Consider the following 41,456-nt stretch of genomic DNA (forward strand, 5'->3'; position numbering starts at 1 on the left):
GAAGCCCCGCGGCGTCATCCTCACCCCGACCCGCGAGCTGGCGATGCAGGTCGCGGACGCGCTCCAGCCGTACGGCGACGTGCTCGGCCTGAAGATGAAGGTCGTCTGCGGCGGTACGTCGATGAGCAACCAGATCTACGCCCTGGAGCGCGGTGTCGACGTCCTCGTCGCCACCCCGGGCCGGCTGCGTGACCTGATCAACCGCCGCGCCTGCTCGCTGGACCAGATCCAGATCGCGATCCTCGACGAGGCCGACCAGATGTCGGACCTGGGCTTCATGCCCGAGGTCACCGAGCTGCTCGACCTGGTGCCGGCCGGCGGCCAGCGCATGCTCTTCTCCGCCACGATGGAGAACGAGATCAGCTCGCTGGTCAAGCGCTACCTGACCGACCCGGTCAGCCACGAGGTCGACAGCGCCCAGGGCAACGTCACGACGATGACGCACCACGTGCTCGTCGTGAAGCCCAAGGACAAGGCCCCGGTCACCGCGGCGATCGCCGCCCGCAAGGGCCGCACGATCATCTTCGTACGGACACAGCTCGGCGCGGACCGGATCGCCGAGCAGCTCCGCGACTCGGGCGTGAAGGCCGACGCGCTGCACGGCGGCATGACGCAGGGCGCGCGGACGCGGACGCTGGCCGACTTCAAGGAAGGCCTCGTCAACGCCCTCGTCGCCACCGACGTCGCCGCCCGCGGTATCCACGTGGACGGCATCGACCTGGTGCTCAACGTGGACCCGGCCGGGGACCACAAGGACTACCTGCACCGCTCGGGCCGTACGGCGCGCGCCGGCAAGTCCGGTGTCGTCGTCTCGCTGGCGCTGCCGCACCAGCGCCGCCAGATCTTCCGGCTGATGGAGGACGCGGGCGTCGACGCCTCGCGCCACATGGTCGGCGGCGCCGGCGCGTTCGACCCGGAGGTCGCCGAGATCACCGGCGCCCGTTCGCTCACCGAGGTCCAGGCGGACTCCGCGAACAACGCGGCCAAGCAGGCCGAGCGCGAGGCCGCCGACCTGACCAAGCAGTTGGAGCGCGCCCAGCGCCGCGCCACCGAGCTGCGCGAGGAGGCCGGCCGACTGGTCGCCCGCGCCGCGCGCGAGCGGGGCGAGGACCCGGAGGCCGCGGTCGCCGCGGTGACGGCCGAGGCCGAGCGCGCGGTCGAGGAGGCCGCCAAGGCCGCCTCCGTACCGCAGCAGGCGGCGCCGCGCGACGACCGCGGCAACTTCGGCCGCAGGGACGACCGGGGCGAGCGCAGCGGCCGGGGCGGCGCGCGCGGTTACACGCCGCGCGACGACCGCGGCGGCGACCGTGGCGACCGCGGTGGCTTCCAGCGCCGTGACGACCGTCCGGCGGGCGGCGGCTTCCGCCGCGACGACCGCAAGGACGACCGGGGCGGCGACCGTGGCGGTTTCCAGCGCCGCGACGACCGTCGTGACGACCGCGGCGGCTTCAACCGCGAGCGCGGCGGCGAGCAGCGCGGCGGCGAGCAGCGGGGCGGCTTCAACCGTGACCGTGGCGCGGACCGCCGTGACGACCGTGGCGGCGAGCGCCGTGACGACCGCGGCGCCCGTCCCTTCGAGCGCCGTGACCACCGGGGCGGCAGCGACCGTCCGTTCAACCGCGACCGCCGCGACGACCGCCCCTCGGGCGGCTTCCGCACCGGCGGCCACGACCGCCCGGCCACCCGCCGCGACGACCACCGTGGCGGCACGACGGGCACCGGCACCGGCTCCTTCGGCCGCCGCGACGACAAGCCCCGCTGGAAGCGCAACGGCTGACCGCCACCGCTCCTGACCCCTCACCAGGGCCCGCGCCCCACCCCCAGGGTGGCCGGCACGGGCCCTGGCCCGTTCTCCAACCGGCGCCCCACCCCTCTCCGCGCCGTGCGACATCCCCGCAGGGGGGATACCGGATCGGCGTACGCCCCCGGGCGGGCTATGCTCGTGTGTGTTGTGTCGAGGGCCGTTAGCTCAATTGGCAGAGCAGCGGACTTTTAATCCGTTGGTTGTGGGTTCGAGTCCCACACGGCCTACCACCTCAGCCCCAGGTCGGAGCCTTTCCGAGCTGGGGCTGTTCTGTGTCCGGCCCTTACAGGGGAGTCAGAGCTTCCGGACGAACGCCTTCGCCCCGTTGTGGAAGCGGACGGTCAGACCGTGCTGGGTGGCGTCGTCCGGCCGGGTCGACCACCGGGCGATCTCCTTGACCTCGGGGGACTCGGCCCCCGCGAGACAGGCCGCGAGCCGGCCCTCGTCGTCGCCCGGCTGCGGCTCGGGCCATGTCGCCTGGAACACGTCGCTTGCGACCGGGGTGTCCGGGTCGTCGTGCTTCTCGCCGTCGGCAAGCTGGCCGATGATCTGCCATCGCGTCTCACCGGACGAGGCCGTGACCGCCAGTCCGTAAGGGTGCTGGGTGTCGCCGGTCCCGGCGAGCGTCTGCACACGGGTTACGCCACTGCTGTTCTTGATCAGGTCCAGGGCGAAGTCCTGGAATCGTGCGGGTCGCATTTGTGGTTGTTTCCTTACCTTTGCGGGGGTGGCCGGCAGGCTGGGGCGAGGCACCGTGATGCGGCTGAGGCTGACGGGTTCTGCCTGGCCGTGGTCTCCCGCGCGCCACGGGACCACCGGAGGCGCCTGGGAGTGTGCACCCCGATCGGCACCGGTAAGGGTGAAGGGGTGTGCCGGCCGGGGCGGGAGAAGGGGCCTGTTGGGGGCCGCGCCCGGCCGTTGTGCGGTGGGTCTACGCTCCGGCGCCGCAGCGCAGGCACGGGATGGCGACCGGCCCGGTACCGGTGGCCATCACGGTCGGCCCGGGGCCGGGGCACTTGCGGCGTCCTGCTCGCCGGCTTCTGATGGTGCGCCAGACGAGTTGGCACTCGCGGACCGCGGCCATTCGGCTTTCAGAGGGGCTCATATCGGCACCATAGGGGCCAGTGTGGTCAGTTCGGGCCGGATCGGCATTCCGCGTTGCAGTCGTTGTCCCCGCCGTCCGGGACGTGCCGGCGGTCGACCGCCGCCCCCGGACCGGGCTGCCACAGTTCCGTGTCGACCTGGACGCCGGCCGCCGTGGTGGCGGCCGGGCCCGTCGTGAACTCAGACGTTCTGCGGTGCCTTCTCGCGCAGCGCGGACAGCCTGCCCTGGTAGACCTGCTCGGCGAAGAGCGCACCTTCTTCGTGTGTGGCGGCGCCCTCCTCGATCAGGTGGTGGGCCACGGCCTTCAGCTCGGCCGCCCGGAGCATGGCGTGCTGGTAGCCGTTCTGCCCGCACTCGTGAGGCTCACCCGGCAGGCACAGGGGCAGGGTCTCCGGCCCGACCTTGTTCACCGCGTGGCGTACATATCGTGCGATGTGCAGCCACTCTTCCTCAGTCCGTGCCATCGCTCCTCCAACGCTCATATCGGTCAGGTGCGCCGATGCCGGCCGCTCCGCCGCCTGTCTCGGCGGTCTTCGGGGCGCAGGTGGAGAAGGACGGCGGGGGTCAACGGGGGTGCTGCGTGACGTACCCGCGGACGGGCGTCTCGTGGGCCGGCCGGTGTATGGCGATCAGGACCTCCGCGCAGGACTGGCACGCGCGGAGCGGGGTCTGTCCTTCGGGGCTGACGATTTCGCCGATACGGGTGGTCCGGATGCCGGTGCGGTCGCAGCGGAAGCAGTCGCCCAGTGTGTGGTCGAGCCCGCCCAGCCGTTCGGCGGTCACGCGCTCTTCGGCGCCGCGTGCCGGGCGCGGCGTGCGGCGAGGTGGGCGGCCTGGTCGTCGTCGCCGAAGGTGGTGGCGGTGAAACCGCCCGCGCGGGCCACGCGTTGCTGGTACCCGGATCGGTCGCCGTAGCGGGTGAGCCGGTCCCAGTGGTGGAGCAGGCAGATCAGGGTCCGGTCCGGCGTCAGGCCCGACACTTCCGCCATGAACAGCGTCAGCTCGTTGAACTTGGGGCGGTTGAGGTCGCTGAGGGCGTCGTCTCCGAGGTCGACCCAGCGGCCCGCGATCTCCCAGCCCTTGCTCGCCGCCCAGTTCTGGCAGCCCTCCAGCCGGAGGTCGAGCAGGCCGCGGGCCCGGTGGCTGACGTGACGGTCGTAGATGAATGCGAGTGGCGGTGCGAGGTCGTGGGGCATGGCCGACTCCAGATCGGGATGCGTGGAGTGCGGCGTCGACCGTGCCCGGTGGGGGTGGGTGACGCCGCCCGTGCGGTCACGTTATGGAGTTGCCTCGTTACAGCCCAGTGCCGGGCCGTCCCAGCTTGCCGATCAGGTAGGACACCGCGCCCTACCCGATCAGCCCCAGTCGGTCGGCGAGGCCCAGCAGGACAGCGTCCCGGCGGGGTGCTCGGTCCCGAAGGTCCTCCACCAGTCGCCGCGAGGTCGAGTGGTACCGCATCCACTCGGGCGCGTCTTCCTCGGCCTTCATCAGGGCATTCGTTGCTGCCCGGTCCTTGCCGAGATCGTCGTAGGCGAGTGCCCTGTCCACATGGAAGCGGGCCCGCCACGTCGGGGGAAGCGATGCGAGGGCCGGAACGGTACGGGCGGCGAGGATCGCCTCGTCGCTCTTCTCCATCTCCACCAGGAAGTTCACGCTCGCGACAGCGGCGTTGGTGGGCCCGAAGGGAGTGGCGTACACCAGGAGATCCCCGCCCATGCTCTCGGCGGCGCCCTTCGCCATGCGCAGCAGGTCTGTCACTGCGTCATGCCGCTTCAGCCGTGCGGCAGCCGTTGCCGCGCGCAGCAGCAGGATGCCCCACAACGCCAACTCCGACGGAGCGGATCGGAATGACGGTTCGATCTGTTCGGCACGGGCGAGTGCTACGTGCTCCGCGTCGGCCAACCGGCCCTGCTTGGTGAACACCCACGAGAGGGTCGACGCGGTCAACGTCTCCAACGCCGGATCGTCGCACTGCCGAATCGCGGCGATGGATCGCTCCATGGCGGTGAACGCCGCGTCCTCCTTGCCGAGCGCTGTGAGGGTGGTCGCCGCGACTTGATACGCCACGGCGAGAACGGAGTTGGCCGCAGCGCGATCACTTCCCGTGTATGCGTGAGCCGCAGTACGTGCGTCCCGGATCAGTTGGGGGAGCAGCAGGCCGATCTCCGACATGCGGCCGTCACGGCGGATGTTCTCGGTCGAGGCCAGAGAGCCGCGCAGCTCCTCGATGCTCGGCGGATCCTCCGCATCGGTGTCTCCGCCCAGGAGATCCGCGATGGGGGAGACGGCTTGTCTGAGTGCCAGCACGGAGGGCAGGCCGCTGTCCTCGGCCGTCCGTATCTCAAAGGTGGTGGGCTGGCCGACAAGGAAGCTCGGCTCTGTGTCCAGCGCGTGAGCGAGCGCGTTGATGCTCGACAGCCGGGCGGTCTTCCGCCGCCCTTGTTCCAGCTTTCGCACCACGTCGATGGACAGGCCGGCGCGCTCGGCCAGTTGCTCCTGGGTCATGTTCCGCCGAAGTCGCAGCTCTGCGAGGCGGTCGCCCATGCTTGACGATGCGGAACTCATCTCTGCCCCCGCCAGAAGGTGAGCTTCCACGGTACGCCGATACAACGAACGCGCCGTGCTCTCCTGGGAGTTTCGGGCCGATGCCCAGGCGCTGCGAGGGTGACCGTGATCGCCCGTGCCGTGGAAGACTCCAGGTGTGCCCACCTGGATAACTCCGCGCCGATTAGGCGTCACCGCGACCCTGTACGCCGTCTTCGTCGGCGGCTGGTACCTCGGCCAGCCCCTCGACGGTGTGGGCTGCCGGTCCTTCGAAGCGACGGTCGAGCCCGGGCCCGTGCCCGCGGACACGATTCGGGAGCCCGGCGATCTCTCCGGTGACTTCACCGGGACGTACCAGGCCGTGGAACGGGTCCTCACCACCCAGGTCGTCGACACCTCCTCGGTCCTCCCGTGCGACTCGGGGACGCCTCGCCCCCGCATGGTGGCCTGGGTGACCGGTGACTGGCGTTGAGGGAGGGCCGGGGGGTACGGCCTAGAGCTGGCGCAGGTGGTCGCGGAGGCGGCGCGCGACCTGGGCCATGAGGGCGTCCGCGCCGGGCTGGGTGCTGGCGGGGACGCGGGATTCGGTGAGGACGGCCACGGCGAAGCTCTGGCCGTCCGCGTGCTCCACGACGCCGATCTCGTGGCGGAGGTTCATGAAGGTGCCCGTCTTGGACGACCAGGTGGAGGCGTCCGAGCTGAAGTCCGGGGTGAGCCGCTGCCGCATCAGATTGTCGCCCATCAGGGTGCGCAGGCGTGCGGACACCTCCGGGTGGACGGCTGACGGTGTCCACAGGGCCTGGAGCAGTTCGACGAAGGCGCGGGCCGTGCCGGAGTTCGCGCGGGTGACGTCGAGCTGCGGTACGCGGTGGCCGCGACCGCCCGTACCGGAGTCGATCGCCAAGGCGTGGGCCAGGTGGACGTCGGCGGCGGTGAAGCGCTTGACGGGGGTGTCGGTGAGGGCGTTCATCGTGTGCCGTACGAAGATGCCGCGCAGCCCGAGGGTGCCGAGCATCTCCGCCACGTCGGGCGGCGGGGTGAGGTCGAACAGGGCGTCGGCCGCGACGTTGTCGCTCACCGCCATGCTGAGGTAGAGGAGGTCGTCGAGGGCGATACGGGCGGGGTGACGGAAGCGGCTCAGCCCCGTGGGTCCTCGTTCGGTCATCTGTCCCGGGACCACGTCGACGGCGGACGCCCCGTCCAGCTCGCCCCGGCGGATGCGGTCGAGGGTGGCGAGTGCGAGCGGGACCTTGATGAGGGAGGCGGCGGGGAACTCCGTGTCCGGGTCGATGCCCAGCTCCTCGCCCGTGTGCAGGTTCCGTACGAGCAGCGAGACGGTCAGGCCGCCGTCGTGCAGGTCCCGCCGGAGCGCGCCGATCAGTCGTTCAGGCTTCACGAGGGGTGCCGTCCTCCGTTTCCGTTACGGTCCGTGCGTCGAGGCAGCGGCCGATGTGTTCGCCGAGCCGCTGCCGGATACGGTCCGACTCCCCGCCCGTGTCCGCGACGACGGTGAAGCCCCGGACGAGCTCGACCTCCCCGAGGGGCCGCCAGTTGAGGCGGAGTTCGGCGGCCTCGGCGCGGGAGCACAGCAGGAGGTCGTCCGAGCACAGCGCCTCCGCCGCGCCGGCGGCGAGCCCGCTCGCCATGAGGTGCTGCGAGGGCCGCAGACCGACCGCGTCGCAGAGCCGCTTCAGGGGGTCGCGGATGTGCGGGACGTCGTCCTCGGGCTGGATCCAGATGCGCCGGTACGGGGCGGTGTCCGTCCGGCCCGGCCGCAGCGTCTCCACGTAGACGCGCTCCACCCCGGGGTCGCCCGCGCCGGCGAGTCCGAGGGGCACCTGCCAGGTCGCCTCGGCCGGCGGCAGGGCGATCAGCGCCGCCCGTACCTCCTGGGAGTGGAGGAGTTCGGCGCGGCGCGACGGGGCGGCGAGGCAGAGTTCGAGGGAGATGCCGTCGCGGCGGCCACCGGCGACGAGGCGGGCGAGCCGCCCGGTCGAGCAGGTGTCGGGGACGGCGAGCCGCAGCCGCCTGCCCTTGGCCGTCTCCGCCTCGTCCTCCAGGGTGTCGGCCGCCCGCAGGAGGCGCCGCGCCGCCGGGAGGACGTCCTGGCCGAACGGTGTGAGCGCGACCCGGCGTCCGTTCCGCTCCAGCAGGACCTCACCGAGGTGCTGCTCCAGCGCGGCGACGCGGCGGCTGGCGACCGACTGGGACATCCGTGCCGCCGCCGCGCCGATCGTGAAGCTGCCGCGCTCGCTCACATGGACGAACGCGAGGCACGCCCTGACCAGATCCATGACGCGCCATCCTATGCGGAAACAGCATCGCACCGCCCATTTCCGTCTTGGACCGCATAGCCGCTCCGCCGCCAGGATGCTTCCAGATCACCGGCCCGCACTACGGCGGGCCGGTGCGCCATGCGCCCTGTGCCATGCCGTCATCGGAGGTTCGAACCATGCGTGACGTTCCCGCTCGTCGTATTGCCCTCGGCACCCTCGTACTCACGCTTCTGCCGCTCACCGCGTGCGGCGGGACGGAGAGCGCTTCGGGAGCGCGGGAGGAGAGGACCCGTACCGTCGCGTCCGTCTCCGACCTGGGCGGCGGCTCCGCGTCCGGCTCCGACGCGTCCGGTGGCTCCGTATCCGGCGGCTCCGTATCCGGCTCCTACGACAGCCGGTTCAAGAAGCTGGAGAGCAAGTTCGACGCGCGTCTGGGCGTCTACGCCCTGGACACCGGCACCAACCGCGAACTGGCCTTCCAGGCCGACCAGCGGTTCGCCTACTGCTCCACGTTCAAGGCGCTCCAGGCGGGCGCCGTCCTGAAGAAGCACAAGCTGGCCGGCCTGGACAAGAGGATCAACTACACCGCGGACGACCTGGTCCCCCACTCGCCGGTGACCGAGAAGCACGTCGACACCGGTATGACCGTCGGCGAACTCGCCGACGCCTCCGTCCGCTACAGCGACAACACCGCGGCCAACCTGCTCTTCGACACGATCGGGGGCCCCGCGGGCCTCGGCGCCTCCCTGAAGGGCATCGGTGACGACGTCACCCAGGTGGACCGCTACGAGCCTGACCTGAACGAGGCCACTCCCGGGGACCCGCGCGACACCAGTACGCCGCGGGCGCTCGCGAAGAGCCTTCGCTCGTTCGTGCTGGGCGATGTCCTCGGCAAGGGGGAGAAGGCGCAGCTCACGAAGTGGCTGACGACGAACACGACGGGCGCGAACCTCATCGCCGCCGGGATGCCGGACAACTGGACCGTGGGCGACAAGAGCGGTGGCGGCGAGTACGGCACCCGTAACGACATCGCCGTCGTGTGGCCCGACCAGGGCGCCCCCATCGTCGTCGCGGTGCTGTCGACCCGTGCTGAGCCGGACGCCGCGTACGACGACGCGCTCGTCGCCGAGGCCGCCTCCGTCGTCGCGGACGCCATGGACCGCTAGGACCCGGACCCGGACCCGGACCGTGAACCGCGGGCCGCACGCGCAGGCCGCACGCGCGGGCGGGCCGCGTTCCGGTATTCGCGCATTTCTTGCCAGGACGGCACGCTTCGGCCATTGTCTTCCGCCCCGGGTCTGACCGGATGAATTATTGGCTACCTTTGGGCGCTGTTCCGGGGAATTCCGGAGCACTCCAGTCACCTGGGATCCCCCGGCGCACGCGTGCCGCGCATATGCCGCGACCGGCTGCCGACGGAATTCATGGAGAGCGGAAGAGAGGGGTGTCGCACCATGCGCGAACACATTTCCCCGGAACCGGAACTCGACGGGAGCCTGCTGGAGCAATTCGGGGAACGCGGGTATCTCGTCCTCCCCGGATTTCTTCCGTCCGGTTCGCTGGATCCGCTGGAGCGGGAAGTGGATCTCTGGGTGGACACCGGTCTGCGGCAGAAGTCGATCGACGCGTGCCGGAAGCCCGAGGTGTACGGGACGCCGGACGTGGTGGAGATACAGCTCGAAGCCCATGGCGAACTGGCCACGCATCCGCCGCTGATGGCGCTGCTCTCCGGGGTGCTGGGCCCCTCGTTCGTCTTTCACCACATGCACTGCGACCGGCGTGCGCCCGGCGCTCCCGGCAAGGGGTGGCATCACGACTACGAGCAGCTCCCGCAGCGCGGCCGGGAGCGGGTCATGGTGCACGCGCTGCACTACATCGGCGGGCTGCGGCCGGAGATGGGCGGGCTCGCGGTGCTGCCCGGGTCGCACCGGGAGATCGCCGAGAAGACCGCCCGCGCCCATCTCGGCACCCGGCGGCTGCCCTCCGAGGTGGTCATCGACGACCTGCCCGCCGGGTCGACGGTGGTGATCCACTCCGCGCTGTTCCACGCCCGCCGCTCCGCCCCCGGCGCCACGGGCGGACCCCGGTACATGATCGACGCCTCCTACTGCCAGACCGGCACGCGCTGGCCGCCCGTCAAGCCGTACTGGCGTCATGTGCTCGCCACCGCGCGGGGGCTGGGGCTCGACCGGGGGCGGTGGCCCGATCTGTTCGACGAGCGCCACTTCACCGAGTACGAGGCGACCGGGCCCGAGGCGTGATGGGTCCGAGGGACGAAGAGGAGAGGGGCGCGAGAGGTGAAACGGGCGCGAGAGGTGGAAGGGGTGTGGTCCGTCGTATGAGAGTGGTCGCCGCCGTTCCGTTCGAGACCGTGCAGCGCCGTTTCGCGCGGGCGCATCCGCTCGGGCTCGCCCACGAGGCCAATACGAACGACGAGGCCGAGGAGCACATCCGCCAGGCCCAGTCCACGCTGGGGGCGTGGCAGCGCGTGCTGCTCGACCGGGACGATCTGCTCGGGATGGTGCTGCCGTGGCACCTGGGCGAGGGCGGCGAGCGCGAACTCGTGCCCGCGTCGGGTCTGACCGTCGCCGAGGCGGTCCTCCGGTTACGGGAGCTGGGCGACACGTACGCCCGTACGAACCCGGTCTGCGCCCGCAAGCTCGGACGGATGGCCACCGCGCCCTTCACCCCGCTCTTCCTCAGCACCCACGCGGTGCCCGGGGTCGACTACGAGGGGCTGGTGGTGCGGGAGGGGCTGATCCATCTCGACGGGCTGCACCGCGCGCTCGCGTGGGAGCGCGCGGGCCGGCTCACGCCGGGCACCCGGATCGAGGCGTTCCTCGCGAGCCACGCCCCGGCCGGCGCGGCGTCGGAGCCGAGGCCGGGCGCGGCGCCGGGATCAGGCTCAGGGCCTGGCCCCGGCCCGGACTCAGCCGCGTCCCACGTACGGCATCGCGCTGGGCAGGACGGCGACGGACTGGATGTTCACGCCCCTCGGTAGGTTCGCCATGACCAGCACCATCTCCACCACATGACGGATGTCCATCGTCGGCTCCACACGCAGCGTCCCGTCCGCCTGCCGGACCGCCGGCTGCTCCCGGCCCACCGGGGTCACATTGCCGATGTCGATCTGGCCGCACGAGATGTCGTGACGCCGGCCGTCCAGCGACAGCGAGCGCGTCAGCCCCGCCACGGCGTGCTTCGCCGCGGTGAAAGCGATCGAATCCGGTCGCGGGACCTGGGCGGAGGGGGCGCCGTTGTTGATGATCCGGCCACCGCGCGGCGTCTGGTCCTTCATCATCCGGTACGCGGCCCGCGAGCAGAGGAAGGTGCCGGTGGCGATGGAGTCCATGACGCGGTGCCAGTCCTCGGCGGAGACGTCCTCCGTCGGGGTGTACGGCATGGTGTCGGCCGCGTTGTTGAACAGCAGGTCCAGCCGTCCGAACCGCCCGCCCACCTCGTCGAACAGCCGGGTCACGGCGTCCGCGTCCGTGATGTCCGCCGGCACCGGAAGCGCACGTTCCGCCGCCGGGCCCGCGAGCGCCGCCGTCTCCTTCAGCGCGTTCTCGCGGCGCCCGGTCAGTACCACCGTCCAGCCGTCCGCCAGCAGTCCCAGCGCACAGGCGCGGCCGATGCCGCTGCCCGCGCCGGTGACGACGGCGATCGCGATCTTTTCGGCCAATTCAGTGGATTCGGTCATGCCCGACTTCCTTTCGCCGCATTCTGGATCTCCGCGAAGGCGAAGGCGGAGACGAGTCGACGAGTCTGGGGATTGATCGAGATGCTCGTCAAGACAGCGTGAAATGTGAGTTCGTCGAGAGTGTGTCGAGTTCGTCGCTTCCTTCGATACCGCTGAGGTCGTCGTGGGTCGCAGGGGCCGTTGCGGCCCTGAATCTTTCGAACAAATTCCCGGACAGGAGTGACCATGATCCCGCTGAATCCATCCGGCATACCTGTTTCCGGCGTTCCTGGATTTCCAGGCGTTCCCGCCCTCGGTGGAACCGCGAACAGCAGCGCCCTGTTCGAGCGCGCCAAGAAATCTCTCGCCGGCGGAATCAGTTCCTCCTCCCGGCTCACCTCCACCGGGCCGCACCCGTATCCGCTCTACATCACCAGCGGCTCCGGGGCCCGCATCCGCGACGCGGACGGAAACGAGTACATCGACTATCTCGCCGCCTACGGCAGCGCCGTACTCGGCCACGCCGCCCCCGCGCTCACCGACGCCCTCACCGGTGTCCTCGCCGGCGGGACCATGTTCGGCACCTGCAACGTGCCCGAGGTCGAACTCGCCGAACTCATCCGCGCGATGGTCCCCTGCGCCGATCTCGTCCGCTTCGCCAACTCCGGCTCGGAGGCCGTCCAGGGAGCGGTACGGGCCGCGCGCGGCCACAGCGGGCTGTCGAAGATCCTCAAGTTCGAGGGCCACTACCACGGGTGGACGGACACCCTCGCGATCTCCAACCGCCCCCCGGAGGCGGCGGCGGGACCCTACGACACCCCGCACTCCGTGCCGCACTCCCCGGGCATCCCGTCCGGCGTCAGCGGCGATGTCGTCGTCTGCCCCTGGAACGACCCGGACGCCCTCGTCGCCGTACTCGACGCCCACCGCGGTGAACTCGCCGCCGTCATCTGCGAACCCATCGTCGCCAACAACGCCTGCACGATGCCCGCCCCCGGCTATCTGCGCTTCCTGCGCGACGAGTGCACGGCGCGCGGCATCCTCCTCGTCTTCGACGAGGTCTGCACCGGCTTCCGCACCGGACCCGGCGGGGCGCAGGCCCTGTACGACGTCGTGCCCGACCTGGCCGTCTACTCCAAGGCCCTCGGCGGCGGGCTGCCCATCGCCGCCTTCGCGGGCCGCCGCGAGGTGATGGCCGCGCTCGCCAACGGCCGCGTCAAGCACGGCGGTACGTACAACGCCTCACCGCTCTGCGCGACCGCCGCCCTCGTCACGCTCACCGCGCTCGCCGACCCTGCCGTCGTCAAGAGGATCGACGACACCGGCCAGCGGATCATGGAGACCATCCGCAGGGCCGCCACCGACCACCGGGTCGCGTGCGCGGTGCAGGGCGTCGGCGCGATGTTCCAGGTCGTGTTCTCGCCGGGCGGCGCCCCCACCCGGAACTACCGCGACACGCTCCACCTGGACCAGCGGCGGTACGACGTCTTCCGCCACGAACTGCTGCGCCGCGGCATCCACACCAACGCGCACGGACTGGCCTGCTGGTTCGTGTCGGCCGCCGTGACGGAGGACGACACGGACCGGACCTGCGCCGCGATCGACGAGGTGTTCGCCGTGCTGGGGGGAGGGGGGACACCGGGAGCGGAGGGGCTGATGTGACGCACGCTACAGTCCGGTGCGGAAATCGAGGCCCCCGAGATGCTGCGGACGGAGCGGGATCGTCGCACTCTTGGCCGTATGAGTGATGCACCGATCGTCGTCCACCGGGCGTCCGGGACAGGCGGGCGGCGGGTCACGGTCCGCGGGCGGATCATGGGACTCGCCCATTCCGACGACCACCTGGTCGAATTCCTGCGGCTGGCCGGGCTGCCCGACGCCTGGGAACTGCTCGACGACCCGAGCTGGGTGGAGTGGCAGGGCGGGCCCGCGCACGAGTACAGCGTGGTGGTGTGAGGGCCCGCCGCCCGGCCGCTGGGCCGGAGGGCCCGCCCGGCGGGCCCTCCGTGCATGATCCGTGCGTGATCAGTCCGCGACGAGCGCGGCGAGCTGCGTCAGGCCGTCGATCCGCCAGTCCGCCGCCTTGATCACGGCCGGGTCGTCCGCCCACAGATACCCCCACGGCCCGCGCCGCAGATGAGCCGTGCGCAGGCCCGCCTCCTTCGCGGGGAACAGGTCGTACGCCGGGTGGTCGCCCACGTACACCGTCCTGTCGGGCGCCGCCCCCGCCGCCTCGCACACCCGCGCGAAGAACTCCGGGGACGGCTTGGCGACGCCCCACTCGCCCGAGGTGGCGACGAGATCCGCCGGCAGGTCCAGGCCGCGCAGCAGCTCGCCGGCCCTGGCGGTCTGGTTGCCCGCTAGGACGACCCGCACGCCGAGCTTCCTGAGGCCCGCGAGGGCCGGCCGTACGTCGGGATAGAGGTCGGACTCGTCGAGGTGCTGGCCGCGCCCCGCGGCCTCCCTGGCGCGGTACGCCTCGGCGACGTCCATGCCGGGTCTGATGAGGCGCAGCGCGTCGGTGTCGTCCTTGTCCTGGACGGTGGCGGCGCCGACGAGCGCGGAGATGGTGTGGCGCGGGATGCCGAGCCAGTCGGCCCAGGAGGCCCAGTGGCGGTCGTCGCGCACGAGGGTCTCGCCTACGTCGAACACGATGCTTTCGATCACCGGTCCCAGCGTAGGGGGATACGCTCCGCCGATTGTCAGTGGCTGGCCGTAGCCTTGCTCCTATGTTCGCTTCTTCTTCCACCCCGAAGTCCGCGTCCCCGTCCCCGGTCAGATCCGCCGCTGTGGTGAACGCGGAGATCCGCGCGCTGTGGGCGCGTGCGGGCAGCGCGCTGTCGTCGGCCGAGCAGGAGCGCTACCAGCGGCTGCTGGTGGAGTGGGCCGCCGCCGTACGGGCCGATGTCGTCGAGGCCGCGTAGCGCCCCTTCCGAGGGCCCCACCGGGTAAGTGGTCATGACCGTGCTCCGGATGGCGTAGAGTTGCATTCAACGGCGCGGGGTGGAGCAGCTCGGTAGCTCGCTGGGCTCATAACCCAGAGGTCGCAGGTTCAAATCCTGTCCCCGCTACTGGAAGAAAACGAAGGCCCGGATTCCTCAGGGAATCCGGGCCTTCGTCATGTCTCGGTCCCGTTCCCCGATCCGGGCTTGACCTTTACGTAACGTCAACTTCTACCGTGAACGTCATGGAGTGGTCGATCCAGGACATCGCGAAAAAAGCCGGTACGACGAGCCGTACGCTCCGGCACTACGGCGAGCTGGGGCTGCTGGAGCCCAGCAGGACCGGTGCCAACGGATACCGGTACTACGGCCAGGACGCCCTGGTCCGGCTGCAGCGGATCCTGCTGCTGCGGGAGCTGGGGCTCGGGCTGCCGGAGATCGCCCGGGTACTCGACGGCCGGCAGGACACGGCCGCCGCCCTGCGTGGCCATCTGGGGCTGCTGGAGCAGGAGCGCGAGCGCATCGGACGGCTGATCGCGTCCGTGCGGACCACTCTCCACAAGACCGGGAACGGAGAGGAACTCATGGCGGAAGAAGTGTTGGACGGCTTCGCGCACACGCGGTACGAGCAGGAGGCAACCGAGCGGTGGGGTCGCCCCGCCTACGAGAAGAGCGACCGCTGGTGGCGCTCGCTGAGCGAGGGGGAGCGCCGGGCGTTCGGTGAGCAGCACGAGTCGATCGCCCGCGACTGGGGGCGTACGGCGGCGGCCGGGCACGGCGCTTCGAGCGACGAGGCGCAGGCGATCGCCCGGCGTCACTGCGACTGGCTGTCGGTGACCATGGAGCCCACCAGGTCTTATGTCATCGGGGTGACGGCCATGTACGTCGATGATCCACGTTTCACCGCGACGTATGACCAGTACGGTGAAGGTACGGCTGTGCTCGTGCGGGACGCCATGAAGGTGTACGCCGAGCGCCACCTGACCGACTGAGCGTTTCCACATCGGTTCTCCGCAGTCCAGCACCGGTCTCCTGTCCGGCAGTACCGGTCTCCTGCCGGTGGTACCGGTTCTCCGTAGCCCAGTCGGCCGACGGCGGGTCGCTGCCCGGCGCGGCAGCGGCCAGCCTGGGTGGAGCGCGGTACCGTCCGCAGCCGTCGGCGGATCGGGCAGGAGACGACTGGTGGGGAAGCTCAGGAGAATCGGAGAACGCCTCGGCGGCAGGACCAGGCAGGACGCCGACGGCGCCGGGTTCTGGGGTGCCGACGGTGCGGGTTTCTGGGCCACCGGTACGAACGGGCGCGACCACCGGCGCGACCCCGCCAGGGATCTCGGCCGGGCGCCGCACGGACCGTACGGGTACGGGCGGCGCCTCGCCGGGCGCCGGGTCGTCCGGTTCCTGCCCGCGCTGGTGATCATCGGCGGGGTGATCCTGGATCTGGTGACCCCGGCGCGGGTGACCTCGTCGCCGCTCTTCGCCGCCGCCCCGCTGGTCGCGGCGCCGTTCTACCCGCTCTTCGGCACCCTGCTGGTGGCCCTGGCCTCGCTCGCCGCCGAGGTGGCGCTGCGCGCCCATACGGGCACGCTGACCACGGTGGTGTCGGTCAGCGAGCTGCTGACGGTGCTGGTCGTCTCCGCCCTCGCGCTCTACATCAACGGGGTCGTCAGACGCAGCGGCGAACGGCTGGCCTCCGCCCGCATCATCGCCGAGACCGCCCAGCGCGCCGTGCTGCCCAGACCGGCGGAGCGGATCGGCGGTCTGCGGATCGCGGCGCGGTACGAGGCGGCGCAGGAGGGCGCGTTCATCGGCGGGGACCTCTTCGCCGTACAGGACACGCCGTACGGGGTGCGGCTGGTGGTCGGCGACGTACGGGGGAAGGGGCTGGAGGCGGTCGAGGCGGTCGCCGTGATCATCGGGTCGTTCCGGGAGGCGGCGGAGCAGGAGAGTTCGCTGGAGGGCGTCGCACAGCGGCTGGAGCGCTCGCTCCTGCGCGAGGGGACGCGGCGGGACGGGCTCGATGTCTTCGAGGGGTTCACCACGGCCGTACTGGCGGAGATCCCGCACGGCGAGGACGTCGTACGGCTCGTCAACCGGGGGCATCCCGAGCCGCTGCTGATGTGCCACGACGGAGCGGTACGGATGCTGGCGTCGCGCGACCCCGCGCTGCCGCTCGGCATGAGCGAGCTGGGCGCGTGGCCGGACCGGGCGGAGCAGTCCGCGTACCCCGACGGCGCGACGCTGCTCTTCTACACGGACGGGCTCACCGAGGCGCGCGACGGCCAGGGGGTCTTCTACGTCCCGCGCGAGCGGCTGGACGGGCGGATCTTCCAGGGGCCCGACGAGATGCTCCAGGCGCTGATCGACGACGTACGGCTGCACACGGGCGGCGGCAGCCAGGACGACATGGCGCTGCTGGCGGTCAGCCGGCCCACGGAGGGGGAGCCGGAGCGGCGCAGGACGATGCCGATCGTTCCGTGACGCGGGTCCGTCGTGACGCGGGTCCGTGAGGCTCTCCGCGTCGGCCTCCGCGACGCGGCTGCGTGAGGGAAGTGTGAGGGCGGACCACGACCGGCGGTCACGAAGCGTGTTCGACACGTACCGCTCCGCACAACAAATGACATACCGTCAAGTATGTGCGGTGGACGGATATGCTCCTGGCGTCGATCAACTCGCCCTGATGCGCGTTCTTGTGTCCCGGTACGTCCGATGCGAAGTCGTTAACGATCACCGGGAACAGCTTGGAATAACGCCCTGGTCTCTATTAACGTTCGATAACGCAGCGCGGTCGTCCCAGCCGTCGTCAGAGATGGCACCGTGCGCGTGCGCCGAATCCCGCGAGGGAACCGGGGAACCACCCATTGGGGTGAATCGGGAGTTACTTGCCGCCGTGCGCGGCAGGGGACACCCGTAGGAGACCTTCCTGCTCCGAACCCGTCAGCTAACCCGGTAGGCGAGAAGGAAGGAAAGGAGCACGCCTCAGTGGCGTCCAACCAGTCTGCCCCCACGGCGACCTTCGAACCCCACTCCTTCGGCAGCGGCGGTGAGAACGAGGCGCCCGGCACCTGGGGGGAGTGGAACCCCACCGAGGAGTCCGTCCGTCCCGTACGCGGCAAGCACCGCGTCGCCAGACAGCGCAACGGACTCGCCCGCAGCTCCACCGTCCTCGGCGTCGGCGTCATCGCCGCTGTCGGCGCGGGCGGCATCGCCACCGCGCAGGACAAGCCCGCGGTCTCCATATCCCTGCCCGATGCCATCGCGGACAACCTTCCGGACGCCAAGTCCCTGCCGGGGATGGCCTATCTCGGCTCGGACGACTCGGACTCCGAGTCCGACGTGCTGGCCAGTGAGCCGCTGACCACCGCCGGGCTGACGATCTCGGACACCGAACAGGGCGCCACCGACGCCGGCGAGGCGCTGCGCGCCCGCATCCTCCAGCAGGCCGAGCGGCAGCAGACCGAGGCCGACGCCACGCAGAAGGCGGCGGTGCAGGACGCGGCGGCCGAGAAGGCCGCGGCCCAGGCCAAGGCGCGCCAGACCGACGCCGAGAAGAAGATCGAGGCGGCCAAGAAGAAGGCCGAGGCGGAGGCCAAGGCCAAGGCCGAGAAGGAACGTCTCGCCAAGCTGGCGGCCAGCTACTCCCTCCCCACCTCCTCGTACACCCTCACCTCCTCCTTCGGTCAGTCCGGCTCCCTCTGGTCCTCCGGCTACCACACCGGCCTGGACTTCGCGGCGCCCACGGGCACCCCGATCAAGGCCGTGCACAGCGGCACCGTCAAGTCGGCCGGCTGGTCGGGCTCGTACGGCTACCGCACGGTCCTGGAGCTGGATGACGGCACGGAGGTCTGGTACGCGCACCAGTCCTCGCTCTCCGTCAGCGCCGGGCAGAAGGTCTCCACCGGTGAGGTCATCGGCCGGGTCGGCGCGACCGGCAACGTGACCGGGCCGCACCTCCACCTGGAGGTCCACACCTCCGGCGGTACGGGCATCGACCCGATGGCCTGGCTGAACGGCAAGGGCATCAACCCCTGAGGCCCTGAGGCCCTGAGGTCAACTCCCAGGCCCTGAGGGCAACGGGAGTGCCCTGAAACGGAATAGGGCGCTCCCTGGGGGAGTTGTAGTGAGGTATGACGACTTTGCGCACACTCGGCTCCTCCGACCTCAAGGTCTTCCCCCTCGCCCTCGGCGGCAACGTCTTCGGCTGGACCGCCGACCGTACGGCCTCCTTCGCCGTCCTCGACGCGTACGCCGCCGCGGGCGGCAACTTCGTGGACACCGCCGACACCTACTCGTCCTGGGTGCCGGGCCATGCCGGCGGTGAGTCCGAGACCGTCCTCGGCGAGTGGCTCGCCGCGCGCGGCAACCGCTCCGACGTGCTCGTCGCGACGAAGGTGGGCGCGCACCCGGAGTTCAAGGGGCTGAAGCCCGCCACGATCAAGGCCGGGGCCGAGGAGTCGCTGCGCCGGCTCGGGACCGATTACATCGACCTGTACTACACGCACTTCGACGACCCGGACGTCCCGGTCGAGGAGATCGTCACCACGCTCGACCAGCTCGTCAAGGAGGGCAAGGTCCGCGCCGTCGCCGCCTCCAACCTCAGCGCGGAACGGCTGGACGCCTCGATCACCTTCGCGGAGCGCGAGGGTCTTGCCCGGTATGTCGCGCTCCAGCCGCACTACAACCTGGTCTCGCGCGACACGTACGAGGGCCCCCTGCGGGACACCGCGGCCCGACACGGCCTCTCCGTCGTGCCGTACTTCGCCCTCGCCTCCGGCTTCCTGACCGGCAAGTACCGACCCGGCACCCAGGTGGAGAGCGCCCGCGCCGAGGGTGCGGGCAAGTACCTGGAGTCCGAGCGCGGTGTGAAGGTGCTCGCCGCGCTGGACCGGATCGCCGAGGCGCACGGCGCCGAGGTCGCCACCGTCGCGCTCGCCTGGCTGGCGGCGCAGCCGACCGTCGTCGCGCCCCTCGCCTCCGCGCGGGCGCCCGAGCAGCTTCCGGCGCTGCTCGCGGTCGCGGAGCTGGAGCTGACGGAGGAGGAGCTGGCGGAGCTGACCGCCGCCTCCGCCTGATACCCGGCACCGCGTGACCGCCGCCTCCGTCTGACGGAGGTCACCTCGGGACGGACGATCAGTACTGGCGGTACGGGTTGTAGCCGTCGTAGTCGATGTACGGCGGCGGCACCCGTACCCGGCCCGTGGCCCGCGCCGCATAGGTCAGCGCGGGCCCCGCTATCTCCTTGCGCTCCCACAGGTGGTGCAGCAGTTCCTGCTCGCGCTCCACGAAGTCCGGGCCGACCGGGTCACGCCCGGCCCGGTGGCGCAGGAACGCCAGGGCCGTCGCGAACGCCTCGTACTCCCCGACCACCCGCGCCGCCGCGCGCCCGTGGCTGCGGCTCGCGAACCCCCGCGCCATGGTGCGTGCCCGCATCGAGGAGAGCGCGAGGGGCGCGGCCGGGGCCAGCCAGCCCGCGGCGGCGTACGCGGGCAGCTCGGCCGCGAGGGTGCGCAGCTCGCGCTGGCGGCTCCAGATCGCCAGCCAGGTCAGCAGCCCGAAGACCGGCACCATGATCGCCCCGTACACGGCGTAGAAGCCGAAGGGCCCGAACAGCGCCGCCGACCCGTTCCACAGGGCGTGCATGCCCATCGCGAGGACCAGCCCGAGCAGCGGGAAGACCACCCGGCGCACCTTCTGGCGCCGGGCCGCCACGGCCGCCAGGCCGAAGCCGATACCCGTCGCCGCCGTGAAGAGCGGGTGGGCGAACGGCGACATCACGACGCGTACGAAGAAGGTCGCCGCCGTGACCGAGTTCAGCCCGGAGTGCCCCTGGCTCTGGTCCTCGCCGAAGGCGTTGCCCAGATAGAGGATGTTCTCCGTGAACGCGAAGCCGGTGGCGCTGAAGCCCGCGATCACCACGCCGTCGACCAGCCCCGTGAAGCTCCTCCGGCGGAAGAGGAAGATCAGCAGGATCGCCGTGGCCTTCGCGCTCTCCTCGACGACCGGCGCTATCACCGTGGCGCCCAGGGACTCCGCGCCGGCCGGGTCCGCGGTGGCGGTGGCTATCCACTCCGTCGCGAAGGAGTTCGCGAGGATCGCGACGAGCGCCGCCGCGAAGGCGCCCCAGGCGAAGGCGAACAGCAGATTCGTCCACGGGCCCGGCTCGACCCGGTCCAGCCAGCGGAAGGCCGCGGCCAGCAGCGGTACGGGCAGCACGGCGAGCCCGAGGCCCACCAGGAAGCCCTGGGGCCCGGTCTGCTCCCGGACGAGCGCGAGGATCACCAGCGCGCAGAGCGCGAGCACCGTGACCAACGCCCCGGCCCTGACCGCCCTGTTGCGCCAGAACGCGCGCGTCGGCCGGTAGCGCCTGCGGGCGGGCTCGGGCACGGCGCTCCACAGGTCGCCGAGCTGCTCCTGCTGCTCGTAGACGGGGATGGCCGGATGCGGGTCGAGGCGCTGCGGGGACGGTTCTGACACCCCATGACCCTAACGAGGGGCACTGACACCCGGCGATCACCCCGGGTGATCTCAGGGTGGCCTAACCGTTGTCGGTACGGCGGAACAGCAGGTCGTGCACCACGTGTCCCTTGTCGAGTCCCTGGCCCTCGAACCGGGTCAGCGGCCGGAATGCGGGCCGTGGCGCGTAGCCGCCGTCCGGCGCCGTGTTGCCGAAGTCCGGATGGGCCGTCAGCTCGGCGAGCATCTGCTCGGCGTACGGCTCCCAGTCGGTCGCGCAGTGCAGTACGGCCCCGGGCTTCAGCCGGGCCGCGGCCAGGTCCAGGAACTCCGGCTGGATCAGCCGGCGCTTGTGGTGCCGCTTCTTGGGCCAGGGGTCCGGGAAGTAGACGCGTACCCCGTCGAGCGACGCGGCGGGCAGCATCTCGCGGAGCAGGATGATCGCGTCGCCGTTGGCCACCCGTACGTTGGTCAGCCCGTTCTCCTCGGCGAGCCGGAGCAGATTGCCCTGGCCCGGGGTGTGCACGTCGACGGCGAGGATGCCGGTGCCGGGGTCGTCGGCGGCCATCCGCGCCGTCGCCTCGCCCATCCCGAAGCCGATCTCCAGGACGACCGGCAGCCCGTCGAAGAGCGCGCCGGGGTCGAGCACCCGCTGACCGTCGATGTCCAGGCCCCAGGCGGGCCAGAGCCGCCGCAGCGCGTCGGCCTGCCCGGTGGTCACCCGGCTGCGGCGCGGCTGGAAGCTGCGGATGCGCCGCTCGAAGTGCGACCCGGCGGGGTCGGCCGCGGGGCCCGTGCCGTCCGGGAACATCCGGCTCGCGGGACGGCTCACCGTGGGGCCCGCGCTGCGGCTCGCTGTGGGGTTCTCGGTCATCTCGGCAATCCGGGCTGGTGGCGGGGGCGGGGTGGGGGTGCGGTACGGCCGGGAGCCGGCCGTGCTGCCCCAATTCTACGGAACCCGGCGGACCGCCCCTGGTCCCCGCTCCTCCGCCAGCACCGCGAGCGCCCTCCGCGCCACCTCACGGCCGATGGGCAGCGACGCGGTCGCCGCCGGTGACGGCGCGTTCAGGACGTGGACCGTGCGGCCCGCCCGCCGGATCAGGAAGTCGTCCGCCAGGGTGCCGTCCCGCAGGACCGCCTGGGCCCGTACGCCCGCCGCCGCCGGGCGCAGGTCGGCGTCCCTGACCGCGGGGAGCAGCCGCCGTACGGCCGTCGCGAAGGCCCGCTTCGAGAGGGAGCGGCGCAGCTCGCCCGCGCCGTACCGCCAGTGGTCGCGCGCCGTGCGCCACGCCCCGGGCCAGGCGAGCGTCGCGGCCAGCTCGGCCGGGCGTACGGCGGTCCAGGTGTACCCCTCGCGGGCCAGCGCCGGGACCGCGTTCGGGCCGACGTGGACGCTGCCGTCGACGGAGCGGGTCAGATGCACCCCGAGGAACGGGAACGCCGGGTCCGGCACCGGATAGACCAGTCCCCGGACCAGCTCCGGCCTGGCCAGCTCGTAGTACTCGCCCCGGAACGGCACGATCCGCATCCCCGGCTCGTCGCCCGCGAGCCGGGCCACCCGGTCGCAGTGCAGCCCCGCGCAGTTGACCAGGGCCCGCGCCCTGACCACCGCCCCGGACGCGGTGCGGACCGCGACGCCCCAGGGGCGCCGGTCGATGGCGGTGACCTCGGATCCGTACCGTACGGACGCGCCCGCGCCCTCCGCGGAGACGGCGAGCTGCCGGGCGACCGCCGCGAAGTCGCAGACGCCCGTCGTGCCGACCTGGATGGCCGCGACGCCGCGCACCTGCGGCTCGTACTCCATGATCTGCGCCGGGCCCAGCTCCCGTACCGGCAGGCCGTTCTCCCGGCCGCGCTGGACCAGGGCGTGCAGCCGGGGCAGTTCGTCGCGGCGGGTGGCGACGATCAGCTTGCCCGTGACCCGGTGGGGGATGCCGTACTCCGCGCAGAACTTGACCATCTCGGCGGAGCCGCGCACCGCGTACCGCGCCTTGAGCGAGCCAGGGCGGTAGTAGACCCCGCTGTGGATCACTCCGCTGTTGTGGCCCGTCTGGTGGCGCGCCGGTCCCGGCTCCTTCTCCAGCACGACGACGCGGGTGCCGGGGGCCGCGCGCGTGATCGCGTACGCCGTCGACAGGCCGACGATCCCGCCGCCGATCACCAGTACCTCGCAGTCGAACCCCACGCGTGTGCCCATCGCGCGCGTCACCTCCCACCCCGATAGTGCACTGGCCCGGGGGCGGCGTGCTTAAACCCGCACGCGGACACCGATGCACCGGGACCGGCCAGGCGGTCCTACGCGGGCGCCACCAGCAACGGCCTGGCCCGCTCGCGCAGCTCGGCCACCCGCGGCTCGTCCCCGTACGGCTCCAGCCGGTGCAGCAGATCCCGTACGTACTCGGTCGTACGGGCCGACGAGATCCGCCCCGCCACCTCCACCGCCCGCGTACCGGCCGCGCATGCCGCGTCCAGATTGCCCGACTCCAGCTCCGCGACCGCGCTCACCACCAGCCGCAGGCCGTGCGAGCGTACGAACTCCTCCGTCGGCCGGGAGAGCGCCTGCTCCGTGAACTGCCGTACCTGGCGTGGTGCCTTCAGGTCGCGGTAGCACTCGGCGGCGTCGGCCGCGAACCGGTCGTACGAGTAGAAACCCAGCCACCCCGGATCCGCGTCACCGTCCCGGGAGCGCTCCAGCCACCCCTCCGCGGCCTTCAGCGACGCCCCGGCCGCGACCGCGTCGCCCGCCTTCGCGTGGGCGCGCGCCTCCACCAGCCGGAAGAAGCTCATCGTGCGGGCCGTGGCCAGCCCCCGGTTGCGCTCCAGCGCCGCCTGGGCGAGATCGACGCCCTCGTCGGCGAAGCCCCGGTACGTCGCCTGGAGCGACATGGACGCCAGGACATAGCCGCCCAGCGGTACGTCGGCCGCCGCGCGCGCCAGCCGCAGCGCCTGGATGTAGTAGCGCTGCGCCGCCTCCTGCTGACCGGTGTCGAAGGCCATCCACCCGGCCAGCCTGGTCAGTTCGGCCGTGGCGCCGAAGAGCCCCCGGCCGACCTCGTCGCTGTACGCCCCGAGGAGCAGCGGCGCCGCGTCGACCCGCAGACACTCGGGGACCATCGACGAACGCCAGTCCCCGCCCCCGTACTTGGAGTCCCAGCGGCGGGCGTCGGACGCGGCCTCGCGCAGCTTGGCGACGTCGCTGTGGCCCACACGCAGCGGGGACAGCTCGCCCGGAGCCCCGGCGGTCCCGGTCGCGTCGGAGGCTCCCTGCGTGAGGTGCCCGCCCCCGCCGTGCGCTCCCTGCGCCGCCTCCGCGACCGCCGGATCACGGGCGACCGAGGAGTCGGCGGGGGTTATCAGCCACCGGGAAGCGGGCGTCGCGTAAGCGCTCACTGCGAAAGATCCGGCCAGCGACTGCCAGATGCCCCCGCTGCCCGCGCGCCGGCCCGCGAGGTCCAGCCGGTACAGCTCCGTCGCCGTGCGCACCGCCTCCCCGACGTCGCGCGGGAAGGCGAGCCCGACCTCGGGGGCCGGGTCCGCGTCCGCGAGCCCTATCTCGTGGAGCGGGACAGGACGTCCCAGTTTGGCTCCGATGGCTGCGGCGATGAGATGGGGCGCCGCACCCTGCGGAACCATCCCCTTGGACACCCATCGCGCCACGGAGGTCTTGTCGTAGCGAAGTGTCAGACCGCGCTGCGCCCCGAGGTCGTTGACCCGCCGGGCGAGGCCGGCGTTGCTGATTCCCGCGAGGGCGAGAACGGTGCCGAGCTTCTCGTTCGGCCCGCGTAGGTCCCTGGACATGCGCCACCCCTCGACACGCAGACGGCCGCCGCTCTGCGGCATAGGCACGCGGCATTCGTAAACCCAGCGTAGTTCGCCACATCCCTACCGTTAAGGGCCGGACTTCCGGATGGCGGGATTGTTGTCCGTCCCGGGGCCGCCGAGGAGGCCCCGGAGAGGCGCGCCGTGCTCCGGGTGTGTAGCGTGCGCCCGGCCGTGCGCTCTTGGCCCCGCGGGAGCGGGAGCGCTTCCATGAGACCTGCGTGGGTCGGCCCACTGCGTACTGGAACGAGTGGGCTGGGGGATACCGCCGCCCCAATCCCCGCGGGCGGTGGACCGGTCCGGGAGGCGAATCCCGCCTCCCGGACCGAACGTTCGCCGGCGCCGGAGCCCGGACGGGGTCCGCCCGGCGCGCCGCGCCGTGTTCGGAGATTGGCTGAATGCTGCCCATCGGTTGTCGGTCGGAGGAGCGCCGTTTCTCCGCCACATGGCCAATGCCAGGGGCGCATTCCCCTTCGCGCGCACGCTTCCGTAGGCCCTCCCGTGCGCCGTTGTCATGGCAGCATGGTCCCGAACGGCTTCGGTTCGAGCTTCTCAGCTTGAGCTTCGACGCGGGATCATGGACCCGGGACCGCACGATCCTGGTTCCAGGGGGCCCCGGTCCGGGCCCGATTGATCCACAGGCTGTGGAAGCGTGGAGGCGGCGATGCGGTGGTTGGTGGGATGGAGCAGTATCGCCGCGCGCTTCGGCACCGCCGGGGCGGTCGGCCCCGTCGGCGACGCCGAGAGCGGCAGCGTCCACCCGGTCGGCTCCCAACTCCTGTGGGGTGACCCGGATCCGCTGTGGGCCGTCGGCGACTGGCGCCCCGACGAGATCAGGGTCGTCACCGTCGACCCGTTCACCCGGCTCGCCGTGCTCGGCTGCTGCGGGGCCACCGACGAGGAGCTGCGCGTCGGCCTGTTCGCCGCGCGCGGCGGCGCGCTGCGCCATCTCACCGCCTGGTCCGGCAGTTACACCGCCGTCGCCCAGATCGGCCGCCGCATCACCATCGCCGGCGACCTGGCCGGAGCGCGCCCCGTCTTCTACACGCCCTGGGCGAGCGGTACCGCGTACGCCACCGCCGCCCTGCCGCTCGCCGACCTCATCGAGGCCCAGCTCGACATCGGGCACCTCGCCGCGCTCCTCGCCTGCCCCGAGACCCCGGAGGCGCTGCGCGACTCCACCCCGTACGAGGGCGTCAAGCGCATCCCGCCGGGCCACGCGCTCGTGCTGCGCGAGGGATCACGCGAGATCACCGGGTACGAACCGGTCGCCTCCCTCGCCGTCGCGGGCCCCCAGCGCGACCCCGACCTGGCCGTCGAAGGCGTACGGGACGCACTCGTCGACTCCGTACGCGCCCGGCTCCTGGCCCCGCGCCACGCCCCCGAGACCCTGCCGCAGGACCCCGGCCCCGTCCCCGGCATGGGCCCCGCCGACCGGCGCGCCGCGCGCGGGGGCGCCGGACCCGTCCCCGGCATCGGCGCCGACCTGTCCGGCGGCAGCGCCTCCGGCACCCTCGCCCTGCTCGCCGCCGGGCTGCCCGGCGCGCCCGGCACGATCCTCGGGCACGGCACCGGCGCGGGGGAGCGGCTGCTCGCCGTCACCTTCAACGACCTGTCCACGGCGGGCCGGGACGAGGCCGAACTGGAACGGGCCAGGGCCATCGCCGCCAACCCCCGACTGCACCACGTGGTCGTCGCCGCGGGCGAGGAGGCCCTGCCGTACGCCGAGTTGGAAGGACCGCTCACCGACGAGCCGGGCCCCTCCCTCGTCGTGGCGGAACGGCACCGGCGGCGCCTCGCCGCGGGCAGCGCGGACCACTTCACCGGGGCGGGCGCCCGCGAGGTCCTCGACGCGCACCCGGCACGCCTGGCCGATCTGCTCCTCGACCGGCGCAGACGCCACCTCCTGCACCCGGTCACCGCACTGGCCAAGGCCGAAGGCCCGTCGCCCGCCTCCCTCTTCATCCCGGTGACCGTCTACCGGGCGGCGCGCAAGCTGGCCCGTACGCCCTACCGCACCGGCCTCGAAGAGGCCGCCGCCCGGCTCCCCGAGGCCAACCGGGCGCTCCTGTCCGCCGCGTCGAACGGCCCGCTGGGCGCCTCGCTGGCCGCGCTCACCTGGTCACGGCCGGGGCCCGCCGCCCGCTGGCTGACGGGCGAGGCCCTGGCGGAAGTATCGGTTCGCCTCTTGTCGGGCGCCACCCGCCCCACCTCGGTCCAACGACCCGGCGAGGCCCGCGCCCGCGCCGCCCTCGCCCGCTTCGCCGCCGACCACCGGGTCTTCGAGCAGGCGGGCGAGATCCGCAGCCAGCGGCTGCACGCGCCGTTCCTGGACAACCAGGTCGTACGGGCCTGCCGCGAACTCCCCGAGGCGCTACGGGTCCAGCCGGGCGCCCGCGCCGAGATCCTCCGTACGGTCCTGGCCGGCACGGGCATCCACGACCTCCCCCCGGGCTGGGGCGCCACCTCCCGCGCGGGCTCGGCTGCGGCCACCCGGGTCGGCCTGCGCGCCTCCATCGGCGACCTGATCACCCTCTTCGACGCCCCGCTCCTCGCCGACGCGGGCCTGGTCGAGGCCCGCGTCGTCCGCAAGGCGCTGCGCGCGGCGGCCGAGGGCGAACCGGTCCCCCTGGACGGCCTGGCGGACCTGGTCTCCACCGAACTCTGGCTCCGCCGCCTCCTCTCCCGCCGAGGCACCTGCTGGACGGGCACGGCGGCCCCACGCCAGCGCGCGGTCGCGGGCGGAGTGGTCCCGCGCCCGACACTCCGGTCATAGGCGGCAGGGGCAGGGCCGGGGGCAGAGCCGGGTCCGACGAGCCCAAGGCCGGGCCAGGGCCGATGAGGCGAGCCCCGCCGCCGCCGAGTTGCACCCTGGAACGGCGGGAGGCTTCACCGTGCTCGGCTTCGGCCAGCCGGGGCTTGATGTGGTGCTGCTGGAGCACCTTGAAAGTAGTCTCTATATCGAACAGTTCGCAGGGGTGGGGCGGTATGTCGAAGCGTACGAGCGGCTTACGGCTTCCGCCCTCCCGTTCGACAAGTCACTGTCTCTCATTGCCGCCAAGAAGGATGCACTCCAATGATTCCGTACGTCCTCGGAGACGCCGCGTTGGATGTCGTGTGGCGCAAGTCCAGCCACAGCGGAGCTGACAGCAACTGTGTCGAGGTTGCCGACGCTGGGCCCGGCTTCACTCCTGTACGCGACAGCAAGTCCCCGGACGGCCCTCGCCTTGCCTTCGGCGCGGGCGCCTGGACGTTGTTCGTGTCGGCGCTGAAGACCGACGCCGACCCGCTGATCTGATCTCCGACCCGTCGTACGCGGGCACCATGACGATGACCTGGCACCTCACTGCCGCCGGAGAGGGCACCGAGGTGACCGTCACCGCCGTGGACGTGCCACCCGGCATCGACCAGGCGGCCCACGAGGCCGGGATCGCCTCCTCGCCGGCCAACCTGGCGTCGTACGTCGAAGGGGCCGGCCGACTCGGTTCGGCTGGGCCCCGGGACCGGCCACGTCGTCACGGAGGCAGCGCGCGCTTCCTGGCGTTGGCGTGGGGCGGTGCGTACGGGGTTGCACCTTCCGTAGCGGCATGTGGTCCGGTGGACCTACGTCACGGTCCCTTGAGGAAAGGTCCCTGCTCATGCATTCGTCCTTCATGCCACCCCGCCAGGTCAAGATCGGTGACGCGGCGGCCTTCGCCGGCAGCACGCCGCGGGCGATTCGCCATTACCACGAGATCGGCCTGCTCCCCGAGCCTGAGCGGGGCGGCGACGACCGCCGCCGCTACGGGTACGAGGACATGATCCGCCTGCTGTGGATTCGCAAGATGGCCGACGCCGGGATCGCCCTGGACGACATCCGTGACGCCTTTACCACCGGCACGGCTTCCGCCGGTGCGGACAGCGGAGACGGTATCGCGGGCATCCTGGAGCGGTTGGAGGGAACCCTCACCGAGCAGGTGGCGGAATTGCGGCGACAGCGGACCGCCGTGCAGCGGATGCGCACCGAAGGCAGCCGGATGGGCCTGCTCTCCGACTTCGTCACCGACCGCCTCAAGAGCCTGCCCGAGGGCTCCCTGCGTCAGGCGGACCTGGACACTCTGCTGGTCACCGAGCGGATCTTCGGCCCGCTCGGCGCTGCCGTCCAGGCCAGCCGCTTCATCGCCCTGGCCACGCACCCCACTCTGCGGGAGGATTCCGACCGCGTCGATGACGCCGAGGAGGCACTCGATGACAGCGTCGCCGTCGATGATCCCCGGGTGGCTCAAGTGGCCGGCGAGCGGCACGCCTTCGAAAGTGCTCTGCAGGCCGTCATCGAGGAGTCCGGCCTGGAGAAGGACGACGATGCCCTCTTCGATGCCTGGGACATTTTGCACCCTGCCGATGACGGAGAGGACGAGGCCGACCTCACCCCTGGCAGGCGGGAGGCCGGCTCCATGAGCGCGTTCGAAGCCATCGGCAAGATGCCCTACGACTGGTCCCCGGCCCGCCTGCGCTGTATGGAACTGGCCGTAGAACTCTTCGCCCAGGACTTACCCGGTACCTGAAACACGGCCTGGGTGGGCGTTGCCGTTAGCCAGCGGTTGCGGGTGGCGATGTGGTGCGGGGGCGATGGGCCCGCACGTCCACAGGGCGCCCATCGGGATCGCGAGCTGTCATCGTCCACTGGGTGGGCAGGGTCTCGATCTGTCCGACCGGCCACCCGGCACCCAGGATGTGTTCGCGCACCTCGCACAGTTGCGCATATGTTCCTACGCGCAGTCCCCACCCCGCCCTGTTCAAGGGGTCGAGATCAGTGGTGGGGGCGGTAGCGGTTTCGACGATCATCAGGTGGTCGTCCCCGCCGACATCGATGACTGCGATCCGAGGATCAGAAGGGGTTGCGGCGCGCTCGAATGCGAGCGTTGCTCCGAGCAGCTCCGTGTAGTACGTCATGAGCCGGTCGAGGTCGGTCGTGGACAGCGTCAGATGGTTGATTCCGAGGAGATCGGGCATGGTCGGCCAACTGTAGTGCAGCCGCCGGACGCCACCTGGGTCGTTGGTGAAGCCTGGTCACAGTGCCTGACCTATCAGGCCGCGCCGGCGCCGACACGGTCGCCCGGCATGTCGCCGGGTGTGATCACGCGGCGCGCCGACGCCGGAGCCGACCGCCCGGATCACTCCTCAGGCCACTGGTCCATCAGCTCCTCGCCCGTGACCGTCCGGGTCGTACCGTCCGTGAGGGTGAGCGTGACGGTGCCGGTGATCAGGCCGTCCGGGTTGCCGTCCGGCCACCACGCGGTCCACCGGCCGTCCTGCACCGTGGCGTGGACGGTCTTCCCGGAGTCGCGCACGGTGACGTCCTCGACATCGGCGCCCACCGCGCCGAGCGCGTAGTTGAACTCGCCGGCGTCGCTGCCGCGGGCGCCCAGGGTGTCCAGGGTGAGGACACCGGCGCCGGCCTTGGCCGTCGAGCTGATGGCCATCGAGATGTAGGTGCCGTCCGAGGCCGCCAGGCAGTACGACGCGTCGTCCTTCCCCCACATGACGATCATGGAGGCGATTTTGCCGCGCACGTCGGCATTGACGATCGTCGGGGAAGGCTTGCCGGGCTTGTCCTCACCCGTCACTTCCAGGCACTTCCTCTCGGCGGCGGAGCCCTTGTCGGCGGAGGTGTCCAGGGCGTTCGGAGCGGCTGTCCAGCTCGCCAGTTCCGACGACGGCAGCGGGCCGCCGCCGAAGCCGGGCAGGCCGCCCGTCACCGCGACGAAGGCCACGCCCGCGGCGAGTCCGCCGGCCAGGGTGAACACCGTGCGCCGTACGAGCGGGCGGCGGAAGGCGGTGCCGACGGACCGGGTGGGCCGCTCGGTGTCGCTCAGCACGGAGCGCAGCAGGGTCTCCTCGCGGTTGAGCTCGCCGGCGGAGGGTTCGGTGCGGGGGGCGGCGTCCAGCTTGGCCAGACGGGAGAGAAGATCGTTGGTCATGGTCGGCTCCAGTCAGCGGGTCAGGGCGAGGGCGGGCGAGACGGTGGTGTCGGTGGTGTCGGTGGTGAGGCGCGCGGCCAGCCGGCGCTTGGCCCGGGTGAGTCGCATGGCGTAGGCGGCACGGGTGCAGCCGAGGACCTTCGCCGCGTCCCGGGCGGAGAGTTCCTCCCAGACGTGCAGGGCGAGCACTTCCTGGTCGGCCGCGGCGAGTTCCTGCCAGGCGGCGCCGAGTTCGAGTCGGCTGTCCACCTGGTGCGACACATCGGGGGTGACCCGCGCGGCGGCGGTGTCGGGCGACTGCTGGATGTACACCACGAGCGCGGACCGGCGGCGCATACCGCGGTTCGCGTTCAGCATGGCGTTGCGTGCCGTGCGGAAGAGCCAGGGGCGCGGATCCTCGGGCAGTTCGCTCCGGCGGCGCCACGCGGTGAGGAACGTTTCTCCGACGATGTCGTCGACGTTCATCGGGTGGGCGCGACGGCGTACGAAGCGCAACAGGTCCTCGTAGTGGGCCCGGTACACCTCGGTGAACTGAGCTTCGGTCTGGATGGGCATGGCGTCCTTTCCTCGCGTCTGCCCCTACGTGTCCACCACCCATGAAAGTGCAACAAGGCTCGATCACATTCGTTCGGCACCGGTCGTCCTGCCCGCCGTCGGCGAGCGCGTCGGGCTGGGAAACTGGACCGGTGAGCCCTGTTGACCCCGTTGACCCCGTCATACGCATCCGCTTCGGCCTGACCCCGCTGGAGAGGATCAGACCCTGGAGCGCCGAGCGTCCCGTACTGCACTGGTTCGGGCTGACCGACGGCTGGTACTGCCTCGACCTCGGCGGCCACGAGGTGCTGCGCTACTCCGAACGCACGGTCGGGGAGCTACGGGGCGGGCGCGAGGGCGGGCCGCCGCACCCGTACGTGGACTACTACGTCGTCCGCCTGTGGGAGGACCTGATCGCGCTCGTGTCGGGCGCGCTGGAACCGGTGCCGCAGGACCTGGTGGACGTGGCCGCCACGCTCTCGCCGCAGTGGGAGTGGCACGACACGCCGGAGGCCGAGGCCGCGTTGGACTGGCACAGCGCGGGTCACCTGTACACCGACTACCTGCGCGTCGCCCCGCACATCCGCTGCTGGCGCACCGTCGTCGGTACGGAAGGTACGGAAGGTACGGACGACATCGTCACCGTGGCCTGGGAGCACCAGCCGGACCCGGAGGGCGTGATCGAGTTCGCCGGCCCGCCGACGGGGCGGGTGACCATGCCCACGAGCGAGTTCCTCGCGGCGGTGACCGAACTCGACCGGGCGCTGCTCGCCGCGATGGACCAGCGGATCGGCGAACTGGAGGAGGCGGGTCCGGTGCCCGGTGCCGAGCTGGACGTGGAGCAGTTGCGCCGCGAGCACCGGGACCGCGCGACCTGGCTGCCGCGTGCGCGCGACCGCGAGCGGGGTACGGACTGGGAGGCCGTACGGATCGGTGCGCGCCTGCTCCTCACCCCGGGACTCAGCGGCAACTGATCCGGGACCGCGCCCAGTCCGCGAGGGCGACGACGCCGAAGGACGTGTCCGGTTCCACGACCAGGCGGATGGTGCGCTGTCCGGAGATCCCCACCTGTACGGGGACCGCCGCGTCGCCGCCGTGCAGTACGGGGGAGCGCCAGAGGCGGGTGCCGTCGCCGTAGAGGGAGAAGCGTACGGAGCCCTGGCCGAGCGTCAGGTCGTCCACGCCGACCAGCGCCGCGTAGGTGGAACAGCTCCGGTTGAGGTCGATGGTCACCGAGGACGAGGCGTGCATGGTGACGCCGTGGGCGTAGCGCGTGCCGCCGATCGACACGCTCGACCGCTGCCAGAGCCAGCCGCTCTCCGCGAGCCGCACCTCGGGCTCCGTGCCGTCGCCGAGGACGCTGTACGCCAGCTCGTTCACCTGGTAGTCGGCGGGCGCGGGCGGTGGAGGCGTCGGGCGGGAGGTCGGCTTCGGCGGGGGAGGCGTGGGCGTGGAGGTGGGGGTGGGAGTGGGTTTGAGGGTGGGGGTGGTACGGCTCGGAGTCGGCCTGGGGTCCGGCGCGGGCTTCGTCGGCGTCGGGGCGGGTTTCTTCGGGGGCGGGGTCGGTGCCGGGGCCGGTGCGGACGAGGCCGGAGGCGGCTTTGGGGGCGCCGCCGGTGCGGACGACGGGACCGGCACCTGCGGTACGAGCGGCTGCGCGACCGGCGGTTTCTCCAGGGCCTTGGCGTCGGGCTCGGGGCTGGTGCCCGTCAGCGCGTACACCAGGCCGGCGGCGGCGGCGACCACCAGCAGCCCGGCGATGCCCGCCTTCGCCGGCGCGCCCAGCCCCTCGGACGCGGCGCCCGCGCCACCGGCACCCGCGCCCGCGGATCCGCCGGAGGCACCACCCGCGGCCCCACCGGCCGTTCCACCCGCTCCACCGGCCGCCGCCGCGGCGCCCGCGCCCGCCGCTCCCGCGGCGCCGCCCGCCGCGATCCCGGCCGCCTTGAACGAGTACCCCGTCGCGAACCAGCCGATCACCGCGACCGGCAGCACCTCCGCCGGGATCACCGAGTTGACCTGCGCCAGCTCACCCGCCGCGAGGCGGCACTTCGCGCACTCCTCCAGGTGCTTGCGCAGCCCGCGCTCGGCCCGCATGCGCAGCCCGCCCCGGGCGTACGCGCCGAGCCGGTCGGCGTACCGCGAGCAGTCGCCCTCCGAGGTCAGCGCCGAGCTGACATGCGCCTGGAGATACGCCTGCTTGAGGCCCTCGCGCGCCCGACTGGCCAGTACGGCCGTGGCGTTGGCGGTCAGCCCGAAGAGCGGCGCGATCTCGCTCGGCGACTCCTCCTCGACCGTGGTGTGCCACAGGACGGCCTGCCAGCGCTCCGGCAGGCTGCGGAACGCCTGCATGGCCATGGACTGTTCGGCCTCGTGCATCGCCAGGACGTCCGCGCCCAGATCGAGGGTGTCCTCCGCCGAGACCTCGGAGGTACGGGTGGCCTGCGCGGCGAACACCGCGAAGTCGTCCACCAGTTGCTCGCGCTTCGCGGACTTCGTCCAGGACGCGGCCACCCGTCGTACGGTCGTCAGCAGATAGGCGCGAACCGACTGCTCGGGCCCGGCGCCGCCCCGCACCGCCTGGAGCGTACGGGCGAACACCTCGGCCGTCAGGTCGTCCGCGGTGTGCGCGTCGCGGCAGCAGGTACGGGCGTACCGGCGCACCGGCTCCGAGTGGCGGCGGAACAGCTCCTCGTACGCGCTGTCGTCGCCGGCCCGCATCCGCTGGATCAGATCGGCGTCGGAGGGCGGCAGCTCTCCCCGGCCGGGGACCGGCGACCTCCCCGCGCGCTCGCGCTGCGAAGGGACGCTGCCGGAAGGCCCTTTGGGCCCGCTCTGGTTCGGCACCTGACCCGGAACCTGGTTCGGCACATGGCGAGAAGACGCCACATCGTCGGATCCCGCGCCGCCACCGGCACCACCGGCGGTACGGTCGGTACCACCGGCGGTACGGTCGCCACCGCTGTCCAGCGGCTCGTCCCGCCCGTCACCGCTCATCGCGGAAACCCCCGTACGTGCCGCGTACGCACCGCTGCTGACCCAAACACCGGGCCAGAGTGCCACAGCGCGCCACGCCGGACCCAGGGCTTCGAGCCCCGTGCCACTCGTCCGGGGGGCTTTCCCCGATGGCTGCCTTAACCTTCACCCGTTCGGGGAAAGATCAACGCCGTTCATCGGCAAGCCAGTTCGAAAAGGGCCGGTGCGCCGGTGCGCACCGGCCCCCGCCGCGCAACCATCACGCGGCACCGAACTACACGAACTAGACGGACTGCACGAACTGCACGAACTGCACGGACACCGAACTACACGGGCCGGGACCGCAGTCCCTCCAGCAGGATGTCCAGCAGTCGCGCCGAAGCCGCCGCCTGCTGCACCGCGTCCGGCAGCGTGGGCGCCGCCGTCGCTATGACCAGCAGGACGTCCGCCACGGTCACATCACCGCGCAGCTCTCCCGCCGCCCGCGCCCGCTCCACCAACTGCCCCACGACATCGAGCAGTTCGGCGATACCCGGGTCGCCCAGATCGTCGGCCGAGGCCGAGATCCGCGATCCGACGACCCGCAGATCGGGCTGGCGCGCCTGCCGCTGCTGCGGCACCCGCGCCTCGTCCGCCGTCACGCCCCGCCCGGCCACCGCGTCGACCGCGCCGTCCGTGTCTGCCCCGACCCGCAGCACCTGCGGAGGCAGCAGCCGCCCCGCGCCCGACGCCACCGAAGTGCGCAGGAAGCGGGAGAGCGCGGACCACGGCTCGTCCTCCTGACCGAGCGCCGTCCGCGCCTGGTCGGTCAGCCGGGAGGTCTCCTCCTCGGCTATTCGCCTGACCAGCACGTCCTTGCTCGGGAACCGCCGGTAGACCGTACCGACCCCGACCCGGGCGCGCCGGGCCACGTCCTCCATGGGAGCCCCGTACCCCAACTCGCCGAACACCTCGCGAGCAGCGCGCAGTACGTGCTCCAGATTGCGCTGTGCGTCCACGCGGAGGGGGGCGGCACGACCTGATCCGCCGACCCCCACCGCTCCCAATCGTCCCTCGTCGGCCACACGTCCGTCACCCTCCGTGACGACGGCAGCCTGCCAATGAGAATCCTGAATGTGCATAAGCGTTCCCCCGGTAATGATGTCTCCCCCCGGAGACTCCCCGCCTGGCTGCCGGGTTCCCGGTCCGGTCACCGGCCGGACACCCCGACGAGGTACGAACATAGTTGAGCCCGGGGCAATTCAGAAGAGGGTAGTTCCGCACAGAGCGCCCCCCGATCGGCGCAAGGACCGGAACATGGCTGATTCGTCCCCCGCCCCTCACCCGCGCCGCCCCCGCTGACCTGCGCGCCTCCGCCCGTCACCGCGCTTGCGCCCGCCCGGGAGCGTCCGGACCCGCCGACGTTCTCCGGTCATACAATGCGTCGCGCCTGTGGACAAACAACGAACCCGGGTGCGTCATGGGAAGGTGACGGCTGAGATCTCCCGGGGAACGAGCCCCGCACCCGCGTCCGAGGCACCGCCGCCCGAGGCGCGTCCGCCCAAAGTCCGCGTTCTGGTGGTCGGCGGCGGCTACGTCGGCATGTACACCGCCCTGCGGCTCCAGCGGAAGCTGAAGCAGCGGCTGAAGAGCGGTGAGGCCGAGATCGTCGTGGTGTCACCAGACCCGTACATGACTTATCAGCCGTTCCTCCCCGAGGCCGCCGCCGGCAACATCTCGCCCCGCCACGTCGTGGTCCCGCTCCGCCGCGTCCTCGACCAGTGCACGATCCTCATCGGCGAGGCCACCGGTATCGACCACGCCAAACGCACCGCGACGCTGCGGACCCTCGCCTCCGAGGAGGAGCGCACCGGCACCGTCGACGTCACGTACGACGAACTCGTCCTCGCCCCGGGCTCCATCTCCCGCACCCTCCCCGTCCCCGGACTCGCCGAGCACGGCATCGGTTTCAAGACCGTCGAGGAGTCCATCGGGCTGCGCAACCACGTCATCGAGCAGATGGACATCGCCTCCTCCACCCGCGACCCCGCGATCCGCGACGCCGCCCTCACCTTCGTCTTCGTCGGCGGCGGCTACGCGGGCGTCGAGGCGCTCGCCGAGCTGGAGGACATGGCCCGCTACGCCTCGCGGTACTACCACAACATCAAGGCCGACGACATGAAGTGGATCCTCGTCGAGGCCACCGGCCGGATCCTCCCCGAGGTCGGCGACGTGATGGGCAAGTACGCCGTACGGGAGCTGCGCGCCCGCAACATCGACGTACGGCTCGAAACCCGCCTGGACTCCTGCGAGGACCGCGTCGCCGTGCTCAGCGACGGCGCCCGCTTCCCCACCCGCACCCTCGTGTGGACCGCGGGCGTCAAGCCGCACCCCGTCCTCGCCGCCACCGACCTGCCGCGCGACGCCCACGGCCGGCTCGTTTGCACCGCGCAACTCGCCGTCGACGGCACCGAACACGCCTGGGCGGCCGGGGACGCCGCCGCTGTACCCGATCTGACCTCTGACGAACCCGGAAAGGAATGCGCGCCCAACGCGCAGCACGCCGTACGGCAGGCCAAAGTTCTCGCCGAGAACATCCTCGCTTCCCTGCGCGGCGAACCCCTGCGGGACTACCGTCACGCCTATGCGGGATCGGTCGCGTCGCTCGGTCTCCACAAGGGCGTGGCGCACGTCTACGGCCGTAAGCTCAAGGGCTATCCGGCCTGGCTGATGCACCGCGTGTACCACCTCAGCCGTGTTCCCACCTTCAACAGGAAGGCCCGCGTCCTCGCGGAATGGACCCTGTCCGGGCTCTTCAAACGGGAGATCGTCTCCCTCGGCTCGCTGGAACACCCGCGCGCCGAATTCGAACTCGCCGCGGGCGGCGAACGATCCCAGGGCACCAACCGTTCCCAGGGCAGCGACCGTTCCCAAGGAACCAACCGTTCCAAGGGAACCGAGGGGTCCAAGGGCTCCGAGGAGACCGGGCGTCCCCAGGGAACCGAGGAGGTGTGAGGCCGGCGAACCCGGCGTCCACCGTCACCCCGTGTCCCTGTCAGTGCGCTCGGTCACACTGGACGTGTGACCATAGGTGGGCTCACCTCTGCGCAGAGTGATCCGGCCCGACCGCCCGCCGCCCGACCACCCTGCCGCCCGACCGCCCCGCCGCACGGCCCAGACCAACAGCACGACACACGACACCATGAGGCCAGAGAATCCGTGAACTTCACGCGTTGGAGCGCCCGGCTCCCCGGTACACAGCGCCGCGCCGCCGCGCGGACGGACCGCGGTTCCGTGCCGGCGGCCCGTGGTGAGTACGAACAGAAGTCCGAGCCCCCGGCGGACGCCCCCTCCGCCCCCTCCGTCCCCTCCATCCCTTCCCTCGAAGAGCTGTCCGTACGGGAGATCCTCGGCGAACTGCCCGCCCTGGTCGCCCTGGTGTACGGCCCCGACCACCGCGTGGCGTACGTGAACGGCGCGTACGCGGCGACGTTCGGCCCGCGCGCCCCGGGCACCACGGCGGCCGAGAGCTGCCCCGAGCTGGCTGAGCTGGGCCTGCTCCCGCTGCTCGACCAGGTCCGGCGCAGCGGCACGTCACGCACGGTCAAGTCCCGCAAGGCACAGAGCCACCCCGGCGGTACGGCCCATGCGGACGGTACGAACCGCGCCGACCGCCCGGAGGGCCCCGACCGTACGGACCGCCCCGACCGCCCGGGGGGCTCCTACACGGTCACCTGCACCCCCGTCACCTGCCGGGGCACGGCAGGCATCCTCGTCCACGCCGCCGACGTCACCGACCACGCCGAAGCGGCCGAGCGGCTGCGCACCAGCGAGCAGCGCCACCGCCGTACGGTCGTCACCCTCCAGCGCTCCCTGCTCCCGCAGGAGCTGGAGCAGCCCGACGACCTGCGTGTCGCCGCCACCTACCGGCCCGGCGGCGAGGACGCGGCGGTCGGCGGCGACTGGTACGACGTGATCACCCTCGGCGCCGGCCGTACGGCCCTGGTCATCGGCGACGTGATGGGCCGCGGCGTGCGCGCCGCCGCCGTCATGGGGCAGTTGCGCACCGCCGTCCGCGCCTACGCCCGGCTCGATCTGCCGCCGCACGAGGTCCTCCAGCTCCTCGACGGACTCGCCGCCGAGATCGACGCCAGTCAGATCGCCACCTGCGTCTACGCCGTCCACGACCCCAACGAGGGCTGCCTCGTCTACGCCTCGGCCGGCCATCTGCCCCTCCTGATCCGCGCCGAGGACGGCTCGGTCCAGCGCGCCGAGGACCCGACGGGCCCGCCGCTCGGCACCGGCGGCTGGCTCCACACCTCGGGCTCGATCGCCCTCCCGCCCGGCTCCACCGCCGTCCTCTACACGGACGGTCTGGTCGAGCGCCGCGGCGAGGACATCGACGAGGGCGTCGCCTCCCTGGAGCGCGCGCTGTCCGGCGCCCAGGGCTCACCCCAGGTCGTCTGCGACCGGCTGATCCGCTCCCTCGGCGTGACCGACGACCACGACGACGACGTCGCGGTGCTCGTCCTCCAGCATCCCGCCCGTACCGGCGCGGAGGCGGAGCTGTTCCACAACGCGGCGCTCGACCTGCTCGGCGGCATCGAGGCCGCCCCACGCGCCCGCGCCTTCGCGACGGGCGTGCTCTCCTCCTGGCGCTTCCCGGTCGAACTGCGCGATCTGGGAGTGCTCGCCACCAGCGAACTGGTCGCGAACTCCCTCCAGCACGGCACCCCGCCCATGCGCCTCAGACTCCGCCGCACGGACCGCCGGCTGATCATCGAGGTGACGGACGGGGACGACCACCTTCCCCGGCGCCGCCGCGCCGAACCGGCGGACGAGGCGGGCCGCGGCATCTCCATCATCGCGACGATCGCCTCGTCCTGGGGCTCACGCCGTACCCCCGGGGGCGGCAAGGCCGTCTGGTGCGAATTCGCCCTGCCGCACTGACCGCGCGCACTCAGCGCACGGGCTGCTCCACGACCACGAGGGGCGACGCCTCGACGGGCGCCCCCTGCGCCACGACCCGCGAACCCGCCACGAGCGACGGCTGGTCCTGTACGGGGGTGAGCCGCCGCCCCAGCCGCAGGGCCAGCACCGTGATACCGAGCGAGAACAGCACGAACGTCACGATGTACGGGCCGTGCAGCGCGGCGCCCATCGGGCCGCCCACCGCCGGCCCCACCGCCAGCGCGACCTGCTTCACCAGCGCGAACGCCGAGTTGTACTGACCGACCGACTCGGCGGGCGCGAGATCGGCGACCAGCGGGGCGACCGTCGGCGACAGCATCGCCTCGCCGAGCCCGAACAGCGCGTACGTCGAGACGAACGCGGCCGTCGCCACCGTCTGGCCGCCGTGCCCGAGCCCCGCGAACCCCGCGACGATCCAGGCGAGCGCCCAGATCAGCCCGACGGCGGCGATCACCCGGCTGCGCCTGCGCCGCTCGACCAGCCGCAGCACGACGAACTGCGCGACCACGATCACCGCCGTGTTGGCGGCCAGCGCGATCCCGAGCGTCGACGGATCGATTCCGGCCGCCTCGGTGCCGTACGCCGCGAGCCCCGACTCGAACTGCCCGTAACAGGCGAAGAAGAGCACGAAGCCCAGCAGACACAGATGCACCATGGCCCGGTGGCTCAGCAGGGCGCGCATCCCACGGGTCGGCGCGCCGGGGAGAGTGGGCAGGGCGGCGGGGCGGGGCAGCCGGACGGTGACGGCGATGGCCGCCAGCACGAGGAACATCACGGCTTCGACGGAGAAGAGCAGGAGGAAGCTGCCCGGCTCGCTCTCGTCGACGAGCTGCCCGCCGATCAGCCCGCCGACGCCGAGTCCGAGGTTGGCCAGGAAGAACTGGGTGGCGAAGGCCCGGGTACGGGTCGAGGGCGACGAGGACCAGACGATCATCGTGGCCAGCGCGGGCTGCATGACGGCGGTCCCGGCGCCGAGCAGCGCGGCGGCGGCCACGGCGGCCGGCACGCTGCCGGAGAACCCCATGGCGAGGGCCCCGGCGGCGGCGACGAGAGCGCCGCCCACCAGGACGGGCAGCGGGCCGCGCCGGTCGATCACCCGCCCGATGAAGGGCAGCACCACCAGCGCGGCCAGTGCGAAGACCGCCAGCACGGCACCGGCCGTACTCGCGCCCAGATCCCGCACCTGAGCCACGTACACATAGAGATACGGAACCGTGAATCCGAGTCCGAACGCGCTCAGCGCGTTCCCCGCCTGGATCCGGCGCATCGCCGAGGATGCGCCCATCGCCCTGGTCACACTCACCTACCTCAAAGAATCAAAGAGTTCGGAGGCCCGAAGCATCAGGGGAGCGAAGACTCAACCCTGAAGACTTCAAAGCTAAACTTAGAAGCTAAACAGTACACAGTGAAGGACTTCAATGCCAACAGAGGCCGTGGCATACTGCCCCGATGTCCGACACCCCCGAGAAAACCGGCCCGCCGGATCTCCAGGAGCCGAGCCTCGACGAGCAGATCGCCGCCTACCAGCGCGAGTTCCGCGATCTCGACCCCCAGGTGGAGCAGATCGTCTCGGCGCTCGGCCGGCTGAACCGCCGTATGAACGTCGCGTACGGCAGACAGGTCGCCGACCTCGGCATCAGCAACGCCGAGTGGGAGGTCCTCAAGACCCTGGTGCTCGCGGGCGCCCCCTACCGCCTGGGCCCCGGCGAACTCGCGAAACGCCTGGGCCTCACCCCGGCCGCGATGACGCACCGCATCGACCGCATGGCGGGCGAGGGCCTGGTGACGCGCGACCGCGACGAGACGAACCGGGTCCGCGTGATCGTGGAGCTGACCGACGAGGGCCGTACGAAGTGGCTCGCGGCGATGCGGATGGCCTCGGACTTCGAGGAGGAACTGCTCCAGGACCTCACGGGCGACGAACGCCCCGTGCTCGGAGAGATGCTGATCCGCCTCCTCCGCCGCGTGGAACACGCCCAGCCGGACGCCGGCGGACGCCTGACCGACCTGGACTGACGGCAGGGCAAACAGGCGGGGCAATCGGAGGGGCGACAGTGGTTTGACACGCCCCCGGGCGATCCGTAAGGTTCTTCGAGTTGTCACGGAGCCGGTACGGTTCTGCGACAGCCACTCCCGCCGCAGTAGCGGCACCCAAACACAGCACGATCCCCTGGCCGGGACGAATTTCGGCATGCCGGAATTCATTTCGAAGACTCGATTATGAGTCACCTGCGGAATCCGCTAGAGTTTGGAACGTCGGAACGGCCGCAGGGCCGGGAGGACAAGCCCCGCTGACTGGGAATCAGGCCCGAAAGGATCTGATAGAGTCGGAACCGCCGGAAAGGGAAAGCGCGAAAGCGAAGAACTGGAAAGCGAACCCCGCTCCGACGGGGAATCGGACACGAAAGAGTCTGATA

General features: G+C 71.8%; 38 protein-coding genes, 2 tRNA genes, 1 pseudogene and 1 riboswitch (1 of these 42 only partly in view). Of the genes and pseudogenes, 22 read left to right on the forward strand and 19 right to left on the reverse strand.

Annotation, left to right across the window (positions count from 1 at the left end; translation table 11 throughout):
* Together ACIBJC_RS27095 and ACIBJC_RS27100 are read left to right on the forward strand one after the other, a co-directional pair.
* Positions 1–1,777, forward strand: the 3' portion of a protein-coding gene (locus tag ACIBJC_RS27095) for a DEAD/DEAH box helicase (protein WP_399296713.1). The gene continues 443 nt to the left of window position 1, outside the view; 1,777 of the gene's 2,220 nt are visible here — the last part of the coding sequence; its start codon lies beyond the left edge, outside the window; its stop codon occupies positions 1,775–1,777.
* Positions 1,778–1,958: 181 nt separating this feature from the next.
* A tRNA-Lys gene (locus ACIBJC_RS27100) sits at positions 1,959–2,034 on the forward strand.
* A 64-nt stretch (positions 2,035–2,098) separates the two neighbouring features.
* On the opposite strand, the gene ACIBJC_RS27105 is transcribed toward ACIBJC_RS27100, so the two are convergent.
* From ACIBJC_RS27105 to ACIBJC_RS27125, 5 genes are all read right to left on the reverse strand, one after another.
* Entirely contained in the window at positions 2,099–2,503 is a 405-nt protein-coding gene (locus ACIBJC_RS27105; protein WP_399296715.1) for a hypothetical protein, read from the reverse strand.
* A gap of 585 nt (positions 2,504–3,088) precedes the next feature.
* Positions 3,089–3,373 carry a hypothetical protein gene (locus ACIBJC_RS27110; RefSeq protein WP_399296716.1) on the reverse strand — a complete coding sequence of 95 codons (285 nt, stop codon included), beginning with the start codon at positions 3,371–3,373 and terminating at the stop codon, positions 3,089–3,091.
* 100 nt (positions 3,374–3,473) lie between these two features.
* Positions 3,474–3,692: a hypothetical protein gene (locus tag ACIBJC_RS27115; RefSeq protein WP_399296718.1), complete on the reverse strand. Its 219-nt coding sequence runs from the start codon at positions 3,690–3,692 to the stop codon at positions 3,474–3,476.
* The gene (locus ACIBJC_RS27120; RefSeq protein WP_399296720.1) at positions 3,689–4,105 is read right to left on the reverse strand and encodes a hypothetical protein; all 417 of its coding nucleotides are present in this window, start codon (positions 4,103–4,105) and stop codon (positions 3,689–3,691) included. Before ACIBJC_RS27120 ends, ACIBJC_RS27115 begins: the two co-directional genes overlap by 4 nt.
* Positions 4,106–4,256: 151 nt before the next feature.
* Positions 4,257–5,474: a helix-turn-helix domain-containing protein gene (locus tag ACIBJC_RS27125; protein WP_399296722.1), complete on the reverse strand. Its 1,218-nt coding sequence runs from the start codon at positions 5,472–5,474 to the stop codon at positions 4,257–4,259.
* A 136-nt stretch (positions 5,475–5,610) separates the two neighbouring features.
* On the opposite strand from ACIBJC_RS27125, the gene ACIBJC_RS27130 reads away from it, so the two are divergent.
* Positions 5,611–5,925, forward strand: a complete 315-nt coding sequence (locus tag ACIBJC_RS27130) for a hypothetical protein (protein WP_399296724.1) — start codon at positions 5,611–5,613, stop codon at positions 5,923–5,925.
* Between the two features lie 21 nt (positions 5,926–5,946).
* Here the strand turns inward: ACIBJC_RS27130 and ACIBJC_RS27135 are convergent, their stop codons facing one another.
* Both ACIBJC_RS27135 and ACIBJC_RS27140 read right to left on the reverse strand, forming a co-directional pair.
* On the reverse strand, positions 5,947–6,849 hold the full coding sequence (locus tag ACIBJC_RS27135) for a serine hydrolase (protein WP_399296726.1): 903 nt from the start codon (positions 6,847–6,849) through the stop codon (positions 5,947–5,949).
* Complete coding sequence (locus ACIBJC_RS27140; protein WP_399296728.1) at positions 6,839–7,747, reverse strand: LysR family transcriptional regulator; 909 nt, start codon at positions 7,745–7,747, stop codon at positions 6,839–6,841. Before ACIBJC_RS27140 ends, ACIBJC_RS27135 begins: the two co-directional genes overlap by 11 nt.
* 158 nt (positions 7,748–7,905) lie before the next feature.
* Here ACIBJC_RS27140 and bla point away from each other — a divergent pair, with 158 nt between their 5' ends.
* From bla to ACIBJC_RS27155, 3 genes are all read left to right on the forward strand, one after another.
* Positions 7,906–8,895 (forward strand): class A beta-lactamase, encoded by a 990-nt coding sequence (bla, locus tag ACIBJC_RS27145; protein ID WP_399296730.1) that lies wholly within the window; start codon positions 7,906–7,908, stop codon positions 8,893–8,895.
* A gap of 288 nt (positions 8,896–9,183) precedes the next feature.
* Positions 9,184–9,990 (forward strand): phytanoyl-CoA dioxygenase family protein, encoded by an 807-nt coding sequence (locus ACIBJC_RS27150; protein ID WP_399296732.1) that lies wholly within the window; start codon positions 9,184–9,186, stop codon positions 9,988–9,990.
* A gap of 77 nt (positions 9,991–10,067) precedes the next feature.
* Positions 10,068–10,730 (forward strand): DUF6309 family protein, encoded by a 663-nt coding sequence (locus ACIBJC_RS27155; RefSeq protein WP_399296734.1) that lies wholly within the window; start codon positions 10,068–10,070, stop codon positions 10,728–10,730.
* On the opposite strand, the gene ACIBJC_RS27160 is transcribed toward ACIBJC_RS27155, so the two are convergent.
* Positions 10,659–11,429 carry an SDR family oxidoreductase gene (locus ACIBJC_RS27160; RefSeq protein WP_399296736.1) on the reverse strand — a complete coding sequence of 257 codons (771 nt, stop codon included), beginning with the start codon at positions 11,427–11,429 and terminating at the stop codon, positions 10,659–10,661. The genes ACIBJC_RS27155 and ACIBJC_RS27160 overlap by 72 nt on opposite strands.
* A 225-nt stretch (positions 11,430–11,654) precedes the next feature.
* On the opposite strand from ACIBJC_RS27160, the gene ACIBJC_RS27165 reads away from it, so the two are divergent.
* The gene (locus tag ACIBJC_RS27165) at positions 11,655–13,070 is read left to right on the forward strand and encodes an aspartate aminotransferase family protein (RefSeq protein WP_399296738.1); all 1,416 of its coding nucleotides are present in this window, start codon (positions 11,655–11,657) and stop codon (positions 13,068–13,070) included.
* 78 nt (positions 13,071–13,148) lie between these two features.
* Positions 13,149–13,364 (forward strand): hypothetical protein, encoded by a 216-nt coding sequence (locus ACIBJC_RS27170; protein ID WP_329827595.1) that lies wholly within the window; start codon positions 13,149–13,151, stop codon positions 13,362–13,364.
* 69 nt (positions 13,365–13,433) lie between these two features.
* On the opposite strand, the gene ACIBJC_RS27175 is transcribed toward ACIBJC_RS27170, so the two are convergent.
* The gene (locus tag ACIBJC_RS27175; protein ID WP_399296820.1) at positions 13,434–14,072 is read right to left on the reverse strand and encodes an HAD family hydrolase; all 639 of its coding nucleotides are present in this window, start codon (positions 14,070–14,072) and stop codon (positions 13,434–13,436) included.
* 65 nt (positions 14,073–14,137) lie between these two features.
* Here ACIBJC_RS27175 and ACIBJC_RS27180 point away from each other — a divergent pair, with 65 nt between their 5' ends.
* The 6 genes from ACIBJC_RS27180 to ACIBJC_RS27205 all read left to right on the forward strand — a co-directional run bounded on the left by ACIBJC_RS27180 (position 14,138) and on the right by ACIBJC_RS27205 (position 19,419).
* Positions 14,138–14,332, forward strand: coding sequence for a hypothetical protein (locus ACIBJC_RS27180; RefSeq protein ID WP_329827596.1), 195 nt, complete (start codon positions 14,138–14,140; stop codon positions 14,330–14,332).
* Positions 14,333–14,405: 73 nt separating this feature from the next.
* Positions 14,406–14,479, forward strand: a tRNA-Met gene (locus ACIBJC_RS27185).
* Between the two features lie 116 nt (positions 14,480–14,595).
* Positions 14,596–15,342, forward strand: a complete 747-nt coding sequence (locus ACIBJC_RS27190; RefSeq protein WP_399296740.1) for a MerR family transcriptional regulator — start codon at positions 14,596–14,598, stop codon at positions 15,340–15,342.
* Between the two features lie 406 nt (positions 15,343–15,748).
* On the forward strand, positions 15,749–16,828 hold the full coding sequence (locus tag ACIBJC_RS27195) for a PP2C family protein-serine/threonine phosphatase (protein WP_399296822.1): 1,080 nt from the start codon (positions 15,749–15,751) through the stop codon (positions 16,826–16,828).
* Between the two features lie 335 nt (positions 16,829–17,163).
* A riboswitch (cyclic di-AMP (ydaO/yuaA leader) is annotated at positions 17,164–17,318 on the forward strand.
* 11 nt (positions 17,319–17,329) lie between these two features.
* Positions 17,330–18,379, forward strand: a complete 1,050-nt coding sequence (locus ACIBJC_RS27200) for a M23 family metallopeptidase (protein ID WP_399296742.1) — start codon at positions 17,330–17,332, stop codon at positions 18,377–18,379.
* Between the two features lie 95 nt (positions 18,380–18,474).
* Positions 18,475–19,419, forward strand: coding sequence for an aldo/keto reductase (locus tag ACIBJC_RS27205; protein ID WP_399296744.1), 945 nt, complete (start codon positions 18,475–18,477; stop codon positions 19,417–19,419).
* Between the two features lie 58 nt (positions 19,420–19,477).
* On the opposite strand, the gene ACIBJC_RS27210 is transcribed toward ACIBJC_RS27205, so the two are convergent.
* The 4 genes from ACIBJC_RS27210 to ACIBJC_RS27225 all read right to left on the reverse strand — a co-directional run bounded on the left by ACIBJC_RS27210 (position 19,478) and on the right by ACIBJC_RS27225 (position 24,598).
* Positions 19,478–20,821: a PrsW family intramembrane metalloprotease gene (locus ACIBJC_RS27210; RefSeq protein ID WP_399296746.1), complete on the reverse strand. Its 1,344-nt coding sequence runs from the start codon at positions 20,819–20,821 to the stop codon at positions 19,478–19,480.
* Positions 20,822–20,882: 61 nt separating this feature from the next.
* Positions 20,883–21,611, reverse strand: coding sequence for a tRNA (guanosine(46)-N7)-methyltransferase TrmB (gene trmB / locus ACIBJC_RS27215; protein ID WP_399296824.1), 729 nt, complete (start codon positions 21,609–21,611; stop codon positions 20,883–20,885).
* Between the two features lie 138 nt (positions 21,612–21,749).
* On the reverse strand, positions 21,750–22,997 hold the full coding sequence (gene lhgO, locus ACIBJC_RS27220; protein WP_399296748.1) for an L-2-hydroxyglutarate oxidase: 1,248 nt from the start codon (positions 22,995–22,997) through the stop codon (positions 21,750–21,752).
* Between the two features lie 98 nt (positions 22,998–23,095).
* Complete coding sequence (locus ACIBJC_RS27225; protein ID WP_399296750.1) at positions 23,096–24,598, reverse strand: sporulation protein; 1,503 nt, start codon at positions 24,596–24,598, stop codon at positions 23,096–23,098.
* A gap of 685 nt (positions 24,599–25,283) precedes the next feature.
* On the opposite strand from ACIBJC_RS27225, the gene ACIBJC_RS27230 reads away from it, so the two are divergent.
* From ACIBJC_RS27230 to ACIBJC_RS27245, 4 genes and pseudogenes are all read left to right on the forward strand, one after another.
* Positions 25,284–27,395, forward strand: coding sequence for an asparagine synthase-related protein (locus ACIBJC_RS27230; protein WP_399296752.1), 2,112 nt, complete (start codon positions 25,284–25,286; stop codon positions 27,393–27,395).
* 85 nt (positions 27,396–27,480) lie between these two features.
* Positions 27,481–27,699, forward strand: a pseudogene (locus ACIBJC_RS27235) (Scr1 family TA system antitoxin-like transcriptional regulator); the annotation flags it as partial.
* Positions 27,696–27,917, forward strand: coding sequence for a DUF397 domain-containing protein (locus tag ACIBJC_RS27240; RefSeq protein WP_399296754.1), 222 nt, complete (start codon positions 27,696–27,698; stop codon positions 27,915–27,917). The pseudogene ACIBJC_RS27235 and the gene ACIBJC_RS27240, both read left to right, overlap by 4 nt.
* A gap of 340 nt (positions 27,918–28,257) precedes the next feature.
* A complete protein-coding gene (locus tag ACIBJC_RS27245) occupies positions 28,258–29,163 on the forward strand; it encodes a MerR family transcriptional regulator (RefSeq protein WP_399296756.1) in 906 nt (301 codons plus the stop codon).
* Between the two features lie 25 nt (positions 29,164–29,188).
* Here the strand turns inward: ACIBJC_RS27245 and ACIBJC_RS27250 are convergent, their stop codons facing one another.
* The 3 genes from ACIBJC_RS27250 to ACIBJC_RS27260 form a co-directional block, all read right to left on the reverse strand.
* Positions 29,189–29,611 (reverse strand): VOC family protein, encoded by a 423-nt coding sequence (locus tag ACIBJC_RS27250; protein ID WP_399296758.1) that lies wholly within the window; start codon positions 29,609–29,611, stop codon positions 29,189–29,191.
* A 161-nt stretch (positions 29,612–29,772) separates the two neighbouring features.
* Positions 29,773–30,579 carry a hypothetical protein gene (locus ACIBJC_RS27255; protein ID WP_399296759.1) on the reverse strand — a complete coding sequence of 269 codons (807 nt, stop codon included), beginning with the start codon at positions 30,577–30,579 and terminating at the stop codon, positions 29,773–29,775.
* A gap of 12 nt (positions 30,580–30,591) precedes the next feature.
* Entirely contained in the window at positions 30,592–31,134 is a 543-nt protein-coding gene (locus ACIBJC_RS27260) for an RNA polymerase sigma factor (protein WP_399296761.1), read from the reverse strand.
* 131 nt (positions 31,135–31,265) lie between these two features.
* Here ACIBJC_RS27260 and ACIBJC_RS27265 point away from each other — a divergent pair, with 131 nt between their 5' ends.
* Complete coding sequence (locus ACIBJC_RS27265; RefSeq protein ID WP_399296763.1) at positions 31,266–32,087, forward strand: DUF5984 family protein; 822 nt, start codon at positions 31,266–31,268, stop codon at positions 32,085–32,087.
* On the opposite strand, the gene ACIBJC_RS27270 is transcribed toward ACIBJC_RS27265, so the two are convergent.
* Both ACIBJC_RS27270 and ACIBJC_RS27275 read right to left on the reverse strand, forming a co-directional pair.
* Positions 32,074–34,110 carry a sigma-70 family RNA polymerase sigma factor gene (locus ACIBJC_RS27270; protein WP_399296765.1) on the reverse strand — a complete coding sequence of 679 codons (2,037 nt, stop codon included), beginning with the start codon at positions 34,108–34,110 and terminating at the stop codon, positions 32,074–32,076. The two genes, ACIBJC_RS27265 and ACIBJC_RS27270, sit on opposite strands and share 14 nt — an antisense overlap.
* Before the next feature lie 305 nt (positions 34,111–34,415).
* Positions 34,416–35,210 carry a TetR/AcrR family transcriptional regulator gene (locus tag ACIBJC_RS27275; RefSeq protein ID WP_399296767.1) on the reverse strand — a complete coding sequence of 265 codons (795 nt, stop codon included), beginning with the start codon at positions 35,208–35,210 and terminating at the stop codon, positions 34,416–34,418.
* A 460-nt stretch (positions 35,211–35,670) separates the two neighbouring features.
* Here ACIBJC_RS27275 and ACIBJC_RS27280 point away from each other — a divergent pair, with 460 nt between their 5' ends.
* Positions 35,671–37,083 carry an NAD(P)/FAD-dependent oxidoreductase gene (locus ACIBJC_RS27280; RefSeq protein WP_399296826.1) on the forward strand — a complete coding sequence of 471 codons (1,413 nt, stop codon included), beginning with the start codon at positions 35,671–35,673 and terminating at the stop codon, positions 37,081–37,083.
* 204 nt (positions 37,084–37,287) lie between these two features.
* A complete protein-coding gene (locus tag ACIBJC_RS27285) occupies positions 37,288–39,018 on the forward strand; it encodes a SpoIIE family protein phosphatase (protein WP_399296769.1) in 1,731 nt (576 codons plus the stop codon).
* A 10-nt stretch (positions 39,019–39,028) separates the two neighbouring features.
* Here ACIBJC_RS27285 and ACIBJC_RS27290 read toward each other — a convergent pair whose 3' ends face one another.
* The gene (locus ACIBJC_RS27290) at positions 39,029–40,324 is read right to left on the reverse strand and encodes an MFS transporter (RefSeq protein ID WP_399296828.1); all 1,296 of its coding nucleotides are present in this window, start codon (positions 40,322–40,324) and stop codon (positions 39,029–39,031) included.
* A 164-nt stretch (positions 40,325–40,488) separates the two neighbouring features.
* Between ACIBJC_RS27290 and ACIBJC_RS27295 the strand changes: the two genes are divergently transcribed.
* The gene (locus ACIBJC_RS27295) at positions 40,489–41,055 is read left to right on the forward strand and encodes a MarR family winged helix-turn-helix transcriptional regulator (RefSeq protein WP_399296771.1); all 567 of its coding nucleotides are present in this window, start codon (positions 40,489–40,491) and stop codon (positions 41,053–41,055) included.
* Positions 41,056–41,456: the final 401 nt, after the last annotated feature.

This window comes from Streptomyces sp. NPDC050509 (assembly GCF_044457965.1).
In the GTDB taxonomy this organism is placed as follows: domain Bacteria; phylum Actinomycetota; class Actinomycetes; order Streptomycetales; family Streptomycetaceae; genus Streptomyces.

Bases quoted from the DNA above. Each gene is read 5' to 3' on its own strand.
- ACIBJC_RS27110 (WP_399296716.1), bottom strand. From the start codon at position 3,373: ATGGCACGGACTGAGGAAGAGTGGCTGCACATCGCACGATATGTACGC.
- ACIBJC_RS27105 (WP_399296715.1), bottom strand. From the start codon at position 2,503: ATGCGACCCGCACGATTCCAGGACTTCGCCCTGGACCTGATCAAGAAC.
- ACIBJC_RS27170 (WP_329827595.1), top strand. From the start codon at position 13,149: ATGAGTGATGCACCGATCGTCGTCCACCGGGCGTCCGGGACAGGCGGG.
- ACIBJC_RS27260 (WP_399296761.1), bottom strand. From the start codon at position 31,134: ATGCCCATCCAGACCGAAGCTCAGTTCACCGAGGTGTACCGGGCCCAC.
- ACIBJC_RS27150 (WP_399296732.1), top strand. From the start codon at position 9,184: ATGCGCGAACACATTTCCCCGGAACCGGAACTCGACGGGAGCCTGCTG.
- ACIBJC_RS27120 (WP_399296720.1), bottom strand. From the start codon at position 4,105: ATGCCCCACGACCTCGCACCGCCACTCGCATTCATCTACGACCGTCAC.
- ACIBJC_RS27250 (WP_399296758.1), bottom strand. From the start codon at position 29,611: ATGCCCGATCTCCTCGGAATCAACCATCTGACGCTGTCCACGACCGAC.
- ACIBJC_RS27290 (WP_399296828.1), bottom strand. From the start codon at position 40,324: ATGGGCGCATCCTCGGCGATGCGCCGGATCCAGGCGGGGAACGCGCTG.
- ACIBJC_RS27165 (WP_399296738.1), top strand. From the start codon at position 11,655: ATGATCCCGCTGAATCCATCCGGCATACCTGTTTCCGGCGTTCCTGGA.
- ACIBJC_RS27245 (WP_399296756.1), top strand. From the start codon at position 28,258: ATGCATTCGTCCTTCATGCCACCCCGCCAGGTCAAGATCGGTGACGCG.
- ACIBJC_RS27270 (WP_399296765.1), bottom strand. From the start codon at position 34,110: ATGAGCGGTGACGGGCGGGACGAGCCGCTGGACAGCGGTGGCGACCGT.
- trmB (WP_399296824.1), bottom strand. From the start codon at position 21,611: ATGTTCCCGGACGGCACGGGCCCCGCGGCCGACCCCGCCGGGTCGCAC.
- ACIBJC_RS27205 (WP_399296744.1), top strand. From the start codon at position 18,475: ATGACGACTTTGCGCACACTCGGCTCCTCCGACCTCAAGGTCTTCCCC.
- ACIBJC_RS27155 (WP_399296734.1), top strand. From the start codon at position 10,068: ATGAGAGTGGTCGCCGCCGTTCCGTTCGAGACCGTGCAGCGCCGTTTC.
- ACIBJC_RS27140 (WP_399296728.1), bottom strand. From the start codon at position 7,747: ATGGATCTGGTCAGGGCGTGCCTCGCGTTCGTCCATGTGAGCGAGCGC.
- ACIBJC_RS27180 (WP_329827596.1), top strand. From the start codon at position 14,138: ATGTTCGCTTCTTCTTCCACCCCGAAGTCCGCGTCCCCGTCCCCGGTC.
- lhgO (WP_399296748.1), bottom strand. From the start codon at position 22,997: ATGGGCACACGCGTGGGGTTCGACTGCGAGGTACTGGTGATCGGCGGC.
- ACIBJC_RS27255 (WP_399296759.1), bottom strand. From the start codon at position 30,579: ATGACCAACGATCTTCTCTCCCGTCTGGCCAAGCTGGACGCCGCCCCC.
- bla (WP_399296730.1), top strand. From the start codon at position 7,906: ATGCGTGACGTTCCCGCTCGTCGTATTGCCCTCGGCACCCTCGTACTC.
- ACIBJC_RS27225 (WP_399296750.1), bottom strand. From the start codon at position 24,598: ATGTCCAGGGACCTACGCGGGCCGAACGAGAAGCTCGGCACCGTTCTC.
- ACIBJC_RS27240 (WP_399296754.1), top strand. From the start codon at position 27,696: ATGATTCCGTACGTCCTCGGAGACGCCGCGTTGGATGTCGTGTGGCGC.
- ACIBJC_RS27295 (WP_399296771.1), top strand. From the start codon at position 40,489: ATGTCCGACACCCCCGAGAAAACCGGCCCGCCGGATCTCCAGGAGCCG.
- ACIBJC_RS27230 (WP_399296752.1), top strand. From the start codon at position 25,284: ATGCGGTGGTTGGTGGGATGGAGCAGTATCGCCGCGCGCTTCGGCACC.
- ACIBJC_RS27280 (WP_399296826.1), top strand. From the start codon at position 35,671: ATGTACACCGCCCTGCGGCTCCAGCGGAAGCTGAAGCAGCGGCTGAAG.
- ACIBJC_RS27190 (WP_399296740.1), top strand. From the start codon at position 14,596: ATGGAGTGGTCGATCCAGGACATCGCGAAAAAAGCCGGTACGACGAGC.
- ACIBJC_RS27160 (WP_399296736.1), bottom strand. From the start codon at position 11,429: ATGACCGAATCCACTGAATTGGCCGAAAAGATCGCGATCGCCGTCGTC.
- ACIBJC_RS27275 (WP_399296767.1), bottom strand. From the start codon at position 35,210: ATGCACATTCAGGATTCTCATTGGCAGGCTGCCGTCGTCACGGAGGGT.
- ACIBJC_RS27125 (WP_399296722.1), bottom strand. From the start codon at position 5,474: ATGAGTTCCGCATCGTCAAGCATGGGCGACCGCCTCGCAGAGCTGCGA.